Source organism: Streptomyces sp. NTD107 (genome assembly GCF_059510435.1).
The window spans coordinates 1-51,542 of record NZ_JCAJZV010000021.1 but is presented as its reverse complement, the minus strand read 5'-3'; the positions used below and the strand labels follow the sequence as shown (position 1 = coordinate 51,542).

Below are 51,542 nucleotides of genomic sequence, written 5' to 3'. Positions count from 1 at the left end.
GGTCCTGTCTGACAAATCCCGCCTGGCCCGCGTCGCCTGGCACCGGGGGCACCTCCCGGGCCCCCAAGGGCCTGGGGGAGCCTCGCCGCACTCCGCTTCGCTGCGTCTCTGCTCTGTTGAGGGACCTGGGAAGCAGAGCTGTCGAGACGCCCAAGTAGCCCCTCCCCAAGCTCTTCGAGCAGGGGATACCCCATGGCCGGGAGGTGCCCCCCGCACCAGACGCCGCAGGCCCAACCGGCGCCATCCATCAGACAGGCCCTAGCGACCGGCGCCGCCGGGGGCGGTGCCGGCCCGGAGTTCGGCGCGCAGGGCGGGGGTCAGCAGATGGCCGGCCCGGCCCACGAAGCGGGCCATGTGGTAGGTGACCATGCTGATGTCGGCGTCGGGTGCGGCGTAGACGCCCAGCAGTGAGCCGTCGCTGATGGACATCACCACCAGGCTGCCGTCGTCCATGGCGACCAGGGTCTGCCGTACCTCACCGCCCTCCATGAGGGAGGCGGCGCCACGGGTGAGGCTGCCGAGTCCGGAGACCACGGTGGCCAGATCGGCGGTGGCGCCGTACGGGCCCTGGTAGCCGCTGCGTGCGGCGGCGTCGGGCTGGCTGGAGAGCAGTGGCAGGCCGTCGGCCGAGACCACGGCCACCGAGCGCATGCCGGGGACCTCTTCGACCAGCCGCATCAGCAGCCAGCGCAGATCGCTCATCGGGGTTGTCGGGGTTGTCATGCGGGACCGTCCTCCTGTGCCGCGGCGTCCCGGTGCCCGGCTCGTGCGCCGCGCTGGAAGCCGCCGAGCCGCCGCCGTAGTTCCTCGGCGTCCGTGCCCCGGCTGGGCGTGAGATCCGGCGTTTCGGCCGCCGGCATGGAGCCTACGGGGGTGACACCTCTGGTGCGCACCGGCAGGCCGTTCTCCGTTGTCTCCGGGGTCCAGGAACCTGCTCCCGGGGCGGCGGAGTCCGGCGCCCTGGTGTGTTCCCGGTGGCTTGGGGTGGGGGTGGTGGGGGGAGCGGGGGTGGGGGTGGAGGTGTCCCGCTGGGCGGGGACCTGGGCGACCGTGGGGATCGCCTGGGTGGCGGCCATCGGGGCCACTACGGGGTTGGCGCCGGTGCCGTCGACCGGCGGGTAGCCGGTGGGGGTGGACTCCACCAGGGCGGCGGGGACGATGACCTCGGCGACGGTGCCGCCGCCGGGCCTGGCGTGCAGCCAGCAGCCGAGGCCGTGCCGGGCGGCGAGCCGGGCGACGGTGTAGAGGCCCATGCCGATGCCGGGTCCGAGGTCGGCGCCGGCCGGCGGGGTGGTGGAGTCGCCGAGGCGGGCGTTGAGTTCGGCGATGCGCTGCTCGCTGAGGCCCGCGCCCTCGTCCTCGACGTGCAGGGTGAGCACCTGGCCGGCGCCGGGGCACCAGCCGGTGAGCCGCACCCGGGCGCCGGCCGGGGAGAAGGCGGTGGCGTTGTCGAGCAGTTCGGCCAGCAGATGGCTGAGGTCGCGGGCGGCGACGCCCATGATGCGGACGGCGGGGGGCGGGGTGGTCTCGACCACCTCGTACCGCTCTATCTCGCTGACCGCCGCCCGCAGGACGTCGATGAGCGGCATCGGCTCGGTGGGCTGGACGGCGGGCTCGGCGCCGGCCAGCAGGAGCAGGTTCTCGCCGTGTCGGCGGACCCGGGCTGCCAGGTGGTCCAGGGAGAACAGGACGGCCAGCTGGTCGGGGTCGGTCTCGTGCTCCTCCAGCCCCTCCAGGACGGCGAGCTGTTCGCCGACGAGGATGAGGATGCGCTCGGCGTGGTCGGCGAACATGCCGTGCACGGCGCCGTGCAACTGGTGCAGCTGGGCGCCGAGCTCCTGCTGTTCGGCGAGCAGCCGGTCGCGTTCGGCACGCAGGCCGCCGCTGTCGCGGGATGCCTCCAGGGCGCGCTGGTGCAGGTCCAGGGCGCGGGAGTGCAGCGCGTTGACGGCGGCGACGACCTCGGCGAACTCGTCGTTGCGCCCGGTGTACTTGACGGGTTCCTGGGTGGTGGGGTCGGCGGCGACCCGGCTGCTGCCGAGGCGTACGGCGGCGAGCGGGCGGGTGAGCGAGCGGGCGGTCTGCACGGAGACGGCGAGGACCAGGGTGAAGGCGACCAGCACCACGCCGGAGGTGATCTGGAGGGCCATCAGTTCGCTGTCGCGGGCCTTGGCGAGCCGGGCGGTGTGTTCGGTGCTGAGGTCGCTGAGCACGGCGCGCTGGGCGGTGGTGCGGGCGGCAAGGGTGTCGTGGATCTCGCCGCGGTCCAGGGCGCGGTCGGCGGCGGTGTAGCCGGTGCCGGCGGCGAGCACCGCCAGATACTCCTCGGCGGTGTCGATGTCGGGGCCGCTGACGGTTTCCGCGTAGGCGTCGCGGGCGCTGGGCCCGGCCAGGGCGAGGAAGTCGGTGAGCGCCGTTTCCTCGCGGACGCGGGCGGTGTGGACGAGGCGGGCCAGCTCCAGTTGCTCGCCCTCGTCGACGAGGGCGGCGAGCAGCAGGCCACGGGCGGCGGCGGAGGCGTCGGTGGCGCGGATCAGGTCGGCGAGCGCGTCGGCGGTGGGGTGCGCGGCGTCGGGCGGGGTGGCGCGGACGGTGTCCCGGGTGAGGGATTCGAGCGCGCTGATCATGGCGGTGTAGCCGGTGCTGAGGTCGGCCGGGGTGGCGTCGCCGGCCACGGCCGCGTCGCGCAGTCCGGTGAGCGCGGTCAGGGCGTCGCGGGCGGGGGTGGGGAGTTCGGCGCGCAGTTCGGTGATGCGGCGGTCGGCGCGGGCGCGGTTCTCGGGGCTGAGGGCGGCGTCCAGGGGCTGCCGGCTGCCGCTGACGGCGGCGGCGGCCACCGCGGCGGTGAGGGTGTCGCGCTCGTCGGCCAGGGTCTGGGCGAGGGTGAGGGCGCGTTCGGCGACGTCGGTCTCCTCGGCGAGCCGCTGGGCGTCCTTGTAGTCGGTGGCGGCGGAGATGACGGTGGGGGCGCCGGCGCCGAGCACGGCGATGCCGCTGAGGAAGACCCCGATCAGCAGCCGGCTGCGGACCCGGCTGCCGCGCCGCCTGCGGGTGGCGCGGGGGGGTGCCGCCTCGGCGGGATCGCGCAGTGTCGTATTCCGCACCTGTGCTCGCATTCTCATCCTGGCGTCCGGCGAGCGGCCGGCTGGGAGGTCCAGCGTGTCGGGGGTACGCCGGTCCCGCGTTCGGTCAGCACGACCTTGCCAGCGCTGACGGGGCGGAAAGGCAGCGTCCCCGAACCGGCCACCCGAAGGAGTGAACAACACCCGGGGTTGGTGGACAAGCCGAGGATAAGGCCCCATCACCCGAACCCACGATTCGAGTGGAATTCCGTCGGTGGTCCTGACAAGATCTGCTGCGGCCACCGCACTTAACGGGCCTTTGTGTCAGATCCGCTGACAAATCCGGGACCACGGACGGCTATTGCCATGTACATTCAGTCAGCAACCGCACCGGGTGATTCCGGCCGCCCCAATGAGGACTTCTGCGGGACGGTCCAGCCGGCCTCCGGGCACGGTGGGGCACTGGTATTGCTGGACGGGGTGACCCCTCCCCCGGGGGACGACGGCTGCGTGCACGGGGTGCCGTGGTTTACGGCGCGGCTGGGCGGGGCATTGCTGGAGCTGTCCGGTTCGCTGGCCGATGTGCCGCTTTCGGAGTGTCTGGCCCGGGCCATCACCCGTACCGCCGATCTCCATCGCCCTACGTGTGAACTATCTCACCCGCGTACGCCCCAGGCGACGGTGGTCTGCGCGCGCTGGTCGGCGCGCGCCGTGGAGTATCTGGTGCTGTGCGACTCGGTGCTGCTGATCCGGGGTCAGGACGGCGCGGTGCGACCGGTGCTGGACGGCCGGCTCGACGAGGTGCTGCGCACGGCGCGCGCGGCGCCGGCCGGCGCGGGGGCGGCCCGGGTGGAGGCGCTGCGCAACGCGCCGGGGGGCTTCTTCACGGCGGCGGCCGATCCGGGGGTGGCCGCACTGGCGGTGACCGGCGAGGTGCCGCGCTCCTCGGTACGGGCGCTGGCGGCGCTGACGGACGGCGCGAGCCGGTGGACGGAGGTCTTCCGGCTCGGCGACTGGGCCGATCTGCTGGGGGCGCTGGAACGGTCGGGGCCGCGGGCGCTGATCGGGCGGGTGCGGGACGCCGAGCGGGCGGATCCGGCGGGGGCCGGGTACCCGCGCGGCAAGGCCCATGACGATGCCTCGGTGCTGCTCGCGCTGGACTGACGCCCCCTCGTCCGGCGCCCGGTCACCGCCGGCACCCGGTCACCGGCCGCCGCCGCACTTTCATCCCTGAAAGTTTTTCGGGTAACTCCCTTTGCCCGCACAGAAGTTGGGTCATGCCACCGGGGTAGACCACCGGCGTCACACTCATCCCTTCCCTCACACCATCCACACGCATTACCTTCACGAATGGCATGACCACAGCAGATGGTCGGGCCGGCGGGCGGCCCATTGTCCGCCGCCTCCCCCACAACACCGAGGTCTCGAAAGGCAGTACATGCCCATGCATGGATCCGGTAAGTCCACCGGCAAGCGCCGCCGTCTCACCGCCCTGATCGGCGCGGCCGGCGCGGCGCTCGCCCTGCTCGTCGTCTCCCCCGGCGCCGCGAGCGCCGAGGACACGCCGAAGATAGGCTCGGCGTACATGGGATCGGAGATCGCCAAGCACGAGGGCGGTGACACCGTCACCCTGCGCGCCGACGCCCCCATCACCCCGTTCGCCACCGTCGAGGGCGTGGACGTCTCCAACTGGCAGGGGACCAACGTCAACTGGAGCGGGCTGTGGAACAGCGGCGTCCGCTTCGCCTACGTGAAGGCGACCGAGGGCACCACGTACAAGAGCCCGGCGTTCAACTCGCAGTACACCGGCTCGTACAACATCGGCATGATCCGCGGCTCGTACCACTTCGCGCTGCCGAACAACTCCAGCGGCGCCGCCCAGGCCAACTACTTCGTCAACAACGGCGGCGGCTGGTCCAAGGACGGCAAGACCCTGCCGGGCGTGCTGGACATGGAGTACAACCCCTACGGCGCCACCTGCTACGGGCTGTCGCAGTCCGCGATGGTCAGCTGGGTGCGGGACTTCACCACCACCTACAAGGCCCGTACCGGCCGTGACGCGGTGATCTACACCTCCGCCAGCTGGTGGTCCACCTGCACCGGCAACAGCACCGCCTTCAACCAGACCAACCCGCTGTGGGTGCCGCGCTACGCGTCCTCGGTGGGCACCCTGCCGGGCGGCTGGCCCTTCTACACCTTCTGGCAGTACACCGAGTCCGGCCCGATCGTCGGCGACCACAATCTGTTCAACGGCGCGTACGACCGGCTCCAGGCGCTGGCCAACGGCTGACCACCGGCAGGCCGCAGGAAACCCCATCCTCCCGCAGCGGCGGCTGCGGGAGGATGGGGCCCATGACTGTTCACGGCCACGACCTCCAGGACACCGACCGGCCCCAGGTGCTGGACCGCCGGGCCGGCCCGTACGGCGAAGTGGTACTGCGGCGCCACGGCGAGCTGTTGCAGATCATCGCCAACGGCACCTTCTTGATGGACACCTCCGACGGCCGCTCCGAGCGGCTGCTGATCCGCGCCGCGCTCGCCGCCCTCACCGACCAGGACTCCCCCGCGCTGCTCATCGGCGGACTCGGCGTCGGCTTCTCCCTCGACGAGGCGGCCGGCTCCCCCCGTTGGGGCTCGATCACCGTCGCCGAGCGCGAAGCCGCCGTCATCGACTGGCACCGCACCGGAGCACTGCGCCCGCTCACCGCGACCGCGCTGGCCGACCCCCGTACGGAGCTGGTCCGCACGGATCTGCTGGACCACCTGCGCGCGGCGCCCGGCCGCTACGACGCGCTGTGCCTGGACATCGACAACGGCCCCGACTGGACGGTCACCGACGACAACGTCGGCCTCTACTCCCCCGCCGGGCTCGCGGCCTGCCGCGCCGCCCTCACCCCCGGCGGCGTGCTGGTGATCTGGTCCGCGCAGCCCTCGCCCGCATTTGAGCAACATCTGCGCGATGCCGGGTTCATGGCGGTGCGAACCGAAGAAGTACCGGTTGCCCGAGGCGTCCCCGACGTGCTCTTTCTCGCCAGCCATCATTACGCCAGCCCATCCGCGTAGCCGCATGTCAGCGCCGGGCTCTACGCTGCACGTACTACCCAGCGTTTCACCTGACGGCAGCGACACCCATCTGAGCGCCGGCGACAGCCGGCCGGCAACGGACCTTTCCGGGGGCGGAAGATGACCCAGACACACACCCGAACGGCCGACCGGACGTCGCCCGGTGACCCGGCGCACGACGGCGCCGCCCCGGAGCAGGACGAGCAGGCCCGCGAGCGTACGGCGGGCCACACCGCCACCACGGCCGCCGGCGCCGCCACCTCGGCGGCCACCGCCAGCACCCCGGGCGCCCAGCGCCGGGTCCTGGTGGTCGAGGACGACCTGACCATCGTGGAGGCCATCGCCGCCCGGCTGCGCGCCGAGGGCTTCCTGGTGCAGACCGCCGCGGACGGCCCCGCCGCCGTGGAGACGGCCGCCGCCTGGCACCCCGACCTGCTGGTCCTGGACGTCATGCTGCCCGGCTTCGACGGCCTGGAGGTCTGCCGCCGGGTGCAGGCCCAGCGCCCGGTGCCGGTGCTGATGCTCACCGCACGCGACGACGAGACCGACATGCTGGTGGGTCTCGGGGTGGGCGCCGACGACTACATGACCAAGCCGTTCTCCATGCGCGAGCTGGTCGCCCGCACCCATGTGCTGCTGCGCCGCGTCGAGCGGGCCACCGTCGCCGCCACCACCCCGCGGCCCGGCAGCGTACGGCTGGGCGACCTGGAGATCGACCGCACCCAGCGGCGGGTCAGGGCGGCCGGCAAGGACGTGCACCTGACCCCCACCGAGTTCGATCTGCTCATGTGCCTGGCCCGCTCCCCCCGGGCCGTGCTCACCCGTGAGCAGCTGCTCGCCGAGGTCTGGGACTGGGCGGACGCCTCCGGCACCCGTACGGTGGACAGCCATGTCAAGGCACTCCGCAGAAAGATCGGCGCGGAGCGGATCCGCACCGTCCACGGCGTCGGGTACGCCCTGGAGACTCCCCCCGGCTTCGCCGCCGAACCCCCGGTCGCCCGGCAGGCGTCCGTCGAGGGCTGAGCCGGTGGCAGAGCCGGCCACCACGCCCGGCATCCCGCTGACCCGCCGGGCGTGGTCACTGCTGCGCCCGCTGGACCCGTACCGCTCGGTGAAGGCCGCCCTGGGCTGGCTGGTCATCGTCTCGGTCGGGATCACCACCGTGCTGATCCTGATGGCCTACCGCTCCGACATCGAGCTCCAGGTGATCGCGATCATCGCGATCATCGCCTCGCTGCTGGTCACCCAGTTCGTGGCGCACGCGCTGGCGGCGCCGCTGCTGGAGATGACGGCCGCCTCGCGGGCGATGGCGCGCGGCGACTACGGGCGGCGGGTGCATGTGGCGCGCCGCGACGAGCTGGGCGATCTGGCGGACGCCTTCAACCGGATGGCCGCCGACCTCCAGGCCGTGGACCGGCACCGCAAGGAGCTGGTCGCCAACGTCTCGCACGAACTGCGCACCCCGATCGCCGGGCTGCGCGCCGTGCTGGAGAACGTGGTGGACGGCGTCTCGGAGGCCGATCCGCAGACCATGGCCACCGCGCTGCGGCAGACCGAGCGGCTGGGCCGGCTGGTGGAGCAGCTGCTCGACCTGTCCCGGCTGGAGAACGGGGTGGTGCCGCTGGCCGCCCGCCGCTTCCGGGTGGAGCCGTATCTGAACGCGGTGCTGGACGGCGCGCACCTGGCGATGGGCCGCGGCCACGCCCGTACGGATGTGCGACTGCGGCTGGAGGTGGCGCCCGGGCTGCACGCGCACGCCGACCCGGAGCGGCTGGACCAGGTGGTCACCAATCTGGTGGACAACGCGGTCAAGCACAGCCCCCGCGACGGCACTGTCACCGTGCTGGCCCGGCCGGGGGCCGGGGTGGGCGGCCTGGTGCTGGAAGTGCTGGACGAGGGGCCGGGCATCCCGCCCGCCCAGCGGGAGCTGGTCTTCGAGCGGTTCGGCCGCGGCACCAATGGGGTCACTCAGCGTGATGGCGGTACGGGTCTGGGGCTCGCGATCGCGCGCTGGGCGGTGGATCTGCACGGCGGGACCATCGGTGTGGCCGAGTCCATACGGGGCTGCCGCATCCGGCTCACTCTCCCGGGTAATAGCCAGGTAAAGGGTTGACGTAAGGTCCTTGCAGGGCGGAGCGGCCCGGAACCATCGACCGCAGGTCGGAGGGGTGCGGCGCGGCTCCGGCCGGAAAACGGACCGCGCCGGTGCGGCAACCGTCGCTTTGGCGTTTCCGGATCGTGCCGAACTTGGTTCGATTCCCGCACAATCGAGTGCCGAAACCCGCCCGGGAATGTGACGTACGCGACTGCTGACCCCGCAGGACTGCGGAGGAGGCCCATACAGGCGTAGCCTTGATTCCCGCTGTCCATTACCTTGCGAAGCGGAAGAGGGCGGTTGCCGCCGTGTCGCCACAGTCCACGGACACCTCGGGTGTCGAGACCGATCAAGCCGGATCTCAGAAGAGCCCTGCCGCCGGCTTCGGTGCCAACGAATGGCTCGTCGACGAGATCTATCAGCAGTACCTCCAGGACCCCAACTCGGTAGACCGGGCCTGGTGGGACTTCTTCGCCGACTACAAGCCGGGCCAGGCCAAGCAGACCGGGGAGGGCACGCCCGCCCCCGCCAAGGCCCCGCCGACGCCGACGCCCGTGGCTCCGGCCGCACCGGCGACGGCAACGGCACCGGCTCCGGCCGCAGCTCCGGCCCCGGCACCGGCGGCACCCGCCGCCCAGCCGGCCGCCGCGGCTCCGGCCAAGGCACCGGCCAAGGCCCCGGCCAAGGAGGTGTCCGAGGGCCCGGAGCTGATCACGCTGCGCGGCCCGGCCGCCGCCGTCGCGAAGAACATGAACGCCTCCCGTGACCTGCCGACCGCCACCTCGGTCCGCGCCGTCCCGGTGAAGCTGCTGTTCGACAACCGCATCGTCATCAACAACCACCTCAAGCGCGCCCGTGGCGGCAAGGTGTCCTTCACGCACCTCATCGGCTACGCCATGGTGCAGGCGCTGAAGGTGATGCCGTCCATCAACCACTCCTACGCGGAGAAGGACGGCAAGCCCACCCTGGTCAAGCCCGAGCACGTCAACCTCGGGCTCGCCATCGACCTGGTCAAGGCCAACGGCGACCGCCAGCTGGTGGTGGCCGGCATCAAGAAGGCCGAGACGCTCACCTTCTTCGAGTTCTGGCAGGCCTACGAGGACATCGTGCGCCGCGCCCGGTCCGGGAAGCTGACGATGGAGGACTTCTCCGGCGTCACCGCCTCCCTCACCAACCCCGGCGGCATCGGCACCGTCCACTCGGTGCCGCGCCTGATGCCCGGTCAGGGCGTCATCCTGGGTGTCGGCGCGATGGAGTACCCGGCGGAGTTCCAGGGTTCCTCGCAGGCCACCCTCAACCGGCTGGGCATCTCCAAGGTGATGACCCTCACCAGCACCTACGACCACCGGGTCATCCAGGGTGCCGCGTCCGGCGAGTTCCTGCGCCAGATCTCGCAGCTGCTGCTCGGTCAGCACAACTTCTACGACGACATCTTCGAGGCGCTGCGGATCCCGTACGAGCCGGTCCGCTGGCACCAGGACATCGACGTCAACCACGACGACGAGGTCACCAAGGCCGCCCGGGTGTTCGACCTGATCCACTCCTACCGGGTACGCGGCCACCTGATGGCCGACACCGACCCGCTGGAGTACAAGCAGCGCAAGCACCCCGACCTGGACATCACCGAGCACGGCCTCACCCTGTGGGACCTGGAGCGGGAGTTCGCGGTCGGCGGCTTCGCCGGCAAGTCCATGATGACGCTGCGGGACATCCTCGGCGTGCTGCGCGACTCGTACTGCCGCACCACCGGCATCGAGTACATGCACATCCAGGATCCCAAGGAGCGCAAGTGGATCCAGGACCGGGTGGAGCGCGGGCACACCACGCCCGAGCGTGACGAGCAGCTGCGCATCCTGCGCCGCCTCAACGCCTCCGAGGCGTTCGAGACGTTCCTCCAGACCAAGTACGTGGGCCAGAAGCGGTTCTCGCTGGAGGGCGGCGAGACCGTCATCCCGCTGCTCGACTCCGTCCTGGACGAGGCCGCCGCCGCCTCGCTCGACGAGGCCGTGATCGGCATGGCGCACCGCGGCCGGCTGAACGTGCTGGCCAATGTGGTGGGCAAGTCGTACGCGCAGATCTTCCGGGAGTTCGAGGGCAACCTCGACCCGAAGTCGATGCACGGCTCCGGCGATGTGAAGTACCACCTGGGCACCGAGGGTACGTTCACCGGTCTGTCCGGTGAGCAGATCACCGTGTCGCTGGCCGCCAACCCCTCCCACCTGGAGGCGGTCGACCCCATCGTCGAGGGTGTCGCGCGCGCCAAGCAGGACATCATCGGCAAGGGCGGCAAGGACTTCACCGTGCTGCCGATCCTCATCCACGGTGACGCGGCGTTCGCCGGCCAGGGTGTGGTCGCCGAGACGCTCAACATGTCGCAGCTGCGCGGCTACCGCACCGGCGGCACCGTGCACATCGTCATCAACAACCAGGTCGGGTACACGGCGACGGCCGCCGCCGCCCGTTCCTCGATGTACTGCACCGATGTGGCGCGGATGATCGAGGCGCCGATCTTCCACGTCAACGGCGACGACCCCGAGGCCGTGTGCCGGGTGGCACGCCTGGCCTTCGAGTACCGGCAGGCGTTCAACAAGGACGTCGTCATCGACCTGGTCTGCTACCGGCGGCGCGGGCACAACGAGACGGACAACCCGTCCTTCACCCAGCCGCTCATGTACGACCTGATCGACAAGAAGCGCTCGGTGCGCAAGCTGTACACCGAGTCGCTGATCGGCCGGGGCGACATCACCCTGGAGGAGGCGGAGCAGGCGCTCCAGGACTTCCAGGGCCAGCTGGAGAAGGTGTTCAAGGAGGTCCGCGAGGCCACCGGTTCGCCGGCTCCGGCCGAGGTCCCCGCCCCGCAGCCGGAGTTCCCGGTGGCGGTGGAGACGGCGGTCTCCTCGGAGGTCGTCAAGCGGATCGCCGAGTCGCAGGTCAACATCCCCGACCGGATCACCGTGCACCCGCGGCTGCTGCCGCAGCTCCAGCGCCGTGCGGCGATGGTCGAGGAGGGCACGATCGACTGGGCGATGGGCGAACTGCTCGCGGTCGGCTCGCTGCTGATGGAGGGCACCACGGTCCGGCTGGCCGGCCAGGACTCGCGGCGCGGGACCTTCGGCCAGCGGCACGCGGTGCTGATCGACCGGCACACCGGCGAGGACTACACCCCGCTGCTGTACCTGAGCGAGGACCAGGCCCGGTTCAACGTCTACGACTCGCTGCTGAGCGAGTACGCGGCGATGGGCTTCGAGTACGGCTACTCGCTGGCCCGCCCGGACTCGCTGGTGATGTGGGAGGCGCAGTTCGGTGACTTCGTCAACGGCGCCTCGACCGTCGTGGACGAGTTCATCACCTCGGCGGAGCAGAAGTGGGGCCAGACCTCCGGGGTGACCCTGCTGCTGCCGCACGGGTACGAGGGCCAGGGCCCGGACCACTCCTCGGCGCGGATCGAGCGGTTCCTCCAGATGTGCGCGCAGAACAACATGACGGTCGCGGCGCCGACGCTGCCGTCGAACTACTTCCATCTGCTGCGCTGGCAGGTGCACAACCCGCACCACAAGCCGCTGGTGGTCTTCACCCCGAAGTCGATGCTGCGGCTGAAGGCGGCGGCGTCGAAGGCGGAGGAGTTCACCACCGGTGGCTTCCGGCCGCTGATCGGTGACACCACGGTGGATCCGGACCAGGTGCGCAAGGTGGTGTTCTGCTCCGGGAAGGTCTACTACGACCTGGAGGCGGAGCGCGCCAAGCGCGGGGTCACGGACACGGCGATCCTCCGGGTGGAGCGGCTGTACCCGCTGCCGACGGACGAGATCCGGGCCGAGATCGCCCGCTACCGCTACGCGGCCACCTATGTGTGGGCGCAGGAGGAGCCGGCGAACCAGGGCGCGTGGCCGTTCATCGCGCTGAACCTGGTGGACCACCTCCAGCTGATCATCGGCGCGAAGCCGGTGGCGGACGCCAACCGGCTGCGGCGGGTGTCGCGTCCGGCCTCGTCCTCGCCGGCGGTGGGTTCGGCCAAGCGGCACCAGGCCGAGCAGCAGACCCTGCTGAACGAGGTGTTCGAGCTGTAGTCGCGGCCCGTACGCGGACAGCGAGGCGGCGCCCGTCCCCTTCCGAGGGGGTGGGCGCCGCTTCGCTGTGCCCGGCGCGGGTCCTCAGGGCAGCAGGACCTCGAAGTCCCAGTGCAGGCGGGCGCGGGAGCGGGCGGCCACGGTGTGCGCGTGGTGGGTGCCCAGCGAGGAGATCAGGCCGTTGAGGGCGTCCTCCTCCACCTGGTCGGCCTCCTGCCGGCGGCGCAGCCCGCGCAGATCGGAGGCCAGGGTCAGCTGGCAGGTGAGCGTCAGCGGGTGCTCGCGGCCCAGTGCGGCGACCGCGCGGCCGACGTTGTCCCGGCTCAGCTCGGCGGCCCGTTCCAGGTCGTCCTCCAGATTGCGGCTCACGGCGGCGTTCAGCGAGATGCCCAGGGTCCACGGGTGGTCGGCGCCCAGCACGTCGGTCATCTCCTCCAGGGCGCGCTCGATCAGCCACTGGGCCTCGCGGCGCTCGCCGGCCGTCCGCAGCATGAGGGCGTGGTTGGCGGTGGCACCGACGGTGTACGGGTGCCGGGCGCCCAGCAGCCGCCGGTAGCTGTGCAGGGCGAACTCGCCGACCTCGCGGGCGTGATCGAACTCCTCGGTCCTGCGGTGGCTGTAGGCGTAGTCGACGGCCGCCTTCAGATGCAGCGGGGATTCGGCGCCGAGTACCGCCTCGGTGCGCTCCAGCAGCCGGGACAGCAGCGGGCGGGCGCCGGCGCTGTCCCCGGCGCGGTACTGGCACAGCGCCAGGTTCAGTTCGGCGGTCAGCGTACGGGGGTTGTCCGCGCCCAGCACCAGGCGGTGGGATTCGGTGTTGCGTTCCTGGAGGGAGAGCGCCTCGTCGTAGCGGCCCAGCAGCCGCAGGTCCACGGCGCACTGCAATTCGGAGGAGAGCGTCCAGGGGTTGCGGGAGCGCAGCGCCTCGCGGCGCATCTCCAGGGTCTTGCGGTCCAGTTCCAGGGCCTCCGGGTAGCGGCCGAGCAGCCGCAGGCCGATCGCGATGTTGTGGTGGGTGTTGAGGGTGCGCTCGTCGCTCTCGCCGACCAGCTCCTGGTAGAGCTCCAGGGCCCGCCGGTCGAAGGTGAGGGCCTCCTCGTACCGGCCGAGCCCCCGCAGATCGGCGGCGATCCCGCCGTGGGCCCGTACCACCACCAGGTCCTTGGGGCCCCGGACGGCGGTGAGGTGTTCGATGATCCGCCGGTTCATCCGCTCGGTGCGGGCGTACTCGCCGATGGCGCGCAGCAGGGTGGTGTGCTGGGAGGCGAGGTTCCACACCACGGCGGAGTCCTCGCCGTACACCTCGCGCCAGGCGGTGTCGGCGGCCTCGGCCAGCCGGATCGCCGCCCGGTACTCGCCGGAGCGGAAGAGGTAGGTGAGGGAGTGGAAGACCAGCCGGCGGCTCTCCTCGTGGGTGGAGCGCAGCATGCCGGAGGCTTCCAGGTGGGGGACGATTTCGGCGTAGCGGGACCACAGCCGGGTGTCGTCGGGGCGCCGCGGATCGGCGGCGGTCAGAGCGCGGCGTACCACCCGGGAGAAGGTCTCGGTGTCGGCTTCGGACATGCTGGCCCGGACCGCCTGGTGGACCATCCGGTGCACATGGACGGTCTCGGTGTCGGGGAGCGGGCCCTCGTGGCCGTGCCGGCCGTCGCCGTTGCCGTCGTTGCCGGGGTCGTCGGGGCGGATCACCGAGTACTGCACGAGTTTGCCGAGGGCGGCGTTCCACAGCAGCGGGTTGTCGACGAGGTGGGCGAGCCCTTCGGGCAGGTCGCGGGCGGGTACGTCGCGCAGCAGCCGCAGCGGCACCGGCCCCGGCGCGAACCAGGCGCACAGCCGCAGCAGATCCACGGCGGCGGGCTGGGTCTCGCGCAGCCGGTTCAGCACTATCGAGAAGGCCGTGAGGTAGGTCATGGGGAAGTCGTGGGAGACGCGGAGCCCCATCTCGATGTCCGCGCCGGAGCGCAGCAGTTCGATGTACTGGTTCACGGGCATGGTGGAGTCGGACAGCGCTCCGGCCGTCTGGTCGAGGGCGAGCGGCAGGTCTTCCAGGGCTTCGGCGAGTTCGTTGGCCTCGGCCGGGGTGATCCGGGGCGCGCGCCGGCGCGCGAAGGCGATGGATTCCTCGCGGGAGTAGACCGGGACGGCCAGCACCTCGGTGTTGTGGGCTTCCCATTCGCGGTTCTGGGAGGTGATCAGCACATGGCCGGTACCGGTGGGCAGCAGGTCGGCGATGGCGCCGGGGTCGTCCGCGCCGTCGAGGACCAGCAGCCAGCGGGAGTACGGGGCGCCGCGGCGCAGCGCGTCGCCCACCGCGCGCAGCCGCTGGCCGTACTCGATGCCGGTGGTCAGGCCGAGCGCCGGGGCGAGTTCGGCCAGCCGCTGGCGCAGGGTGCCGCGCTGGTCGGCGGGGACCCACCACACCACGTCGTAGGCGGAGCCGAACCGGTGCACGTATTCGGCGGCGACCTGGGTCTTGCCGACGCCTGACATGCCCAGCAGGGTGATCACGGAGGAGCCGGTGCCGGCCTCGGTCAGCAGTCGGTAGATGTGCTGGAGGGTGTGGTCGCGGCCGGTGAAGCGGATGTTGCGGCGCGGCACGCCGCCCCATACCCGGGGCTGGTCGTACGGGAAGCGGGCGCCGGAGCGCAGGCCGACGGTGGCGGAGGCGTCGGGTTCCCGGTCGGCCAGGCCCAGCAGCTGGGTGAGGCGGCGGTTGGCCTCGCGGGCGCCGACGCCCCACAGTTCGGCGGAGCCGCCGAAGGCCGCGACGGCGGGCGGCAGGGCGGCGGAGGTGACGGAGACGGCGGCGAATCGGCGCTGGTTGGGGGCGACGACGGCGCGCAGCGCGGTGTTCCACTCATCGGTGGAGCGCGGCCCCAGCTGGAAGTACCAGTCGCTGAGGATCACCAGCACCTTGCCGTCGGCCAGCAGCAGGTCGCCCAGGGATTCCACCAGGGGGATCTCCACCTGTGGGTCCCAGCGTTGGAGGCTGACGTCCCAGCCGTGCTGTTCGAGGCGGTCGGCGATCCACGCGGCCCAGGGCCGGTTGAATCCCGCGAAGCTGATGGTGATCTTCTGCCGCTCGGCTGGTGTGGTCCTGCGCAGTCCGGCCATCCGACAGCTCCCCTTCGTTGTGGAACGGGCCCCCGTACCGCGCCGCAGATCCCCTGGCGGCCCGTCAGATGCTTGGGTGTTCAGGCTAACCGCTGACGGGCCTCAACGCGGAGCCGGCGCCGCCGCCTCGGCCACCCGGTGGGCGATGTGGGTGAGGAGGCGCCGCAGGTCCGCGCAGTAGACCGAGGGGTTGTGGAAGCCTTCGCCGGCGCGGTAGCGATGGGCGTAGTTGCCGCCGCCGCACACGGTCATCAGGGGGCAGGCGCGGCAGCCGGCGGGCAGGGCGGCGGCGCCGGCCTGGCGGGCGGCGATGCCGGGGTGGTCGAGGGCGGCGTCCAGGGGGTGGCGGTGGATGTCGAGGCCGGTGGCGGCGGCGCCCTCGTAGGTGGTCTTGAGGGCGTCCAGTTGCTCGATGCCGCCGTCGGTCTCGATCACCACGGCGCTGACCGGGCGCAGGCCGAGGGATTCGGTGGCGGCGGGGGCGCCCAGCAGCAGGGCGATGGCCTCCTGGAAGAGCCGGATACGGGTACGCCGCCGGTCCGCGTGCCACCACAGGTCGAACGCGGTGGCCAGCCAGTCGCCGTACGGGGTGGCGTCGCCGGTGGCCGGCAGGCCGGGCGGCGGGGTGCTCCAGTTGCCGTGCGGCAGCAGGAAGTTCAGGGACGGCGGATTCAGCGTCAACAGCGATCCATACACTTCACCCGGATCGGTGAGCGGGTCGACGACGCTCAGGACTCCCCCGTACATCCGCCGATAGGGGCCGGCGAGCAGGGCGGCGGCGCGCTGGATGCGGGGCCAGGCGGGGCGCCCGGCGTGGTCCGCGCGCCGCGCGTTGTGCTCCGGGAGCCCGCCGTCGAGGCTGAGTCCGACCCCGATCCGCTGGGCGGCGAGCGCGCGCAGCCGGGCACCGGTGAGCAGGGTGCCGTTGGTCTGCACGGAGGCGCGCACCGCGCAGTCGGCCGGCACCAGCTCCCGTACCCGCGCCACGAAGCCGGCCAGCGTGGTGGTGCCGGCCAGCAGCGGCTCGCCGCCGTGCAGCACCACGGACACCGCCGGCAGCCGGTGCGCGGCGGCATGCTCGGCGATCCGGTGGGCCGTCCGCTCCAGCATCGCCGGGGCCGCCGTCACCGGCTGCCGGCGCCAGCCGCCGTCGGCGCCGAAGTACATGTAGCAGTAGCGGCAGGCGAGATTGCACCGGCTGTGGACCTTCACCACGAACTGGTCGAAGGGCACCGGGTGCACGCCCCGCGCGCGCGAGGCGGCGACGTCGAACCCGGTGAGCGGCCACAGCGCCGGGCTGTCCGTTTCCCGCCCCGGCGGGGCTGAAATCCACTGGTTCACTCGTCGGCCTCCGGCGACTCGGCGTTCTCGTCGTGCACCCACAGACGCGCCGCCGGCTCCCCCGCCACCCGGGCCCGCAGGTCGGCCAGGACCTCCCTCAGTACCGGATGCCGTGCGACGTGCGGGGCGGCGGGGTCGAGGGAGAGCAGATCCGGCAGTTCCGGCAGCCCGGCGGCACCGGCTGATTTGTCGGAGCACATCGTCGTCCCACCACTTCTGTGCGGTCATTCCGCTCGGTCGGAAATCGCGGCCCCCTCCGACCACCGGCCCATCCGGGATTCCCGCCACCATTGTCAGGGAAACGTCAATGCCGCCAGCCGCTCGGCACTCCGTGCCCCCAGCGCCTCGCCGTTCGGCAGCCGCCGCCACTGCGCCAGTGCCGCCCGGAAGGCGTCCTGCGCCGCCCGGGGCCGGCCCGACGCCGCGTACACCACGCCGCGCTGGTGCTGCGCCGAGGCGGCCAGCCGGACCGGGCCCGCCGCGCGTTCCCCGCCACCGCCACCGGCCCCGGCCCCGGCCCCGTCACCCGCGTCACCCGCCGCGCGCAGCGCCTCGGTGGCCGCCCGCCGGTACGCCTCCGCCGCCTGCTCGGGCCGCTCGGAACCGCCGCTGTGCCCGAAGATGTGCCGGTGCGCCTCGCCCAGCTCGTACCAGCCCCAGGCCCGGGTCAGCGCGTCGTCGGCGCTGTGCGCCACCAGCGAGAACAGATGCTCGGCCTCCCGCAGATCCACCAGGTCCGCCGCCGCCCGGTAGCGCGCCATCAGCGCCCGGCCCAGCATCAGCAGCCGCTCCGGCAGCCGTGGATCACCGGCCGGGGTCTCCATCCGGCAGTCCCGCAGCACCCGGATCGCCTGCCCGATGTACGGGCCGCCCTCCGGCAGCCCGGACCGCTCCAGCAGCACCTGGCCCCATTCGGCGATCAGATCGCTGTAGTCGGCCCGGTCGCGCGGCACCGACCTGGCCGCCTCGGCGAACCAGTGCGCGGCCTGCTCCAGATCACCCGCGCCGCCCTGCGCGCGGAACCGGCGCACGCCGAGCCGCCCGGCGCGTACCAGGGCCGCCGCGCGCTGCCCGCGGTCATCGGTCAGCTGCCGGGCCAGCGTGATGTGTTTGTCGGCCTCCTGCCAGCGGGTGGTGGTCAGCAGCAGCGCGTCGATCAGCCGCAGTTCGGTACGCACCCGGGCGGGCACCGGCGCGGACTCCGCGCGCTGCGCCGCGCCACCGCGCTCCAGCGACCTGGCCGCCTGCTCCGCGTACCCGGCGGCGCGCTCCGCGTCCTCCTCCTCGGCCGCCGCCCCGGCCAGCCGCAGCAGCACCCGGCCGTGCGCCAGCGACAGGCCGCTGGGCTCGACCCGGCCGGCCGGCCAGGCGTCCGCGATGGCCTCCAGCATGCCCACGCACTCCTGGAGCAGCGCCGGATCCCGGGCCAGCCGCCACTGCGCCTCCAGCACCCGTACCCGTTCCAGGGCGATGCCCAGCGCCTCGTCGGGCGGCAGCCCCTCGGTGGCGCACACCGCCGCGAACTCCCGGTCCGCGCTGCGCCACAGCTCCAGCGCGGCCCGCTCGTCGCCGGCCGCGCGACGCTCCCGGGCGGCGGCGTGCAGCACCCGGGCCAAGATGGTGCGGGCGGGCAGCGAGTCGAGGTGGGAGGCGGCGGTACGGGCGGCCCGCTGGGCGCGTTCCAGCAGCCCGGCCTCGCCCTGCTGGTGCCACAGCCGCAGCAGTTGGGCGGCCAGCTCCCCGTACAGCTCGGGGTCGGTGCCACGGCCGGCCAGCCACTGCTGGTCGGTGGCCCGCTCCAACTGCCACACGGCGTCCAGGAGGTGCTGGATGGCGCCGTCCTCCTCGAAGCGGCGGGTCAGCTCCCGGGAGCGGCGCAGCGCGTCGGTCACCGCCTTGGGCGGTTCGGCGGACCGGACGCCGTGCTGCGGCGTGCCGGGCAGGAAGCGGCGCAGCACCTTGGCGGCGACCTCGGCGAACGGCTGCGGTGAGCGGGCCGGCGCGGTGTCGCCGCCCGGCTCGCGCTCGCCCTCCGGGTCGCCGTCGGTGACCGGGACGGGGGTGAGCCGGCCGCCGGAGAGCTGGGCGAGGGCGAGGGCGGGGAAGTTGGGGCCGCCCTTGCCGAACCTGGCCTCGACGTAGGCGGAGCAGTGCTTGAGCACCAGCATCGCCTCGTCCTGGCCGAGGGCTTGGAGCAGTTCTTCCTGCACGCCGTCGGCGAACTCGTACCACAGGCCGTCCGCCCCGGTGCCGGTGCCGACCCGCCGCAGCATGCCGCTGAGCAGCACCTCGGACAGCTCGGCGGGCCCGGTGCCGGGCAGCATGGTGCGCTGTATCAGCTGCATGACCGGCAGGAAGAGCGGGGCGGCGGCGAGATGGACGGCGAGCCGGGTGGCGCCGGGCGAGGCGGTGGCCCGGAACCGGGCGATCAGTTCGGCGGCGGGCCGGGAGCGTACGCCGGCCCGCACGGGGGGTGCGGCGGGCTGGTCGGCGCGTACCCAGCCGACCGCGGCGGGCACCGCCGTGGCGCCGCCGCCGGACAGCAGCCGGGCCCAGGCGCCGAGCGCGGCGGCCGTCGGGGGCAGCACCGGCACCGGCACCGCGCCGGGCGGCGGGCGGTGGCCCGGGTCGTCGGGGACGAAGCCGAGTCTGGCCCCGGCCGCCGGTCCTTCGGCGCGGCTGAGCGTGCCGTGACTGGCGGGCAGCCGGGTACGCGCCCACAGCCGGGCGGGCAGCGGCTGCACCACGGCGGCGGGGGCGTGCCGGGTGAGCCGGTGCAGCAGCCGGTGGGCGGCGCCGCCGCGCCACAGCGGGCCGACGCAGTCGCTGACCACGACGGTCAGCCGGCGGCCGGTGGGGTCGAGCAGCCGGCGGGCGGGGCGCAGCGCGGCGTCCTCGTCCACCGGGTCGGTGTCGAAGTGGCCGCTGATGCCGATGGAGCCGTCCGGCAGGGCGTGCAGATAGTGGACCTGGATGTCGCGGAAGGCGCCGACCCGGCTGAAGACGTCGGTGAGTTCGCCGAGCAGGCGGCGCCACACCCGCATGGCGGAGGTGGCGTCCATCAGCAGCTGGAGTTCGAGGTCGCGGCGCCCGGTGGTACGGAAGGCCGGCAGCAGCAGGCCACCGGCCCGGGCGGTGTCCTCGGCGGTGCGGCGTTCGTCCAGGGTGCGGTGCTGCGGGCCGCCGGGGGGCCGGGCGGCGGGGCGGCAGCGCTGGAGGGGGCGCAGGGCGCGTTCGAGTTCCAGGAGTGAGGGCAGTGCTCTGGCCTCGGGGACGCCGACGCGCAGGGCGTCGCCGGGGGCGGGGGCCTGGCCGTGGCCATGGCCGAGGCTGTGGCCCGGTGGCTCCTCGGCGCCCAGCGCGTGGTCGGGGTAGAGCGGCACCAGCTCATCATCCCCGTAGGCGCGGGGCGCGGCGCGATTTCCGGCCGCCGGTTCCGCCTCGCCGCTTCCCGGGTCGTCCCGGCCGGCCGGCACCGTACCGCCGTACCGGGGCGGGGCGGCGTCCGGCCGGTCGGCGTCGCCGGGGTCATCGCGCGCGCCGGGGCCGGCCGGCGGCTGCCCGGGGCGCAGATACTCGGCCAGCCACAGGGCCTCGGCCAGCTCCCGGGAGCCGGGTTCGAGGCCGGCGTGGCGCAGCCCGTCGATCAGCTCGGCGAGTTGGTCGCGCCGGCGGTCGGCCCGGTTGTCCGCCATGACGTCACCTCGGCCGGTCGAGGCGCTGGATGAGCAGGTCGGCGAGCCGGTCCCGGGTGGGCTGCTCGGCGTGGTGGGTGAGGTAGATCGCGTTCAGCAGCTGGTCGGTGGCCAGTTGTTCGGTGCGGGAACGCTCAAGGAAGCGGGTGATGATGTCGTCGCCCAGGTGCGCGAGGCGGTCGCCGAGCTGGGCGCGGACGACGGAGGCGAGCCGCTCGTGGTCGGGCTTGCTCAGCTCCAGATGGATGCAGCGGCGCAGCAGGGCGGCGGGGAAGTCGCGTTCGCCGTTGCTGGTGAGCACCACGAAGGGGAAGGCGTTGCAGCGAACCCGGCCGTCCCGCACGGTGACCTTGACGCCGTCGTCGTTGAGGACCTCCACCTCCGGCTCGCGGTCGGCGACCCGCTCCAGCTCCGGGATCGCGTACGAGCCCTCCTCCAGGACGTTCAGCAGGTCGTTGGGGAGGTCGATGTCGCTCTTGTCGAGCTCGTCGATGAGCAGCACCCGGGGGGTGGCGGTGGGCAGCAGCGCGGTGCCCAGCGGGCCGAGCCGCAGATAGCCGCCGATGCCGCCGATCCGGGGGGCGGGCACCCCGGCGGCGCGGCTGCCGGCGGCGATCTGGGTGTCCTGGAGGCGGGCGATGGCGTCGTAGTGGTAAAGGCCCTCGCCCAGGGTGGTGCGCGAGACGATGGGCCAGTGCAGTACCCGGCCCAGGCCCAGCTCGTACGCGACGGCGTGCGCGAGGGTGCTCTTGCCGGTGCCGGGGCTGCCGGTGACCAGGAGGGGGCGGCGCAGGTAGAGCGCGGCGTTGATGATCTCCAGCTCCTCGGCGCTGGGCCGGTGCATTTCGGCGAGATGCCGGTAGGCGCCGAGCCGGCGGGTGGAGGAGCTGTCGGTGTCGGGGCCGGGGGCGACCAGCGGCCGGCCGTCGAAGTCCCGCCAGGGCGGGGGCTTGGGCAGGGCCCGGATGCGGTCGTGGGGCTCACCGGCGCCCCGGTAGATCAGCCATTCGCGTTCGGGGTCCGGAGTGGAGTCGGTGGCGGCCACGGCACTCTCCTCGTCACTGTCACGGTCACTCGGTCGGCTGGGTCTGCCAGGTGGTGTGCGGTGGGGGCGGTCGCCCGGGGCGGGCCGGTGGCGGCCGGTCACGGGATCTCCAGGGGTTCGTCGTACCCGGAATGGCCGGGGTCGGAGTACAGGAGGGCGAGGCCCCGCGACCACTCGGCCTCCGGTGCCTCGGCGGCGGCCTGGGCGCGCAGCCGCCACAGCTCGGTGGGGAGTGCGCCGGCCCGGCGCACCGCGGTGACCGTGCGGGTGATGCCGCCGTGGAAGTCGGTGCAGGTCAGCTCGCGGGCGGAGATCTCGCGGCGCCACAGGACCACGTCGTAGCCGGCGGCCAGCACCTGGTGCAGGGCGGTGGGGTCGCCGCCGGGCGCGCTGGTGCGGCACAGCACCGGTACGGTCTCCGGTGGCCCGCCGCCGAGCGCGGCGGGGGTGGGCAGCGGGGCGGGCCGGTGGTCGGCGCAGTCCAGGACCTGCGGGCGCATCGGGCCGGTGTGCACGGCGGCCCAGCGGGTGTCGCGGGTCAGCCCGTGCTGGTGGCCGAAGTCCGGGTCGGGGGCGGTGGCGGGGCGGTCGGCGCAGCGGACGACGACGGGGCGCTGCTCGCCGAGCTGCGGGCCGTCGTGGGGCAGTCGCCATTCGTCGACCGGGAAGCCGAGCAGCGGGTAGGGCAGCGAGACCTGGAGCGGTACGGGGCGGCCCGGTTCGTCACCGCGCCGGAACGCCTCGGTGAGCACGGCGCGCAGCCGCTGGGAGGGCTCGCCGGGGCCCAGGACGCGGTCCTCGCCGTCGATGGGGGTGCGTTCGCCGGTGGGTCCGGTGACGCACACCCGCCAGTCGTAGCGGTTGCGTTCCCAGCCCTGTTGGGTGATCTCCAGCAGGACGTACGGGCGCGGGGCGTCGGCGGCGGGGTCGGGGAGCGCGGTGGCGGTGGCGGCGGCGTCCGGGCCGAGGGCGGGCCAGGGGTCGTGCTGCCAGGCGCGGCGGGCGGTGAGCCGCGCGGTCCACTCCTCGCGCAGCCGGCGGCGGGACCAGCGGTCGAGCTCGGCGCCGGCGGCTGTGGAGCTGATCCACTCCCACAGCCGGCGCTCGCTGCCCCTGGGGGCGGGGTAGGGGCGGTCGGCGGTGGCGGCGTGCACGGCGTAGCGCAGCACGGCGTCGAGTTCGCGCAGGCCGGGGCGCGGGTCGTAGAGCATGCCCAGGCCGTCGCGCCAGCCGCGCGGGGCGGGGAGTATGCCGTCGTAGCGGCGGCCGGTGAGCTCGCCGAGGATTTCGTCGAGGCGGGCGGTGGACAGCGGGGGTGGCAGTTCGGCGAGCAGGCCGAGCAGTTCGGCGCGGCGGCCGGCGGTGAGGGCGCGCTGGGTGGTGGCGCGCAGCGGGCCCTGGAGGTCGGTCCAGGTGTCGCGGGTGGTCTCGTCGTCGCGGTGCCGCTGGGCGTGGTAGCGGTCGTGCGCGTGCATGACGTGCTGGTAGGTGTCCTCGGTCTCGGCCGCGAGGGTGCCGGCGGGCGGGGTGAGGCGGCGTAATTGAACGATGGAGGTGGCGAGTCCGCCGTCGCGGCCGGCCGAGCGGGAGGCTTTGACGACGCCGATGACCTCGCCGCGGCTGAGGTCGACGACGGGGCCGCCGGAGACGCCGTGCGGGATCTCGTCCTGGTTGCCGAGCTTGAGCCAGCCGTCGGTGCCGTACTGGCCGGTGACGGTGCAGCGGCCGTCGACCGGGCCGACCGGGCTCGCGGAGCCGGCGAGTTGGCCCCAGCCGAAGAAGTAGACGTCCTGGAGGGTGAAGCGGGCGGTGCGCTCGCTGAGCCAGACGCACGGGTGGGGCGGCGGGTTGAGCACCCGGATGAGGGCGAGGTCGGGGCCGGGCCAGATGTCGCCGGGCGGGCTGTGCTCGGGCTGGGCCCATTCCACGAGGCCGCGCACGGTGTGCGTGGCGGTGGCGCCGCCGTCGCCCGTCTCCTCGAAGCTCAGCCCCACTTCGCGCTTGCCTCCCTCGTCTCTTCCCCCGCGAAGTGCGACATGGGCGCAGGTGAGCACCCATCCCGGGGCGACGAAGAAGCCGCTGCCCCAGGGTGTCGCGCCGGACACGCCCTCGGCATACCCCTCGGGCGCGCCATGGATGCGTACGGTGGCGGAGCTCAGCAGCCGGAACAGGGTCTCGATGTGGGGTACGTCGTCGCCCTGTGCGCCCCCTGTGCTGTCGAAGGGGCTCATGGGGTCTCCCCCCGACGCTGGCCGGGGGGTACGGGGGTGGGATCGGGGCCGGAGCCGGAGCCGGGATCGGTGGGCGGGGTGCCGTGCCAGGAGAGGGTGACGGTGAGGGAGCCCTTGGTCTCGCCGTCGGCGAGCAGGCCGACGATCTTGCCGGCCCGCGCGGTGAGTTCGACGCCGAAGGTGACGGAGACCTCGTCGGGGCGTACGCCGCGCAGTCCTTCGGCGAGGGAGGCGGCGACGCCGCCGATCAGGCCGCGCAGGCTGTCGAGCCGGGCGGCGGCGCGGTCGGCGATGCCGGTGTCGACGAAGCCGGTGTCGACGTAGCCGCCGGGGACGGTGGCCGGGCGGTGAAGTTCCTCGATGCCGGAGACCCGGGCCAGGACGGGGGTGCCGTCCGGCAGGCTGATCTCGGTGATGCCCTTGCTCATCGAGGCCCCCCGTGGTCGCTCGCGACTGCTGGTGCCTTGCAGGTTAGCGGCCGTCACCGACAGGCGCGAGTGGCTTGGGAAAGCCCGCCTATCCTGGTGGTTTCGTTCGGTTTTTCTCTTGTTCGCTTTCTTTCTCTCACTGGAGCAGGCGTGTACTTCACCGACCGGGGCATCGAGGAGCTGGCGCGGCGGCGCGGCGAGGAGGAGGTCAGTTTCGAGTGGCTGGCGGAGCAGTTGCGGGTGTTCACCGATCTGAACCCGGACTTCGAGGTGCCGGTGGAGCGGCTGGCGACGTGGCTGGCGCGGCTGGACGACGAGGAGGACGAGGACTGAGCCGGGCCGGGTGAACTGTCGCGACAGGTCTTGACTTCCCCCCAACGCGATATATCGTGTCTGGAGTAGAGACACGATATATCGTCGTGCGCCGTGACGTATGAGGAGGGGCCATGGCCGCCACATCCCGGTGGGAGGTCTCCGGAGCGCAGACCCTCACCTTCGAGGAGCACCCCGTCCGAGAGTTGCGCGTCCATCTGGTCGGGGGCGAGGTCAACGTGGTGGGGACCAGCAGCCCCGCCACCGAGGTGGAGATCACCGAGGTGCACGGTGATCCGCTGATCGTCGAACAGCGGGACGGCCTGCTGACCGTCGGCTACGAGGACCTGCCCTGGCACGGCTTTCTGAAGGGCTGGCCCGGGCGCCGGATGCGGCGCTCGGCCACCGTGTCGATCAGCGTCCCCGCCGACTGCCGGCTGCTGGTGGGCGTGGTGGGCGCGGCGGCCATGGTCAGCGGTATCGGCGCGGACGCCGAGGTGCGCGGGGTCTCGGGCAGCGCCACGCTGGCCGGGCTCGGCGGCGCGGTGACGGCCAGCACCGTCTCCGGGCATGTGGAGGCCCAGTCGCTGAGCGGCCCGCTGACCTTCGGTTCGGTCTCCGGCGGGCTGACGGTCGTCGACGGCCGGGGCGCCGCGCTGCGGGCGGACACCGTCAGCGGCGAACTGGCCCTGGATCTCGCCCCGCCCGCCGAGGGCACCGACATCACCATCACCTCGGTCTCCGGCGACGTGGCGCTGCGGCTGCCCGACCGGATCAACGCCACGGTCGCCGCCACCTCCACCTCAGGGGCGGTCTCCTCGGCCTTCCCCGAGCTGACCATCGAGGGCCCCTGGGCCAAGCGGCTCACCGGCGTGCTGGGTTCCGGCTCCGGCCGGCTCACGTGCAGCACCGTCTCCGGGTCCCTCACCCTGCTGCGCCGCCCGCCCGGCGCCTACGAACAAGGCCCCTCCCCCGCCTCCGCCTCCCGCGCGTAAAGGACTTGTGTCATGCCCCCCGTCTTCGGTCACGGCCGGCTGCGGCTGTATCTGCTCAAGCTCCTGGACGAATCCCCCCGGCACGGCTACGAGCTCATCCGGCTGCTGGAGGAACGCTTCCAGGGCCGGTACGCGCCCTCCGCCGGCACGGTCTACCCACGGCTGGCGAAGCTGGCGGCCGAGGGCCTGGTCACCCACACCGAGGAGGGCGGCCGGAAGGTCTACTCCCTGACCGACCAGGGACGCCGGGAGCTGACGGCCCGGGCGGACGAACTGGCCGCGCTGGAGCGCGAGATCAACGAGTCGCTGACCGCGCTGGCGGACGGCATCCGGGAGGACGTGAGCGGCTCCGCGCACGATCTGCGGCAGGAGATGCGGCAGGCCACGGCCCAGGCCAGGGGCGGCGCGGGCAGCGCGGCCGGCTGGCGCAGCGAGGCGCGCCGGGCCCGCCGGGAGGCGAAGCAGGCGCGCGAGGAGGTCCGTACCGAGTTCGAACAGGCCGCCCTGCGGCTCCAGGAGCAGGTCCGCTCGCACGCGGCGGCCGGCGACTGGCAGGGCGCGGTCCGGGTCGGCCTGGACGGCCTGGGCCACGGCCTGGGCGGCTGGGGTCCCCGGATGCACTGGACCGGCGGCCACACCCCGCCGGCCGAGGCCGCCGAGGGTACGGAGCAGGTGGCGGACCCGGCGCGCGAACTGGAGCGCCTGCTGGACACCTTCCGCGACGAGATCCGCGACACGGCCCGCGACCACGGCGTCACCCAGGCCCAGTTCGCCCTGGCGCGCGCGCAGTTGCGGGAGGCCGCCGGCCGGCTGACCGCACTGCTCACCGACCCGGGCCGGCCGGACCGGGACTCCGAGCCGGGTCCCCGCATGGACAAGAGGTAAGGGCACACGATCGCCACGCGACCCACCGGCCGTCCTGGGGCGGCGGCTTCCAGGCCGCCACGGCCCACCGCAATCTCCGGGACGGCCGGGGCCAGGCGGTGGCCCCGAGCAGCCTTGAAAGGCCGTCACCAGCTTCCCTACACTGGGTGACCGGCATCACACCTTCGTGAAAGGAGGCGTCATGGCTCGTCCGTGGGAGGCCGATCCGGCCGCCTCGTTCGACCGCCGGCTGGGGAAGTCGGCGCTGGAGACGGGGAACTCCAAGGACGGGGACGACTGCCCCGACATCTGGCGGCTCGACAACGGGGACATCGCGGTCATCGGCCGCGACATGACCGGCGCGTACCGTTCGCGGCTGCCCGCGGAGGTGGCGCTCGCCGCCGATGAGCGGCTGGTCGTCATCCCCGGCAATATGCTCAGCGCGGCCAAGAAAGACATCCCGGATGCGTGATCTCACCCGCCCCGCTCTCGACCTCGCACAGGGCACCTGGCTCGTCAGCCCGGAGTACAAGAAGGACTTCCGGGAGCGCGCTGAGCGGATCAGGGACGGGGCCTCCTGGAAGCTGGAACGGCTCCAGCACTTCGAGGAGCAGAACGACCCCGCCCGGGACGCGCTGCGGGCCGGCCGGTGGGAGGAGTCCCTGCGGCTGCTGGACGGGGAACGCCCCGACGTGGTCGCGGCCCAGCGCGCCAACGACAGCCGCACCTATGTCTTCCACCGCCTCCGTATCGTGGAAGAGCCCCTCACCCCCTACCTGCGGTGGGAGCTGTACGCGCTGCGGCTGCGCGCCGAGTGCGGAATGCCGATCCGGGTGCTGCACGCGGACGATGTCGCCGCCCACGAGGCGGCCGGCATCCTGCCGGAGATCGTCATCCACGACGGCGGCGCCCTTTACCGCGTGACCTACACGGCCGAAGGCGCGCCGCGTGGCGCTTTCCTGTTCACCGACCAGGACGTGGTCAAGGGCTGGGAGGAGTTCATCAAGGGGCTCTTCGACGCCGGTGAGGACCTGATCAGTTACTACGATCGCGAGGTGGCTCCGCTCCCACCGCCGCGGCTGACCCCACAGAACGCGGAGTAGCGGTCACATGCCCGCGGACCAGCGTGACGATGTCCCCCACAGCACCCGTGCCGAGCTGTCCGGATCCGCGCGGGACGCGGTCCAGGCCGGCCGCATCAGCGGCGGAGTGCACTTCCATCCACCCGGCGGGGCGGCACACGAGGATGGCCCCGGCCGCCGGATCCCCCGGCAACTTCCGGCAGATGTACGAGACTTCGTCAACCGGCGCGCGGAGCTCGAACAGCTGAACGCGATCCTGCCGGCCGATGACACCGGCGAGGGCGCCTCGCTGGTGGTCTCCGTGTGTGTGATCGCCGGTACGGCCGGGGCGGGCAAGACCTCGCTGGCGCTGCGCTGGGCACACTGCGTCAGGGACCGTTTCCCGGACGGTCAGCTGTACATCAATCTGCGCGGCTACGACCTGCGCGAGCCCGTCACCGCGTACGAGGCCCTGCGCCGTTTCCTGGTGGCGCTCGGCGTCGCCCCCCGTGACGTCCCCGCCGATGAGGAAGCCGCCACCGATCTCTACCGGTCCCTGCTGGCCGACCGGCGGGTCCTGGTGGTGCTCGACAACGCGGTGAGCGCGGCCCAGGTGCGTCCCCTGCTGCCGGGCGGTGAGCGGTCACTGGCGGTGGTGACCAGCCGGGAGCGGCTCTCCGGCCTGGCCATACGGGACGGGGCCCGGCGGCTCACTCTGGGCACACTGCCCCAGGAGGAGGCCGTGGCGTTACTGCGTGCGGTGACCGCTGATTTCCGGCCGGCGGACGACGCGGACCAGCTGGCCGAACTGGCCCGGCTGTGCGTCCACCTGCCGCTCGCCCTGCGTATCGCCGCCGAACGTGCCGCCACGCACCCGTTTCTGCGCCTGGAGGACCTGATCGCCGAGCTGCGCGACGAGTCGGCGCTGTGGGACGCCCTGAGCACCAGCGACGAGGAGGGCGCCGAGGCGGTACGCACCGTCTTCGCGTGGTCCTACCGGGCGCTGTCCGCCGATGCCGCCCGGCTCTTCCGGATGCTGGGGCTGCACCCCGGCCCGGATTTCGGCGTCGGCGCGGCCACGGCGCTGGCCGCGCTCGGCGAGCGCAGGGCGCGGCAGCTGCTGGATGTCCTGGTGAGCGCGCATCTGCTGGAGCAGTCGGCGCCCGATCGCTACGGGTTTCACGATCTGCTGCGCGCCTATGCCGTCGACCAGGTCCAGCACGACGAGGACGAGGAGGAGCGGCGCCAGGCGCTGCGGCGGCTGCTGAGCTGGTATCTGCACACGGCCGACGCGGTCCGGCCGTGGACCAGCCCGCCGGCCGCCCCGCTCGCGCTGCCGCCGCCCGTTGACGGTGTCCGGCCTTCGGCCTTCGCCGATTACGACCGGGCGGTGGACTGGTCGGAGCGGGAGGGCACCAGTGTGCCGGCCCTGGTACGAGCAGCCGCAGCGGCGGGTGAGGACGAGGCGGCATGGCGGCTGGCCCATGTCTGGTGGGAGGCGAAGCCGCCCTCCGAACCGGTACAGGATTGGCTTCCGGTGGGCAGGACCGGCCTGGAGGCGGCCCGCCGGGCCGGCGACCGGGCCGGGGAGGCCGGCCTGCTGGAGCGGCTCGGCATCAGCAGCGCGGATGTCAACCTGCTCACCGAGGGGCTGGAATTCCACCAGCAGGCACTGGCGATCCGCCAGGAGACGGGTGACCGTGCCGGGACGGCGATGTCGGTGAACCTGCTGGGCCTCCTGCATCTGCGCGGCAGGCGGCTCGAAGCGGCCGAGGAGCACTTCGCGCGGGCGGCGGCCCACTTCCGGCAGCTCGGCGACCGCCGCTGGGCGGCCACCGCGCTGTCGAACCGCGCCAGCGCGCGACTGGCGGCCGGCCTGCTGGAGTCGGCTGCCCAGGACGCGACCGAGGCGCTCGCCGCTCATCGGGCGCTGGGAGCGCGGGCGAGTGTGGGGAACGCGTTGCGGATTCTGAGCGCGGTGCGGGGGGAACAGGGGCGGGCTGCTGAGGCGTTGGCGCTGGCCAGGGAAGCGGTGGAACTCGCACTGGATCTCCGGGACCGGGTCCTTGAGGCGTACTGGCTGATCGCCCTGGCCGACGCGCAACGGGCCGGCGGAGCGTTCACGGCGGCGCTGGAGTCCTGCCAGCACGCGGCAGCGCTGCACCGTCGGCAGGGGAACCGCAGCCGCGAGGCGATGGCCTGGCACAGTGCCGGGCAGACCTACCGGGCGATGGGACGGGAGAAGGAAGCCGCCGACTTCCTCCGCCGGGCCGCCACGGTCCACCGGAGGCTCGGTGACCGCTGGCACGAGGCGGTGTCCCTGGTCGCGCTGGCGGACACGACCCCCGACACGGCCACCACCCATCTGGCCCGGGCGGCCACCCTGCTGCCCGACTTCACCGACCCGCGCGCCGTGGCCCTGCGAGAAGCCATCCCGCCCCGGCTGCGACCGTGAGCCCGCACGGACCCGGCCGGCCGGGTCCAGGCTCGCGCGCGGCGCACGGTCGGGGGACCGGTGCCGCGTCCCGGCCACGGGGACGGCGGTGGCGGGTCTGCCGTAACGAACAGGGACCGGCTGGTGAGCCCGTTCCGCGTCGGGCCGGGCCGCGAGCCGACGCGCGAGAACGTGGGCCCTCCGGTGGGACCGGGCGCCCGCGCGGCGAGGGGGCCTGCGCGGACGCCCGGGGTTCAGCGGGAGTCGGCCAGTGACTGCCGGGCCGCCTCGGCTATCGCCTCCGCCGTGAAGCCGTACTCCCGGAAGAGCACGGCGCCGTCCGCCGAGGCGCCGAAGTGTTCCAGGGAGACGATCCGGCCCGCGTCGCCCGTGAACCGGTGCCAGGTCAGGGCGATGCCGGCCTCGACCGCGACCCTGGCCCGTACCGTGGGCGGCAGCACCGTATCCCGGTAGGAACGGTCCTGTTCGTCGAACCACTCCACGCACGGCATCGACACCACGCGGGTGGGGGCGCCCTCGGCCTGGAGCACCTCGCGGGCGGCCACCGCGAGCCGGACCTCGGAGCCGGTGGCGATCAGCACCACCTGCGGCGTGCCGCCGCTCGCCTCGGTGTGCACGTAACCGCCGCGCGACGCGTCCTCGTTCCGGTCGTACACCGGCAGGCCCTGCCGGCTCAGCGCCAGGCCGTGCGGGGTGCGGCGGCGCAGGGCCTCACGCCAGGCGATCGCCGTCTCGTTGGCGTCCGCCGGGCGGACCACGTTCAGCCCGGGGATGGCGCGCAGTGAGGCGAGGTGTTCCACCGGCTGGTGGGTGGGGCCGTCCTCGCCGAGGCCGATGGAGTCGTGCGTCCACACATAGGTGACCGGCAGCCCCATGAGCGCCGACATCCGTACCGCGTTGCGCATGTAGTCGGAGAACACCAGGAAGGTGCCGCCGTACGCGCGGGTGTTGCCGTGCAGCGCGATGCCGTTCAGCTCGGCCGCCATGGCGTGTTCGCGGATGCCGAAGTGGATGGTGCGGCCGTACGGGTCGGCCTCCGGCAGCGGGTTGCCCGCGGGGAGGAAGGAGGAGCCCGCGTCGATGGTGGTGTTGTTGGAGCCGGCCAGGTCGGCGGAGCCGCCCCACAGTTCGGGGATGACCGCGCCGAGCGCCTTCAGTACGGCGCCCGATGCCGCCCGGGTCGCGACGTTGCCGCCGGTTTCGAAGGCGGGCAGTGACTGCTCCCAGCCCGCGGGCAGTTCGCCGGCCGTGATGCGGTCGAACTCCGCAGCCCGCGCGGGCTGCGCCGTGCGCCACGCCGCGAGGTCCTTCTCCCAGGCCAGCCGCTGCTCGCGGCCCCGCGCCACGGCGCCGCGCGCGTGCGCGATCACCTCGTCGGCGACCTCGAAGGAGCGCTCGGGGTCCAGGCCCAGTACGCGCTTGGTGGCGGCGACCTCCTCCGCGCCCAGCGCCGAGCCGTGCGCGGCCTCGGTGTTCTGCGCGTTCGGGGCCGGCCAGGCGATGACCGACCGGAGGGCGATGAACGAGGGCCGGTCGGTGACGGCCTGCGCCGCGCGGATCGCCGCGTACAGGGCCGCCGGGTCGAGGTCGCCGTTCTCCTTCGGCGCGACCCGCTGGACGTGCCAGCCGTAGGAGGCGTACCGCTGCTCGGTGTCCTCGGAGACGGCGGTGACGGTGTCGCCCTCGATCGAGATGTGGTTGTCGTCCCACAGCAGGATCAGATTGCCGAGCTTCTGGTGCCCGGCCAGCGAGGACGCCTCCGCGGCGATGCCCTCCTGGAGGCAGCCGTCGCCGGCGACGGCGTAGATGAAGTGGTCGAACGGGGAGGCTCCCACCGGCGCCTGCGGGTCGAACAGGCCGCGCTCGTACCGCGCCGCCATCGCCATCCCGACCGCGTTGGCGACCCCCTGGCCCAGCGGGCCGGTGGTGGTCTCCACGCCCGCCGTGTGCCCGTACTCCGGGTGCCCCGGGGTCTTCGAGCCATGGCGGCGGAACGCCTTCAGGTCATCCAGCTCCAGGCCGAAACCGGCCAGGTACAGCTGGATGTAGAGGGTGAGGGAGGAATGGCCCGCTGACAATACGAACCGGTCGCGGCCCGCCCACGCGGGGTCGGCCGGGTCGTGCCGCATCACCTTCTGGAAGAGGGTGTACGCGGCCGGGGCCAGCGTCATCGCCGTACCGGGGTGGCCGTGGCCGGCGTGCTGCACCGCGTCGGCGGCCAGGATACGGGCGGTGTCCACCGCCCGGCGGTCCAGCTCGGACCAGGTGAACCCGTCACTCATCAGCGCTTGATTTCCTTGATCTTGAGCATCCGCGTGATGACCTTGTCCAGCTCCTCGTCCTCGAAGACCTTCTTCCAGTCGTCGCGGACGATCGACTCGCGGCCGTAGTCCATGGCGATCAGGCAGGCGTCCGAGAACGGGTTGGAGCCCTTGAGGGTGTTGGCCAGCGCCACCTGGGTGTGGCCCAGCAGCATGGCGCGGGCGGCCTTCTCGGGTACGCCGACGGTGTGCACGGTCTCGTGCAGCGCCTCGGTGAGCAGCGCGCCCACCATGCAGGCGATGGTCTCCACCAGGGTCGGCTCCAGGACAGCGAGCTGCTTGACCGTCACCCAGTGCACGTCCACGACCGGCGCGTACATGACGCGGATGACGGCCTCGGCCAGCTCCTGCTTGGCGGCGTCCCCGCCCTCGTACGCGGCGACGACCTCCTGCGGCGCGGCGATCCCGCCGAAGGTGTCCTGCCACTCCTCCTTGGTGGTGCGCTCCAGGAAGACGGAGGGGTGGCAGGGGTGCGCGCAGGCGTAGTGGATGTCGGCGCGCTCGTGCAGCAGTCCGGCGTAGGCGGCGGCCGGGTCCAGGGTGAGGACGACGGTGCCGGGCTTCATGAGGGGGACGAGTTCGGCGGAGACCGCGCCGAGGACGACGTCCGGCACGGCGAGGATGACGACGTCGGCCTGCGCGGCGGCGTCGGCGGACTCGGTCAGCTCGCGGCCCAGGCTCTTGATGAGCTCCTGGCCCTTGGGGGACGCCTCGCTGAACAGCACCCGGAAGTCGCTGTTGACGAGGTTGTTGGAGACGCGCTGGCCCATCTTGCCGGCGGCCCCGACGACGGCGACGGTACGGACGGTGGTCTCGGTGCTCATGACGCGCTCCTCAGAAGGGTGGTGATGCTGTGCCGGGTCCACTGGTCCTCCAGGCGGGCGGTGGCGTCGTAGCCCTCGTCCTGCCAGGGGAGCCAGTGTTCGACGATCTGATTGATGCCGCGCTGGTGCGGCGACACGGCGGCGATCATGCCGTCGTAGTCCAGGAGTCCCTCGCCGAGCGGGCAGCCGGCGTAGGTGAAGCCGACCCAGCCGTCGCGGCGGGTGAAGGAGAAGTCCTTGACGTGGATGTTGACGACGTACGGGGCGGTGGCCGCCACGACGTCGGCGGGGCGTTCCAGGCGGGCCACGCTGTTGCCGGGGTCCAGGACGACGCCCAGCTGGGGGCGGTCCACGCCGCGCACCACGGTCAGCAGGTCGTCGGTGGAGACCTGCTCGTACGTCTCCAGGCCGAGCGTGACGCCGGCGTCCGCGTACCGCTGGACGGCGGGGTCCAGCAGGGCCACGGCCTCGTCGGTGGTGGGCCGGTGGTCGGCGGTGTTGAGCATGGAACGCACCAGGGTGACGCCGAGCGCTTCGGCGATCTCCAGGTAGCGCAGCAGGTGTGCGGTGCGCACCCCGCGGGTGCCGAGTTCCAGGACCAGGCCCAGGTCGTCGGCGGTGGCCCGCAGGTCGGCGAGCCGGGCGGCGTCGTACCCCTCGATGAGCGGGTAGTCGCAGATCTGGAAGACCTGCCCGCCCAGCGCCTTGGTGTCGGCGAGCATCTCGGGGAGGGTCAGCGGGCGCGGGGCGCGCTGGGAGATCCGCCAGAAGTACGCGTAGGTGCTGATGCCGTACGCCATCACGCCACCGCCAGTTCGTCGAGGATGGTCTCGATGGCGGCGACGTCGTGGGCGAAGCGGCCCAGGAAGAGGCCGCCGGCGGCGGGGGCGATGCGGGTCAGCAGGCCGGGTCCCGCGCTGCCGCCGTAGATGACGGTGGAGCCGGCGTGCCGGGGCTGGGTGTCCAGCCAGCCGCGCAGCGCGGCGCACACGGCGGTGATGTGCGCGGCCGAGGCCGGTTCGGGGGCGCCGATGGCCCACTGCGGCTCGTACGCGACGGTGACGGCGCCGCTGAGTCCGTGCAGCAGTCGCTGGGTCTCGGCGACGGTGCGGCGGGCGGCCTCCTCGGGGGCCACCCGGTCGCGTTCGCCGACGCACAGGACGGGGGTGAGGCCGTTGCGCAGCGCGGCGGCGGTCTTGGCGGCCACCACGGTGTCGCCCTCGCCGTACAGCCGTCGGCGTTCGGCGTGGCCGACCTCCGCGTAGCGGCAGCCGATCTCGGCGAGCGAGGGGCCGCCGACCTCGCCGGTGTACGGGCCGCTGTCCTCGGTGGCGATGTCCTGGGCGCCGACCGCGACGCCGCTGCCGGCCAGCAGGTCGGCGACCGGCACGATGGCGGGGAAGGCGGGCAGCACGAAGAGCCTGGCGGCGCCGCCGGTGGTGACGGGGTGGCGGGCGGCGAGTGCGGCGACCTGTTCGGCCCAGCGCAGTGTCTGGCGGTGGCCGAAGTACATCTTCAGGCTCACCCCCAGCAGCACGGGCGCGTCAGGGGTCGGCGTGGGCATCAGGCGTCCTCGTAGTCGCACATGAGCTGGACCTTGCCGGCCGACGCCGAGGTGGTGTCGAAGCGGTAGGTGAGCCATTCGCGGGCGAGCCGGCGGGCGAGTTCGAGGCCGATGACGCGCTGGCCGAAGGTGAGGACCTGGGCGTTGTTGGACAGCACGGCGCGCTCGACGGAGAAGGAGTCGTGCGCGGTGACGGCGCGGATGCCCTTGACCTTGTTGGCGGCGATGGCCACGCCGAGGCCGGTGCCGCACACCAGCAGGGCGCGGTCGGCGTCGCCGCGGGCGACGATCTCGGCGGCGGCTATGGCGATGGTGGGGTAGGCGGTGTGTCCGTCGGCGTCGACGCCCACGTCGGTGACCGAGGCGACGAGGCCGGACGCCTCCAGGTCCTTCTTGAGGGCTTCCTTGTACTGGTAGCCGGCGTCGTCGCAGCCGATGACGATACGGAGCTGGTCGGTCATCTCAGTTTTCCTCGGTGGTGTCGGACAGCACGCCGTGCGCGGCGCGGACGATCAGGGCGAGCGAGTGGGCGCCGGCGTCGGGGGTGCCCAGCGACTTCTCGGCGTGCGGGCGGGCCCGGCCCATCTGGGGCAGCAGGTCGGCGGTGGCGGCGGCGGCCGTGGTGGCGGCGGTGGCGGCGTGGTCCCAGGCGGTGGCGAGCCGGTGGCCGGTTCCGGTCTCGGCGGTGAGGGTGGCGGCGAACGGCACCAGCACGTCGACCATGGTCTTGTCGCCGACCTGGGCGCCGCCGATGCGGCGTACCTCGTCGGCGGCGCGGGTGACGCCGGCGGCGACGGCGGTGGCGGTGGGCCGGTCGCGGTCGCCGAGGGCGTCGCCGAGCGCGTGCAGGATGGTGCCCCACAGGGCGCCCGAGGTGCCGCCGGCCCGGTCGGCCCAGGCGTCGGCGGCCTGGTGCAGTACGGTGCCGGCGCCCGCGCCCGCGCCGTGTGCGGTACGGGCGGCGGCGTCGGCGGCGGTGGCGCCGCGGAGCATGCCGATGCCGTGGTCGCCGTCGCCGGCCACCGCGTCGATGCGGCCGAGTTCTTCGGCGTGCTCGCGGACGGTGGCGGCGATGACGCGCAGCGCGGCGGCGGCGGTCGCGGCCACCTGCTGGGAGGCGGGGGTGCCTTCGGGGAGGACGGCCGCGGTCTCGGGTGTCTCGTCGGCCACCGCCGCCCCGGCCGGGGCCGGGGTGGTGACGGCGCCCTTGCGGTAGGCGGGGGTGTCGGCGGGCGCGGTCCACAGCTCTTCGAGCCGGTCGTCGAGCCAGGTGAGGGTGAGGGAGACCCCGGCCATGTCGAAGCTGGTGACGAGTTCGCCGACCTCGGGCTCCACGGCGGTGACGCCGGCCTCGTCGAGCAGTTCGGCGACCCGCCGGTAGACGACGAACAGCTCTTCGTACTTCACCGAGCCGAGCCCGTTGAGGATGACGGCCGCGCGCTGTCCACGGGGCGCGGTGACCCCCTCGGGGAGTTCGTTCAGCAGCGAGGACACCAGCAGTTCGGCGGCCCGGTCGGCGCTGGGCAGCGCCTCCTCGCCGATGCCGGGCTCGCCGTGGATGCCGAGGCCGACCGCCATCCGGCCCTGCGGGACGGTGAACAGCGGCTCGCCGGCGCCCGGCAGCGTACAGCCGGAGAAGGCGATGCCGAAGGAGCGGGTACGGGAGTTGGCGTGCGCGGCGACCGCGAGTACCTCGTCCAGCGAAAGACCGGCCTCGGCGGCGGCTGCCGCCGCCTTGAAGACCGGCAGATCGCCGGCGATGCCGCGCCGTTTGGCGCTCTCGGTGGACGGGGCGCTGGAGATGTCGTCGGTGACGGCGAAGGTCACGGCGGGCACCCCCTCGGCGGTCAGCCGGCCGGCGGCCTGCCCGAAGTGCAGGACGTCCCCGGCGTAGTTGCCGTACATCAGCAGCACTCCGGCGCCGCCGTGCGCCGCTTTGGCCACGGTGCGGATCTGCTGGGCGGAGGGCGAGGCGAAGACGTTGCCGACTGCCGCGCCGTGTGCCAGGCCCGGGCCGACCAGGCCGGAGAAGGCCGGGTAGTGGCCGGAGCCGCCGCCGATGACGACCGCGACCTGTCCGGCCGGGGTGCCCCCGGCGCGGACCACCCCGCCCGTCACCGGGCGTACCCAGCGGCGGTGTGCCGCGACGAAGCCGGCCAGGGCTTCGTCCGCGAAGGCGGCGGGGTCGTTGAACAGGCGGGTCATCGGGCGGCCTCCACGGGCTGACGGTCGCCGCCGCTGTCCCCGCCGCCGTCCACCTGGCCGGTGGTGCGGCTGTCGCGGGCGGCGAGGGAGATGATCAGTACGGCGGACAGCAGCATGAAGAAGCCGACGACGTACAGGGACGCGTAGTAGCTGCCGGTCCAGTCGCGGATCCAGCCGGTGAAGTAGCTGGCGCCGAAGCCGGCGATGTTGCCCATCGTGTTGATCAGCGCGATGCCGGCCGCGGCGGCGGCTCCGGTGAGGAACCGGGAGGGCACCGACCAGAAGACGGGCAGCGCGGCGAAGATCGAGCAGGCGGTGATGGTGATCACCGCGATGGTGGCGGCCGGCGAGCCCATGTAGAGGGCGAGCGGGATGGAGATGCCGCCGACGATGGCGGGCCCGGCGATGTGCCAGGTGCGGGTGCCGTTCTTGGTGGCGTGCCGGGTCCAGAAGAACAGGACGATGGCGGCGGGCAGGTACGGGATGGCGGTGATCCATGCCTTGTCCATGACGGAGAAGGTGGTGTCGTACTGCTCCTGGAAGCCGCTGATGATCGTCGGCAGGAAGAAGGCCAGCGCGTACAGGCCGTAGATGAAGCCGAAGTAGACGAGGCCGAGGACCCACACGCGGGCGTTGCCGAAGGCGGCCTTGAGGGCGTCCTTGCCGTGGCTGGTCCTGGCGCCGGTCTTGCCCTCGCTCTCCTCGGCGAGCTTGGCGGTCAGCCACTCCTGCTCGGCGGGGGTGAGCCACTTGGCGTCGGCGGGCCGGTCGCTGAGGTAGAACCAGGCGACGATGCCGAGCACGATGGCGGGGATCGACACGAACAGGAACATCACCCGCCAGCCCTCCAGGCCGAACAGCCCGTGGTGGCCGATGAGCCAGCCGGCGAGCGGGGCGCCGAGGACCGTGGTGAGCGGCTGGGCGAGGTAGAAGAGCCCGAGGATCTTGGTGCGGTGGCGTCCCGGCACCCACTGGCTGAGGAAGAGGATCGCGCCGGGGAAGAAGCCGGCTTCGGCGACGCCCAGCAGGAAGCGCAGCACGTAGAGCTCGCCGGTGCTGTCCACCCAGGTGAACAGCAGGGAGACGATGCCCCAGGTGACCATGATCCGAGCCAGCCAGCGGCGGGCGCCGTAGCGGTGCAGGGCCATGTTGCTGGGCACTTCCAGCACGATGTAGCCGAGGAAGAAGATCCCGGACGCGAAGCCGAACTGGGCGGCGGTCAGGGCCAGGTCGTCGCCCATGCCGTTGGGCTCGGCGAAGGATATGGCCGTGCGGTCCAGATAGTTCACGAAGAACATCAGTGCCACGAAGGGCACCAGACGGATCGAGATCTTCTTGATCGCGGATCTCTCCACTGGCGTGGTGTGGGCGTCAGCACCCATGGTGACTCCTCGGCTCGCCGGACAACTCCGTCCGGGTGGGTCCTTCCGGCAGTGCCATGAGCGGAGGCTCGCTGCCGGACTGCGGACACGCTAAGCCGCAACTGGTAAATTGGTCACCAATTCATTGGCGTGATGAATGTCACATAACAGCCTGTATGTCATCACTTGACGTTCTGCTGAACATTTCAGATGGATTGCGACCGTGGCTGGTCACGCCGTCCATCTGGTGTACTGGTCTGCGTGACCACCCAGTCCGATCAGCAGCCCGCCGCCACCGCCACCGACTTGGCCCAGCTCCTGCGCCCCGTGGTGCGCGAGTCCTCCGTCAGCGAGGTCGCCAAGCGGCTGCTCGACCACCTCACCTCGGGGGACATCAGACCCGGCACCCGGCTGCCCGCCGAACGCCAGCTGGCCGAGGCACTGGGCGTGGCCCGCTCCAGCGTGCGCGGCGCGCTCTCCGCGCTGGACGTCCTGGGCATCATCGAGATACGGCCCGGCTCCGGCTCCTACGTCCGCGAAGGCACCTCGGAGTTCCTGCCGCGCGCCATCAACTGGGGCCTGATGCTGGGCCAGCGACGCACCCGCGACCTCGTCGAGGTACGCACCCACATGGAGGCCGTCTCCGCCCGGCTCGCCGCGCAGCGCACCTCGGACGCGGACGTGGCCGCTCTGGAGGAACACCTCCAGCACATGCGGGACGCGGGCGGCGACGCCAAGGCGTTCATCGAGGCGGACATCGCCTTCCACCTGGAGACCGCCCGGATCGCCGGGAACACCGTGCTCAGCGACATCCTGCACAGCATCCGGGCGCTGCTCCAGGTGTGGATGGAGCGGGTCAGCGACATCGAGGGCACCGTCAGCGGAACGCTGTGCGAGCACGACGCCGTGCTGAAGGCCATCCGCGACCGCGACCCGGAGGCCGCCGACCGCGCGATGGCCGAGCACATGCGGATGGCCAACGCGCGGCTCAGCGCGGCGATGCAGACCGCGGGCTGAGACCGGAGCGCCCGCTCACCGGCTCACCCGCTCACCGGCTCAGACGGTGAAGACGATCTTCCCGTAGAGGTCGCCGGCCGCCATCCGCGCGAACCCCTCCCGGGCCCGGTCCAGCGGCAGCACCGTATCGATGACCGGGCGCACCCCCTTGGCCGCACAGAAGCTGAGCAGCCCCGCCAACTCCTCCCTGGTGCCCATGGTGGTGCCGGCCACCGTCAGCTCCAGGAAGAAGATCCGCTGCAACTCGGCGGCCGGCGGATTGGGCCCGGTGGTGGTGCCGGAGACCACCAGCGTGCCGCCCGGCCGCAGTGACTTCACCGAGTGCGACCAGGTCGCGGCGCCGACCGTCTCCAGTACGGCGTCCATCCGGTGCGGCAGCCGGCCGCCCGGCTCGAACACCGCCTCCGCGCCCAGCTCCAGCGCCCGGCGCCGCTTGCGCTCCTCGCGCCCGGTGACAAAGATCCGCAGCCCGGCCGCGGCCCCCAGCACGATCGCGGCGGTCGCCACCCCGCCGCCCGCACCCTGCACCAGCACGCTGTCCCCGGGCCGTACCCCCGCCTTGGTGAACAGCATCCGGTACGCGGTCAGCCAGGCCGTCGGCAGCGCGGCGGCCTCCTCGAAGGACAGCTCGGGCGGCTTGGGCAGCACATTGCCGGCCGGGACCGCCACCCGCTCCGCGAAGGTGCCCTGGTACTTCTCCGACAGCAGCGTGCGGCGCGCCCCGCCGATCACCGGGTACACCACCACCTCGGCGCCGTGCTCGTCGATCCCGGCACCGTCGCAGCCCAGGATCATCGGCAGCGCGTCCACCCCCAGCCCCACGCCGCGCAGCGACCACAGATCGTGATGATTGAGCGAAGCGGCCCGCACCCGTACCACCGTCCAGCCCGGCGGCACCTCGGGGTCGGGCCGCTCCCCCAGCTCCAGGGCGGACAGGGGCTCTTCGGCATCCGCGCGGGCGGCATAGGCGGCAAACATGAGGTCAACGCTATCGCCCGGGCGTTCCGTACGGGGGCACTTCGGTGGGACGATGAGAGGTCGCCTCCGTCCAGGAGGCCCAGGGGAGTTCGGGGAGGCACAGATGGGCATGGTCTTTCTGCGGCGACTCAGCCGGTGGCAGGCGGAGTCCCAGCGCGAGCAGATCGCCGACATCCACGGTGCGGCGTACCGGGACCCGTTCGGGGACCAGCCGCTGGAGCGGCAGGAGTTCATCCGGCGGCTGACCGACCACGACGTCCAGCAGGAGGACTTCGACCTCGTGCTGGCCAGCGACCCCGCGCTGGTGGGCGCCGCGTACGGCTTCCGGGTGGAACGGGAGTCCGCGTGGTGGCAGGAGTTCCAGGACGTGCCCGCCGAGATCGACGAGCTGGCCGGCTCCCGGCAGGTCTTCGTGGTGGCCGAACTGATGGTGACCCCGGCCCGCCGCCGCGAACGGGTGGCCACCCGGCTGCTGACCGACCTGCTGGCCCGCGCCACCCCGCAGGTGGCGGTGGCCCTCCTGGAGCCGGGCGACGCGACGGCCCGCACCGCGTACCAGTCCTGGAACTGGACGAAGACCGGCCAGCTGACCCCGCACGACGCGCCCCCGAAGGAGGTCTGGGCGACTACCCGTGCGGCCTGAGCCCCTTGATCGCCTTGCCGACAAAGGTGCGCGGCCCGCAGAGCCCGGGCCCGACCGGGCCCGACCGGGCTCAGCTTCTCCGCCGCCGCCTCACCGGGTCTGCGATGTCAGTCTGTTCTGACGTCGGTTGAGGGCCTGCGGCGGAAGTGGATCGACCTGCGGTCTGGGCCCGATACCGCCCCGGTGTCGTGCCGAACTCCCTCTCGAAGGCGTGGGAGAGTGCGTACGGGCTGCCGTAGCCGACCCGGCCGGCGATGGTGGCCAGGGTGTCCGGGGTGTCGCGGAGCAGAGTGGCGGCAAGGATCACCCGCCACCAGGTGAGGTAGGCCATCGGAGGGCGGCCGATCAAGGTGGTGAACCGGCGCGCCAGGGTGGGTCGGGAGACGCCCGCCTCCGCTGCCAGGCGGTCGTTGCTCCACGGGGCGCCCGGGTTCGAGTGCAGCGCCCGCAGGGCGGCGGCCGTCACCGGGTCGCCCAGTGCTACGGGCCAGGCTCCGTCGGTGGTCTGGGTCATCCAGGAGCGGATCATGTAGACGAGCAGCAGGTCGAGCAGGTTCGGGAGCGCGACGCGGGAGCCGGGCCGGCCCTCCTCCAGCTCACCGGCGAGCAGGTCGATCGCGGCACGGAGTTCGAGGTGTGTGCCCACTCGGCTGGGAAGGTGGACGACCTCGGGCAGCTCTGCCATGAGCGGGTGCATGCGACCGCAGTCGAGCCAGTACTTCCCGCAGAGCATCTCCGTCCCGTCGCGATCGGGCCGTGCTCCCGGCCCCGTCTCCGCAAGCCATGGCTCGAACGGCACCGCCCGCTCCTCCGCGATCGTCGCATCGACCGGGGAATCGGCGATCACATGGCCCGTGCCATGGGGCAGCAGCACCGCGTCCCCCACGCCGAGAGACACCGAGGCGCCGCTGTCGGTCAGCAACCAGCAACTGCCCTTCAGCACGACGTGGAAGCCCGCTCCGTCGTACTGGTCCAGCCGCACGCACCAGCTCCCGCTCGTCCGCACCCGGTGGGACCGCGGGTGCCCGAGGTGCACGACAGAGATCGCGTCGCTGACCACATCCATGCGACCAAGGTATCTCCCGTCTATGGCTTGAGACGGATGCGTATCTCATTGAGCTGAACACGCATTGAGAAGCTCATTCGGCCTTCTTAGGGTCAGACATATGACGAGCGAGAACGAGAGCGTGCGGAGCATGGTGCTGGGGGACGTCGAGATCATCAGGGTCCTGGAGTGGCAGGCACCGTTCCTGCCCACTTCCGGCCTGTTCCCGGGAGCCGCCGACGAGCTGTGGAAGGACAACAAGGACTGGCTGGCACCGGACCACTGGGAGCCGGACAGCGACTTGGCGGTGCTCGCGCTCCAGAGCTGGGTGCTGCGCAGCGCCGGGCGGACCGTACTCGTCGACACCGGAGCGGGCCACGGGCGTGAGCGACCGGGCATGGGGCCGTTCCACCACGGTCGGAGTGATTTCCTCGGACTTCTGGAGAGGGCCGGTGTTCGCCCGCGGGATGTCGACGTCGTCGTCAACACCCACCTCCATGTCGATCACGTCGGCTGGAACACCGTCGACGCGGACGGGCAGTGGATACCGGCGTTCCCCAACGCCCAGTACCTCATTCCGGCCGCGGACGACTTCCATTACGGTCCGGACAACGCGTACGGGAACGGCGAGCGGGAAGTCGACCGCCTGATCTACGAAGACAGCGTCGCGCCCATCCACCGGGCTGGACAGGCCGTGCTGTGGGACGGCCTCCACCGTATTGACGAACACCTCACCCTGGAGTCCGCGCCGGGCCACACTCCCGGCTCGTCCGTGCTGAGACTCGCCTCCGGGAGCGACCGGGCGGTCTTCGTCGGAGATCTGCTGCACAGCCCGATCCAGATTCTCGATCCCTGCTGCAACAGCAACGCCTGTCTGGCCCCGGAACAAGCGGTGGCCAGTCGCCATCGGATACTCGGGCGGGCGGCTGATGAACGGGAACTGCTCGTCCCCGCACACTTCGGTGGTGCGGGGGCTCTGGAAGTGCGACGGGACAGTGCTGGGTTCGCCCTCGGCCCATGGGCGACGGCAGCTGGACGCGGTACACCGTGCCCCGCGACGGCGAGGACCGGGGCAAGCTGCACGGACGCTACGGCGAGGACATCGAGCCGAGCGGCATCGGCATGAAGATCACCACCACGGGTCTCCCCCGGTACGCCTGAACTCCGGTTGCGGCCGTGCCGGTGGGTGGTGGAGGGTGCGCCGCATGATCGATACCGGGCTTGCGGGGCGTGTCGTGCTGGTCACCGGGGCGCACCGGAACATCGGGGCGCCAGACCGCCGCTGCCTTCGCCGGTCAGCTGCCGGACGTCCCGCTGCGCCGGGTCGGGACGCCCTGGGACATCGCCGACGCGGTGGTGTTCCTCGCCTCCCGGCAGGCCACCTGGATCACCGGGCAGGTGATCCAGGTGGCGGGCGGGCACGCGCTGTAGCCGGCGACGGCCGGCGCCGTCAGAGGACCTTGGAGAGGAACGCCTGGGTGCGTTCATGGCGGGGGTTGGTCAGGACGTCGCGGGGGTTGCCGGATTCGACGACCACGCCCTCGTCCATGAACACCAGCGAGTCGCTGACCTCACGGGCGAAGCCCATCTCGTGGGTGACCACGATCATGGTCATGCCGTCGTCGGCGAGGCCGCGCATCACGTCCAGGACCTCCCCGACCAGTTCGGGGTCGAGCGCCGAGGTCGGCTCGTCGAAGAGCATGAGCTTGGGGTCCATGGCCAGCGCCCGTGCGATCGCCACCCGCTGCTGCTGCCCGCCGGACAGCTGCGCCGGATAGTGACCGGCGCGGTCGCCGAGCCCCACCCGCTCCAGCAGTTCCTGGGCCCGCTCGCGGGCCTTGGCCCTGGCCACGCGCTTGACCTGGACCGGAGCCTCCATGACGTTCTCGGCGGCGGTCATGTGCGGGAAGAGGTTGAACCGCTGGAAGACCATGCCGATGTCCCGGCGCTGGGCGGCCACCTCGCGCTCGCGCATCTCGTACAGCTTCTTGCCGCGCTGCCGGTAGCCGACCAGCTCGCCGTCCACGTACAGCCGCCCGGCGTTGATCTTCTCCAGGTGGTTGATGCAGCGCAGGAAGGTCGACTTGCCCGAGCCGGACGGCCCGACCACGCAGAACACCTCGCCGCGCCGCACCTGGAGGTCGATGCCCTTGAGGACCTCGACCGCGCCGAAGGACTTGTGGACGCGTTCGGCCTTCACCATCGGAAGGGTCTCGTCGGTGGTGTCGGTGGTGTCGGTGGTGTCGGTGGTGTCGCTCATATGGTTTCGCCTCCCACCCGGCTCTTGGTACGGAAGGAGGTGAGCTGCCGGCCGATCCGCTGGAGCGGGGTCGGCGGCTGTTCGCGGTCGGTGCCCTTGGCGTAGTACCGCTCCAGGTAGTACTGGCCGATGCTGAAGACCGTGGTCAGCAGCAGGTACCAGACGCTCACCACCATCATCATCTCCATCACCGCGAGGTTGCGGGAGCTGATGGTGTCACCGGCCCGGAAGAGTTCCTCGAAGTAGATCACCGACGCCAGCGAGGACGTCTTGAGCATGTTGATGAACTCGTTGCCGGACGGCGGGATGATCACCCGCATCGCCTGCGGCAGCACGATGCGCCGCATGGTCTTGGCGCCGTTCATGCCGAGCGCCTGCGCCGCCTCGGTCTGGCCGCCGTCCACCGACTTGATGCCGGCCCGGGCGATCTCCGCCATGTAGGCGGCCTCGTTCAGGCCGAGCCCCAGGAGGGCGGCCAGGAACGGGGTCATGACGTCGTTCATCTCGTTCTTGTAGAAGCCGAGATTGAGCGTGTCGAAGATGTAGGAGAGGTTGTACCAGAGCATCAGCTGCACCAGTACGGGGGTGCCGCGGAAGAACCAGATGTAGCCGTAGGCGACCGATGACAGCACCGGATTGTCCGACAGTCGCATGACCGCCAGCAGCATCCCCAGCACCAGGCCGAGCACCATGGCGCACACCGTGATCCACAGGGTGTTGAGCGCGCCGTCCATGATGCGCTGGTACGTCAGGTAGTCGCCGACCACATTCCAGTTGATCCTGGCGTTGGCGAAGGCCCACACCAGCAGCCCGAGCACCGCGATGACCAGGGCCGCGCCCAGCCAGCGGCCCCAGTGGCGTACCGGGATGGCCCTCAGCTCTTCGGGCGCGACGTCGTCGGCGCCGCCCGCGCTCCGCTGCTTGTCGAGATCGAGGGACACGGGTTCGTCACTCACCCGCGTTGATGGTGGCCTCGTCGATGGCGCCGGTCTCGGCGCTCCACTTCGCCAGCACCTCGCCATAGGTGCCGTTGTCGATGATCTCCTGGACGGCGGCCTGGATGGCGTCGCGCAGCTGGGTGTTGTCCTTCTTGACGGCGATGCCGTACGGGGCGGCGTCGATCTGGTCGCCGACCACCTCGAAGAGCTCGCCGTCGCCGGCCGTCAGCTCGTTGTAGAGGGCGACGGGGAAGTCGGTGATGACGGCCTGGGCCCGACCGCTCTGGAGGGCGGTGATGGAGTTGGAGTCCGTCTCGTTGATCATCGTGCTGATCGGCTCGTCGCACTTCTCCTGCTGGTCGTCCAGGAGGTATTCGTTCGCGGTGCCGCGCTGGGCGGCCACGGTGAGCCCGCACAGGTCGCCCACCCCGGTGATGCCCTCGGGGTTGCCCTTGGCGACGAGGATGGCGGAGCCGGCCTTGAAGTAGTTGACGAAGTCGGCGCCGCCCTCGGCGTCCTCGCTGATGCCGTTCTGGCGGTCCTTGGTGTCGGTCATGGCCGACATCACGATGTCGTGGCGGCCGTTGTTGAGGCCCAGGACCAGGCCGTCGAAGGTGCCGTCGCTGAAGGTGAGGTCGACGCCGAGGACCTCGCCGAGCGCGGCGGCGATGTCCGGGTCGATGCCGGCGATCTGGTCGTTGTCGTCGAAGAACTCGATCGGCGCGTAGTCGATGTTGGAGCCGACCTTGATCACGCCCGCCTCCTGGATCGCCTCGGGCAGCAGGTCGTACAGCGGCGCGTCCGCGTTGGCGCCGCCCCCGCCGCCGCCCCCGCCGCTCGATCCGTCCGAACCCTTGTTCCCGTCGGTCTGGTCACCGCAGGCGCTCAGCAGCAGGACGCCGGCGGCGGCGAAGGCTCCCAGGACCGTACAGCGGGAGCGGCGGGTGAGGCTGGTCATGGCGTGGTCCTCCTGGGGGGTCGGAAGTATCCGAGGCCGGGCACACGTCTTCGAGTGTCGCGACTGTGTTCGCTTTTTGTGCAAGAGACGAGAAGGAATCCTGCCATCCACAGGTCAGGTTGAGTCCACCTCTGCGTCCCGATCGGATAACGGACATCCCGCACCGGTGACCGGGAGTGACGAACTGCCGTACACCCGTGGCCCTGTGACCTGCGCGTAACACGGATGAGAGATCCGTCACCCAGGATGGGCGGACCGGGTCCGTGGCCAACGATCGGGCGTGCGCACGGCCCCCGCGATCAGGTAGAACGATCCGTTACACCCCTCACCCGGGGACCTGGGCGCGTGTGCGGCGCGTCCGGCGTCCGTGCCAGTCCCCTACGGCGGCCACTCGCCCGCCGGGACGCGGACGTGGTGCCCGCCCGCTTCCCGACCGGGAGGCGGCCAACCCTCGTGAACACGCAGTCCGGCAGCAAAAGGGGTCAACTCTCGTGACATCGGAGATCATCAATCCTCGCGGCGGCACCGCAACCGACAGCGCCGCCGCGGACACCGTCGACAGCCTGCTCGACCCGGTCTTCGCCCTGCACCGGGGCGGCAAGATGGCCGTCACCTCCACCGTGCCGGTGCGCGACGCCGCCGACCTGTCGCTCGCGTACACCCCGGGGGTCGCCACGGTGTGCGCGGCCATCGCGGAGCGGCCGGAGCTGGCGCACGACTACACCTGGACCTCGCAGGTGGTGGCCGTGGTGACCGACGGCAGCGCGGTGCTGGGGCTCGGCGACATCGGGCCGGCCGCCTCGATGCCGGTGATGGAGGGCAAGGCGATCCTCTTCAAGGAGTTCGGCGGGGTGGACGCGGTGCCGCTGGCGCTGGACACCCAGGACGTGGACGAGATCGTGGAGACGGTGGCCCGGCTCGCCCCGTCGTTCGGCGGCATCAACCTGGAGGACATCGCGGCACCGCGCTGCTTCGAGATCGAGCGCAAGCTCCAGGAGCGCGTCGACATCCCGGTCTTCCACGACGACCAGCACGGTACGGCGGTGGTGACGCTGGCGGCGCTGCGGAACGCGGCGCGGCTGAGCGGGCGCGGCCTGGCCGAGCTGCGGGTGGTGATCTCCGGCGCGGGCGCGGCGGGCGCGGCGATCGCCAGGATCCTGCTGGGCGCGGGGATCGGCGATGTGGCGCTGTGCGACCGCAAGGGCGTGCTGGCGGCCGGGCGGCCGGATCTCACCGGAGTGAAGGCGGAGCTGGCGGCGGCGACGAACAAGGCCGGTCTGTCGGGTTCGCTCGCGGACGCGCTGGCGGGCGCGGACGTGTTCGTCGGGGTGAGCGGCGGGACGGTGCCGGAGGAGGCGGTGGCGAGGATGGCGCCCGGCGCGTTCGTCTTCGCGATGGCCAACCCGACCCCGGAGATCCACCCGGAGGTGGCGGCGCGGTACGCGGCGGTGGTGGCCACCGGGCGCAGCGACTATCCCAATCAGATCAACAATGTGCTGGCCTTCCCCGGCATCTTCGCGGGCGCGCTCCAGGTGCGGGCGGCGCGGATCACGGAGGGCATGAAGCTCGCGGCGGCGGAGGCGCTGGCGGCCGTGGTGGCGGACGAACTGTCACCGTCGCTGGTGGTCCCCTCGCCGTTCGACGCCCGGGTGGCCCCCGCGGTCGCGGCGGCGGTCGCGGAAGCGGCCCGCGCGGAGGGCGTGGCGCGGCGGTAGCGGACCGGGGGTGGTGGGGTCGTACGGGTACGGTCCCACCGCCCCCGGGCGTCTGCGCCGTGGCGGCCTGCCGGGGAAGGGCTACCGCAGGGCCAGCACCGCCGCGTCGGTGAGGGAGGCCCAGGCCGTGGTGGCCTCGGCGAAGCCGACCTCGCGCAGGGTCTTGATGTGCCAGTCGATGGGGTGGGCGCCGGCGTCGTCGTGGTCGCCGGCGGCCTCGGCCGGGTTGCCGAAGATCGCGAACCGCTGCGCCACCACGTCCGCCAGTTGCGGGTCGGCGGCCAGCTCGGTCCACCACTGCGGCCAGTCCTTGGCCCCGGCCGCGCTGGCCCGCTCCTGCCGGGCGCGGGTGAAGGCGTGTTCGGCGGCGTTGATCCGCGGGGCGTCGGGGTTGGGCATGTGGTCGGCGTTGATGAACACCCCGCCGGTCCGCAGCAGATCGGCGAGCTGTGCGTACAGGGCACGCAGCGCCACCGGATCCAGCCAGTGCAGGGCGGTGGAGGTGAGAACGGCGTCGTACGTCTCGTACGGCAGTTCGGCGGTCCACTTCGGGTCGCGCAGGTCGGCGGTGACGAAGCCGATCCGGTCCTCGCCCTCGAAGGAGCCGCGAGCGATAGTGAGGAGAGCCGGATCGAGGTCGACGCCGGTGCTGGTGGCGCCGGGGAAGCGGCGCAGCAGCCGGGCGCTGATGCTGCCGGTGCCGCAGGCCAGGTCCAGGACCCGCGGCTCGGTGCCGGTAAGGGCCTCGACCCCGTCCAGCATGACCCGGAACCGCTCCTCGCGGTCCGGGAGGTACCACTCCTGCTGCCGGTCCCAACTCTGCTGCCACTGTTCCCAGGACACCATGCGACACTCCCCTGGTAATGGATCACACCATCTGTGACCCTTACAAGTACAGTGTCACCCTAAGGGGCCGCAAGTAAGGAACACAAGTGGAACTGACCTATTACTCAGACTTCGCGGTGCGACTGGTCAACAGCGAGGAGCCACTGCGCAACAAGGACACCCTCACCTCGGTGGAGTCCGTCCGCGCCCTCTTCGGCCCCATGCAGACCCTCGCCCGCCGGGCCGGTGACGCCGATGTCACCCGCCTCAAGGCGGTACGTACCCGGCTGCGCGCCGTCTTCACCGCCGCCGCCGAGGGTGAGGAGGTACGAGCGGTGGATCTGCTGAACGCCCTGCTGCTGGAGTACCCGGCCAGCCCCCAGATCTCCGGGCACGACGCCCGGAACGACGACACCGGCCGTCCGCTGTGGCATCTGCACCTGGCCGAACACCCCTCCAACGCCACGGCCGGCTACGCCGCGATCGCCTGCATGGGCCTGACCTTCCAGCTCACCGATCTGGGCGTGGACCGGCTCGGCATCTGCGAGGCGGAACCCTGCCGCAACGCCTATATCGACACGTCAACAAACCGCTCCAAACGGTACTGTTCGGACCGGTGTGCGACCCGCGCCAACGTCGCCGCCTACCGGGCCCGCAAACGCCGCGAACGCGAGCTGAGCGGACGCACCGCCGAGGGCAGCCAGACCAGCGCCGCCAGCGGCGAACGCTGAAGCCCGCGCGGCGACCGCAGCCGCAACAGCGCCCGCGCCACCAGCAGATCATCCGGCACCGTGCCGAACTCCCGGCTGTCGTTGGTCACCTCGGGGTTGTCCCCCACCACCCACCAGCCACCGCCGCGCCGCTCCACCGCGCGCTTGACGATCAGCAGATCGTGCTGGAACGGATGCCGCAGCACCACCACATCGCCGGGCCGCACCCGGGCCCCGTACCGCAGCAGCAGCTGGTCGCCGGGGCGCAGCGTGGGCAGCATCGACGGGTTGTACACCTCGGCCAGGCCGATCCGCCCCGCCCCGCCCGTACGCCCCCGCGCCCGCTCCGCCATCGCGCCGCCGCCTCTTCCCTGTGCTCGACCGGCCGCCGCTGTCGGCCGGTTGGCCCGCTCGCATCGGACTTTGGATGTAAGCCGGGCCGGGTGACCGGGGTCAACCGAGAAATGCCGCCCCTCACGGAGTAATGTCGCACGCGAGAAGACGATCACGAGGAAGGACGGCCCCATGCTCTCCCGCCTTTTCGCCCCCAAGGTGAAGGTCAGTGCCCACTGCGATCTGCCGTGCGGTGTCTATGACCCCGCCCAGGCGCGCATCGAGGCAGAATCCGTCAAGGCCGTACAGGAGAAGTACCAGGCCAACGAGGACCCGCACTTCCGCGCCCGCGCCACCGTCATCAAGGAGGAGCGGGCCGAGCTGGCCAAGCACCACATCTCGGTGCTGTGGAGCGACTACTTCAAGCCGCCGCACTTCGAGAAGTACCCGGAGCTGCACCAGCTGGTCAACGAGACCCTGAAGGCCCTCAGCGCCGCCAAGGGCTCCACCGACCCGGCCACCGGCCAGAAGGCCCTGGACTACATCGCCCAGATCGACACCATCTTCTGGGAGACCAAGAAGGCGTGACGCAGGCTCCATCGGTGACACCATCGCTGAGCTGAAAGATGCAGGTCACGCCCCTGATGGTGCTCATCACCCGTTCGGGTGGCGAGCACCATCAGGGACCTCAAGATCAATTGGGAGATTTCTGGGAGATCATCTTCTCCCGCTCTTTAATGGACCTGTGCCACCGTCGTTCCAGGGCCCGAGCGGCCTGGAGGCGCATGCGCGGCGTTACATGCCGGTAGGTCCTCGGACCGTCCATGCGTCCCCCGCTCCTGACTTTGTGGCCCATCCGCTCATCGATCGCGGCCTTCGAGATGCCGTCTTCGTCAAGCCAAACCCGGTGCCCATGCCGGGTCCCGTGGGGCACCATCCCCTCGATGCCTTCTACCGTCAGCAGCTCGGCGCGGTGGGGCCGGCCCTTGATCTGGGGGAGTTCCGGATGCCCGTCGATGATGGGATGCCAGAAGCGGCCATAGAACTGATCATCGACCCGGAGAGGCCGTAGCCGAGCAGTAGGGAAGGCCCATTCGCTGTCGTGGCTCTCCAGGAGCTGATGGAGCAGAGTTCCGAGGAACGGGGGGAGAATCAGCGTCCGCCGGGAGCTGTACTTCGGCATCCGGAGCTGGAATCCACCGCCGGCACGCGCGTTCCAGTGCCCCTGCCACTCCACGCGTATGTGCTGGTCCCACGGGTCACGGTCAGGCCCCACCCAGCAGAACTCGCGCCGAAGCCCGGCGATCTCCGCTATGCGCATGCCGGTGTACCCCATGGTGATGACCATAACCCTGCCGACCAGGGCACGCACGATGAAGGCGTTCTCGGACGCGAGCAGGATCTGTGTGGGGGTGGGGTAGATGTAGTCGTCTTCTTCTGGCGGCGCTTGATACTTTCCCCGGCGACGCTTCCTCAGTGAAGGCATCGGGTTCGCCGAGATCAGCCCTTCCTCAACCGCGTCATCCAGCAGCATGCGCATGACGCCTTCGACGTTATTGACGTAGTTCTTCGAGTACCTGGCTGCGAGCCCCTTTCGCCAGCTCATGTAGCTAGTGGGCGAGATGTCCCGAAGTTCCCAGTCATTCCATTCGGGAAGAATGACGGCGTTGAGGCGCGAGCGGTATGTGTCCTCGCTGCTCTCCTCCAATTCCCAGGAGGTCATGCACTTTTCGGTCCATACGCCGAACTTGGTCTTTCCGCCACTGGGGCTGATGAACGTGCGCCGACGCACATCGGCCTCAAGGCTTGACCCGTACTCCAGGGCCAGTTTCTTGGTCGGGAAGCGATTGCCGTGATCATCCTCACTGGCCGACCCAAACTTCCCCGTCGGCAGCCGGTAGCGTACTCGCCACCACCGGCCGCGCTTCTCTGCATGTGCCATGCACTGCTCCCATGAAGCGCAATGGTGGAGCGTGGGGCCCATATGCCCTGGGCCCCACGCCTTGATATGCCTCCC

At 72.1% G+C, this 51,542-nt stretch carries 43 protein-coding genes; 19 read left to right on the top strand and 24 right to left on the bottom strand.

The annotated features are described in order from the left end of the window. Nucleotides 1-258: 258 nt before the first annotated feature. Nucleotides 259-723 carry a roadblock/LC7 domain-containing protein gene (locus AC5WRL_RS27140; RefSeq protein WP_496091314.1) on the bottom strand — a complete coding sequence of 155 codons (465 nt, stop codon included), beginning with the start codon at nucleotides 721-723 and terminating at the stop codon, nucleotides 259-261. Then, nucleotides 720-3,104, bottom strand: a complete 2,385-nt coding sequence (locus AC5WRL_RS27135) for a nitrate- and nitrite sensing domain-containing protein (RefSeq protein ID WP_496091313.1) — start codon at nucleotides 3,102-3,104, stop codon at nucleotides 720-722. Before AC5WRL_RS27135 ends, AC5WRL_RS27140 begins: the two co-directional genes overlap by 4 nt. A 324-nt stretch (nucleotides 3,105-3,428) precedes the next feature. Between AC5WRL_RS27135 and AC5WRL_RS27130 the strand changes: the two genes are divergently transcribed. The 6 genes from AC5WRL_RS27130 (at nucleotide 3,429) to AC5WRL_RS27105 (ending at nucleotide 12,287) form a co-directional block, all read left to right on the top strand. Then, nucleotides 3,429-4,226, top strand: coding sequence for a protein phosphatase 2C domain-containing protein (locus AC5WRL_RS27130; protein WP_496091312.1), 798 nt, complete (start codon nucleotides 3,429-3,431; stop codon nucleotides 4,224-4,226). Nucleotides 4,227-4,500: 274 nt separating this feature from the next. Beyond that, nucleotides 4,501-5,352 carry a lysozyme gene (locus tag AC5WRL_RS27125; RefSeq protein WP_496091311.1) on the top strand — a complete coding sequence of 284 codons (852 nt, stop codon included), beginning with the start codon at nucleotides 4,501-4,503 and terminating at the stop codon, nucleotides 5,350-5,352. Nucleotides 5,353-5,414: 62 nt separating this feature from the next. After that, nucleotides 5,415-6,125, top strand: coding sequence for a spermidine synthase family protein (locus AC5WRL_RS27120; protein ID WP_496091310.1), 711 nt, complete (start codon nucleotides 5,415-5,417; stop codon nucleotides 6,123-6,125). Between the two features lie 120 nt (nucleotides 6,126-6,245). Beyond that, nucleotides 6,246-7,148, top strand: a complete 903-nt coding sequence (locus tag AC5WRL_RS27115) for a response regulator transcription factor (protein ID WP_496091309.1) — start codon at nucleotides 6,246-6,248, stop codon at nucleotides 7,146-7,148. 4 nt (nucleotides 7,149-7,152) lie between these two features. Then, a complete protein-coding gene (locus AC5WRL_RS27110) occupies nucleotides 7,153-8,238 on the top strand; it encodes a sensor histidine kinase (protein WP_496091308.1) in 1,086 nt (361 codons plus the stop codon). 290 nt (nucleotides 8,239-8,528) lie between these two features. After that, nucleotides 8,529-12,287: a multifunctional oxoglutarate decarboxylase/oxoglutarate dehydrogenase thiamine pyrophosphate-binding subunit/dihydrolipoyllysine-residue succinyltransferase subunit gene (locus AC5WRL_RS27105; protein WP_496091307.1), complete on the top strand. Its 3,759-nt coding sequence runs from the start codon at nucleotides 8,529-8,531 to the stop codon at nucleotides 12,285-12,287. An 84-nt stretch (nucleotides 12,288-12,371) separates the two neighbouring features. Here AC5WRL_RS27105 and fxsT read toward each other — a convergent pair whose 3' ends face one another. The 7 genes from fxsT to AC5WRL_RS27070 all read right to left on the bottom strand — a co-directional run bounded on the left by fxsT (nucleotide 12,372) and on the right by AC5WRL_RS27070 (nucleotide 24,141). Then, nucleotides 12,372-15,401 carry an FxSxx-COOH system tetratricopeptide repeat protein gene (gene fxsT, locus AC5WRL_RS27100; RefSeq protein WP_496091306.1) on the bottom strand — a complete coding sequence of 1,010 codons (3,030 nt, stop codon included), beginning with the start codon at nucleotides 15,399-15,401 and terminating at the stop codon, nucleotides 12,372-12,374. Nucleotides 15,402-15,503: 102 nt separating this feature from the next. Continuing rightward, nucleotides 15,504-16,691 (bottom strand): FxsB family cyclophane-forming radical SAM/SPASM peptide maturase, encoded by a 1,188-nt coding sequence (locus AC5WRL_RS27095; RefSeq protein WP_496091318.1) that lies wholly within the window; start codon nucleotides 16,689-16,691, stop codon nucleotides 15,504-15,506. A 47-nt stretch (nucleotides 16,692-16,738) separates the two neighbouring features. Then, nucleotides 16,739-16,942 carry an FxSxx-COOH cyclophane-containing RiPP peptide gene (locus AC5WRL_RS27090; RefSeq protein ID WP_496091305.1) on the bottom strand — a complete coding sequence of 68 codons (204 nt, stop codon included), beginning with the start codon at nucleotides 16,940-16,942 and terminating at the stop codon, nucleotides 16,739-16,741. A gap of 93 nt (nucleotides 16,943-17,035) precedes the next feature. Continuing rightward, a complete protein-coding gene (locus AC5WRL_RS27085) occupies nucleotides 17,036-20,437 on the bottom strand; it encodes an SAV_2336 N-terminal domain-related protein (RefSeq protein WP_496091304.1) in 3,402 nt (1,133 codons plus the stop codon). 4 nt (nucleotides 20,438-20,441) lie between these two features. Further along, nucleotides 20,442-21,482 carry an AAA family ATPase gene (locus AC5WRL_RS27080; protein WP_496091303.1) on the bottom strand — a complete coding sequence of 347 codons (1,041 nt, stop codon included), beginning with the start codon at nucleotides 21,480-21,482 and terminating at the stop codon, nucleotides 20,442-20,444. Between the two features lie 98 nt (nucleotides 21,483-21,580). Continuing rightward, the gene (locus tag AC5WRL_RS27075; protein WP_496091302.1) at nucleotides 21,581-23,713 is read right to left on the bottom strand and encodes a VMAP-C domain-containing protein; all 2,133 of its coding nucleotides are present in this window, start codon (nucleotides 23,711-23,713) and stop codon (nucleotides 21,581-21,583) included. Then, nucleotides 23,710-24,141 (bottom strand): CU044_2847 family protein, encoded by a 432-nt coding sequence (locus tag AC5WRL_RS27070; protein WP_496091301.1) that lies wholly within the window; start codon nucleotides 24,139-24,141, stop codon nucleotides 23,710-23,712. The genes AC5WRL_RS27075 and AC5WRL_RS27070 overlap by 4 nt, the downstream gene beginning before the upstream one ends. A gap of 150 nt (nucleotides 24,142-24,291) precedes the next feature. On the opposite strand from AC5WRL_RS27070, the gene AC5WRL_RS27065 reads away from it, so the two are divergent. The 6 genes from AC5WRL_RS27065 to AC5WRL_RS27040 all read left to right on the top strand — a co-directional run bounded on the left by AC5WRL_RS27065 (nucleotide 24,292) and on the right by AC5WRL_RS27040 (nucleotide 29,828). Next, on the top strand, nucleotides 24,292-24,474 hold the full coding sequence (locus tag AC5WRL_RS27065; RefSeq protein ID WP_496091300.1) for a DUF6104 family protein: 183 nt from the start codon (nucleotides 24,292-24,294) through the stop codon (nucleotides 24,472-24,474). A 113-nt stretch (nucleotides 24,475-24,587) separates the two neighbouring features. Continuing rightward, a complete protein-coding gene (locus AC5WRL_RS27060) occupies nucleotides 24,588-25,448 on the top strand; it encodes a DUF4097 family beta strand repeat-containing protein (protein ID WP_496091299.1) in 861 nt (286 codons plus the stop codon). A 12-nt stretch (nucleotides 25,449-25,460) separates the two neighbouring features. After that, a complete protein-coding gene (locus AC5WRL_RS27055; protein ID WP_496091298.1) occupies nucleotides 25,461-26,333 on the top strand; it encodes a PadR family transcriptional regulator in 873 nt (290 codons plus the stop codon). A gap of 181 nt (nucleotides 26,334-26,514) precedes the next feature. After that, a complete protein-coding gene (locus tag AC5WRL_RS27050) occupies nucleotides 26,515-26,784 on the top strand; it encodes a hypothetical protein (RefSeq protein WP_496091297.1) in 270 nt (89 codons plus the stop codon). Further along, complete coding sequence (locus tag AC5WRL_RS27045; RefSeq protein WP_496091296.1) at nucleotides 26,777-27,415, top strand: DUF6879 family protein; 639 nt, start codon at nucleotides 26,777-26,779, stop codon at nucleotides 27,413-27,415. Before AC5WRL_RS27050 ends, AC5WRL_RS27045 begins: the two co-directional genes overlap by 8 nt. A gap of 7 nt (nucleotides 27,416-27,422) precedes the next feature. Then, complete coding sequence (locus AC5WRL_RS27040) at nucleotides 27,423-29,828, top strand: ATP-binding protein (protein WP_496091295.1); 2,406 nt, start codon at nucleotides 27,423-27,425, stop codon at nucleotides 29,826-29,828. 233 nt (nucleotides 29,829-30,061) lie between these two features. Here AC5WRL_RS27040 and tkt read toward each other — a convergent pair whose 3' ends face one another. The 7 genes from tkt to AC5WRL_RS27005 are packed head-to-tail and all read right to left on the bottom strand — an operon-like array spanning nucleotide 30,062 to nucleotide 38,124. Continuing rightward, nucleotides 30,062-32,110: a transketolase gene (tkt, locus tag AC5WRL_RS27035; protein WP_496091294.1), complete on the bottom strand. Its 2,049-nt coding sequence runs from the start codon at nucleotides 32,108-32,110 to the stop codon at nucleotides 30,062-30,064. After that, nucleotides 32,110-32,973, bottom strand: a complete 864-nt coding sequence (locus tag AC5WRL_RS27030; protein WP_496091293.1) for a phosphogluconate dehydrogenase C-terminal domain-containing protein — start codon at nucleotides 32,971-32,973, stop codon at nucleotides 32,110-32,112. The genes tkt and AC5WRL_RS27030 overlap by 1 nt, the downstream gene beginning before the upstream one ends. Next, nucleotides 32,970-33,773 (bottom strand): sugar phosphate isomerase/epimerase family protein, encoded by an 804-nt coding sequence (locus AC5WRL_RS27025; RefSeq protein ID WP_496091292.1) that lies wholly within the window; start codon nucleotides 33,771-33,773, stop codon nucleotides 32,970-32,972. The genes AC5WRL_RS27030 and AC5WRL_RS27025 overlap by 4 nt, the downstream gene beginning before the upstream one ends. Further along, nucleotides 33,773-34,537 carry a triose-phosphate isomerase family protein gene (locus tag AC5WRL_RS27020; RefSeq protein ID WP_496091291.1) on the bottom strand — a complete coding sequence of 255 codons (765 nt, stop codon included), beginning with the start codon at nucleotides 34,535-34,537 and terminating at the stop codon, nucleotides 33,773-33,775. Before AC5WRL_RS27020 ends, AC5WRL_RS27025 begins: the two co-directional genes overlap by 1 nt. Then, complete coding sequence (locus AC5WRL_RS27015; RefSeq protein WP_496091290.1) at nucleotides 34,537-34,998, bottom strand: ribose-5-phosphate isomerase; 462 nt, start codon at nucleotides 34,996-34,998, stop codon at nucleotides 34,537-34,539. Before AC5WRL_RS27015 ends, AC5WRL_RS27020 begins: the two co-directional genes overlap by 1 nt. A gap of 1 nt (nucleotide 34,999) precedes the next feature. Then, nucleotides 35,000-36,742 carry a dihydroxyacetone kinase family protein gene (locus AC5WRL_RS27010; protein WP_496091289.1) on the bottom strand — a complete coding sequence of 581 codons (1,743 nt, stop codon included), beginning with the start codon at nucleotides 36,740-36,742 and terminating at the stop codon, nucleotides 35,000-35,002. Further along, complete coding sequence (locus AC5WRL_RS27005; RefSeq protein WP_496091288.1) at nucleotides 36,739-38,124, bottom strand: MFS transporter; 1,386 nt, start codon at nucleotides 38,122-38,124, stop codon at nucleotides 36,739-36,741. Before AC5WRL_RS27005 ends, AC5WRL_RS27010 begins: the two co-directional genes overlap by 4 nt. Before the next feature lie 240 nt (nucleotides 38,125-38,364). Here AC5WRL_RS27005 and AC5WRL_RS27000 point away from each other — a divergent pair, with 240 nt between their 5' ends. After that, nucleotides 38,365-39,120 (top strand): FadR/GntR family transcriptional regulator, encoded by a 756-nt coding sequence (locus tag AC5WRL_RS27000; protein WP_496091287.1) that lies wholly within the window; start codon nucleotides 38,365-38,367, stop codon nucleotides 39,118-39,120. A 39-nt stretch (nucleotides 39,121-39,159) separates the two neighbouring features. Here AC5WRL_RS27000 and AC5WRL_RS26995 read toward each other — a convergent pair whose 3' ends face one another. Then, nucleotides 39,160-40,098 (bottom strand): zinc-binding dehydrogenase, encoded by a 939-nt coding sequence (locus AC5WRL_RS26995; RefSeq protein WP_496091286.1) that lies wholly within the window; start codon nucleotides 40,096-40,098, stop codon nucleotides 39,160-39,162. A 103-nt stretch (nucleotides 40,099-40,201) separates the two neighbouring features. Between AC5WRL_RS26995 and AC5WRL_RS26990 the strand changes: the two genes are divergently transcribed. Continuing rightward, nucleotides 40,202-40,741 (top strand): GNAT family N-acetyltransferase, encoded by a 540-nt coding sequence (locus tag AC5WRL_RS26990; protein ID WP_496091285.1) that lies wholly within the window; start codon nucleotides 40,202-40,204, stop codon nucleotides 40,739-40,741. Nucleotides 40,742-40,811: 70 nt separating this feature from the next. Here the strand turns inward: AC5WRL_RS26990 and AC5WRL_RS26985 are convergent, their stop codons facing one another. Continuing rightward, the gene (locus tag AC5WRL_RS26985) at nucleotides 40,812-41,807 is read right to left on the bottom strand and encodes an AraC family transcriptional regulator (RefSeq protein WP_496091284.1); all 996 of its coding nucleotides are present in this window, start codon (nucleotides 41,805-41,807) and stop codon (nucleotides 40,812-40,814) included. Nucleotides 41,808-41,907: 100 nt separating this feature from the next. On the opposite strand from AC5WRL_RS26985, the gene AC5WRL_RS26980 reads away from it, so the two are divergent. Both AC5WRL_RS26980 and AC5WRL_RS26975 read left to right on the top strand, forming a co-directional pair. Next, nucleotides 41,908-42,912 carry an MBL fold metallo-hydrolase gene (locus AC5WRL_RS26980; protein WP_496091283.1) on the top strand — a complete coding sequence of 335 codons (1,005 nt, stop codon included), beginning with the start codon at nucleotides 41,908-41,910 and terminating at the stop codon, nucleotides 42,910-42,912. A gap of 104 nt (nucleotides 42,913-43,016) precedes the next feature. After that, nucleotides 43,017-43,217 (top strand): SDR family oxidoreductase, encoded by a 201-nt coding sequence (locus AC5WRL_RS26975; protein WP_496091317.1) that lies wholly within the window; start codon nucleotides 43,017-43,019, stop codon nucleotides 43,215-43,217. 19 nt (nucleotides 43,218-43,236) lie between these two features. On the opposite strand, the gene AC5WRL_RS26970 is transcribed toward AC5WRL_RS26975, so the two are convergent. Genes AC5WRL_RS26970 through AC5WRL_RS26960 form a run of 3 tightly spaced genes read right to left on the bottom strand, consistent with a single transcriptional unit; the run spans nucleotide 43,237 to nucleotide 45,942 of the window. Further along, entirely contained in the window at nucleotides 43,237-43,989 is a 753-nt protein-coding gene (locus AC5WRL_RS26970) for an amino acid ABC transporter ATP-binding protein (protein WP_496091316.1), read from the bottom strand. A 53-nt stretch (nucleotides 43,990-44,042) separates the two neighbouring features. Continuing rightward, on the bottom strand, nucleotides 44,043-44,987 hold the full coding sequence (locus AC5WRL_RS26965) for an amino acid ABC transporter permease (RefSeq protein WP_496091315.1): 945 nt from the start codon (nucleotides 44,985-44,987) through the stop codon (nucleotides 44,043-44,045). A gap of 7 nt (nucleotides 44,988-44,994) precedes the next feature. After that, nucleotides 44,995-45,942 (bottom strand): ABC transporter substrate-binding protein, encoded by a 948-nt coding sequence (locus AC5WRL_RS26960; RefSeq protein WP_496091282.1) that lies wholly within the window; start codon nucleotides 45,940-45,942, stop codon nucleotides 44,995-44,997. A gap of 491 nt (nucleotides 45,943-46,433) precedes the next feature. Here AC5WRL_RS26960 and AC5WRL_RS26955 point away from each other — a divergent pair, with 491 nt between their 5' ends. Beyond that, nucleotides 46,434-47,657 carry an NAD(P)-dependent malic enzyme gene (locus AC5WRL_RS26955; protein WP_496091281.1) on the top strand — a complete coding sequence of 408 codons (1,224 nt, stop codon included), beginning with the start codon at nucleotides 46,434-46,436 and terminating at the stop codon, nucleotides 47,655-47,657. Nucleotides 47,658-47,738: 81 nt separating this feature from the next. On the opposite strand, the gene AC5WRL_RS26950 is transcribed toward AC5WRL_RS26955, so the two are convergent. Further along, the gene (locus tag AC5WRL_RS26950) at nucleotides 47,739-48,503 is read right to left on the bottom strand and encodes a class I SAM-dependent methyltransferase (protein ID WP_496091280.1); all 765 of its coding nucleotides are present in this window, start codon (nucleotides 48,501-48,503) and stop codon (nucleotides 47,739-47,741) included. Nucleotides 48,504-48,589: 86 nt separating this feature from the next. On the opposite strand from AC5WRL_RS26950, the gene AC5WRL_RS26945 reads away from it, so the two are divergent. Beyond that, complete coding sequence (locus AC5WRL_RS26945) at nucleotides 48,590-49,213, top strand: CGNR zinc finger domain-containing protein (RefSeq protein WP_496091279.1); 624 nt, start codon at nucleotides 48,590-48,592, stop codon at nucleotides 49,211-49,213. Here AC5WRL_RS26945 and sodX read toward each other — a convergent pair. Continuing rightward, nucleotides 49,126-49,545, bottom strand: a complete 420-nt coding sequence (gene sodX / locus AC5WRL_RS26940; RefSeq protein ID WP_496091278.1) for a nickel-type superoxide dismutase maturation protease — start codon at nucleotides 49,543-49,545, stop codon at nucleotides 49,126-49,128. The two genes, AC5WRL_RS26945 and sodX, sit on opposite strands and share 88 nt — an antisense overlap. A 172-nt stretch (nucleotides 49,546-49,717) precedes the next feature. On the opposite strand from sodX, the gene sodN reads away from it, so the two are divergent. Further along, nucleotides 49,718-50,113: a superoxide dismutase, Ni gene (gene sodN / locus AC5WRL_RS26935; protein ID WP_030733403.1), complete on the top strand. Its 396-nt coding sequence runs from the start codon at nucleotides 49,718-49,720 to the stop codon at nucleotides 50,111-50,113. 106 nt (nucleotides 50,114-50,219) lie between these two features. On the opposite strand, the gene AC5WRL_RS26930 is transcribed toward sodN, so the two are convergent. Further along, nucleotides 50,220-51,467: a tyrosine-type recombinase/integrase gene (locus tag AC5WRL_RS26930; protein WP_496091277.1), complete on the bottom strand. Its 1,248-nt coding sequence runs from the start codon at nucleotides 51,465-51,467 to the stop codon at nucleotides 50,220-50,222. Nucleotides 51,468-51,542 lie beyond the last annotated feature (75 nt).

Excerpts from the sequence above, each read along its gene's own strand:
- AC5WRL_RS27140 (WP_496091314.1), bottom strand. The coding sequence starts at position 723 with ATGACAACCCCGACAACCCCGATGAGCGATCTGCGCTGGCTGCTGATG.
- AC5WRL_RS27130 (WP_496091312.1), top strand. The coding sequence starts at position 3,429 with ATGTACATTCAGTCAGCAACCGCACCGGGTGATTCCGGCCGCCCCAAT.
- AC5WRL_RS27125 (WP_496091311.1), top strand. The coding sequence starts at position 4,501 with ATGCCCATGCATGGATCCGGTAAGTCCACCGGCAAGCGCCGCCGTCTC.
- AC5WRL_RS27120 (WP_496091310.1), top strand. The coding sequence starts at position 5,415 with ATGACTGTTCACGGCCACGACCTCCAGGACACCGACCGGCCCCAGGTG.
- AC5WRL_RS27115 (WP_496091309.1), top strand. The coding sequence starts at position 6,246 with ATGACCCAGACACACACCCGAACGGCCGACCGGACGTCGCCCGGTGAC.
- fxsT (WP_496091306.1), bottom strand. The coding sequence starts at position 15,401 with ATGGCCGGACTGCGCAGGACCACACCAGCCGAGCGGCAGAAGATCACC.
- AC5WRL_RS27090 (WP_496091305.1), bottom strand. The coding sequence starts at position 16,942 with ATGTGCTCCGACAAATCAGCCGGTGCCGCCGGGCTGCCGGAACTGCCG.
- AC5WRL_RS27085 (WP_496091304.1), bottom strand. The coding sequence starts at position 20,437 with ATGGCGGACAACCGGGCCGACCGCCGGCGCGACCAACTCGCCGAGCTG.
- AC5WRL_RS27075 (WP_496091302.1), bottom strand. The coding sequence starts at position 23,713 with ATGAGCCCCTTCGACAGCACAGGGGGCGCACAGGGCGACGACGTACCC.
- AC5WRL_RS27070 (WP_496091301.1), bottom strand. The coding sequence starts at position 24,141 with ATGAGCAAGGGCATCACCGAGATCAGCCTGCCGGACGGCACCCCCGTC.
- AC5WRL_RS27060 (WP_496091299.1), top strand. The coding sequence starts at position 24,588 with ATGGCCGCCACATCCCGGTGGGAGGTCTCCGGAGCGCAGACCCTCACC.
- AC5WRL_RS27055 (WP_496091298.1), top strand. The coding sequence starts at position 25,461 with ATGCCCCCCGTCTTCGGTCACGGCCGGCTGCGGCTGTATCTGCTCAAG.
- AC5WRL_RS27050 (WP_496091297.1), top strand. The coding sequence starts at position 26,515 with ATGGCTCGTCCGTGGGAGGCCGATCCGGCCGCCTCGTTCGACCGCCGG.
- AC5WRL_RS27045 (WP_496091296.1), top strand. The coding sequence starts at position 26,777 with ATGCGTGATCTCACCCGCCCCGCTCTCGACCTCGCACAGGGCACCTGG.
- AC5WRL_RS27040 (WP_496091295.1), top strand. The coding sequence starts at position 27,423 with ATGCCCGCGGACCAGCGTGACGATGTCCCCCACAGCACCCGTGCCGAG.
- tkt (WP_496091294.1), bottom strand. The coding sequence starts at position 32,110 with ATGAGTGACGGGTTCACCTGGTCCGAGCTGGACCGCCGGGCGGTGGAC.
- AC5WRL_RS27030 (WP_496091293.1), bottom strand. The coding sequence starts at position 32,973 with ATGAGCACCGAGACCACCGTCCGTACCGTCGCCGTCGTCGGGGCCGCC.
- AC5WRL_RS27025 (WP_496091292.1), bottom strand. The coding sequence starts at position 33,773 with ATGGCGTACGGCATCAGCACCTACGCGTACTTCTGGCGGATCTCCCAG.
- AC5WRL_RS27020 (WP_496091291.1), bottom strand. The coding sequence starts at position 34,537 with ATGCCCACGCCGACCCCTGACGCGCCCGTGCTGCTGGGGGTGAGCCTG.
- AC5WRL_RS27015 (WP_496091290.1), bottom strand. The coding sequence starts at position 34,998 with ATGACCGACCAGCTCCGTATCGTCATCGGCTGCGACGACGCCGGCTAC.
- AC5WRL_RS27010 (WP_496091289.1), bottom strand. The coding sequence starts at position 36,742 with ATGACCCGCCTGTTCAACGACCCCGCCGCCTTCGCGGACGAAGCCCTG.
- AC5WRL_RS27005 (WP_496091288.1), bottom strand. The coding sequence starts at position 38,124 with ATGGGTGCTGACGCCCACACCACGCCAGTGGAGAGATCCGCGATCAAG.
- AC5WRL_RS26995 (WP_496091286.1), bottom strand. The coding sequence starts at position 40,098 with ATGTTTGCCGCCTATGCCGCCCGCGCGGATGCCGAAGAGCCCCTGTCC.
- AC5WRL_RS26990 (WP_496091285.1), top strand. The coding sequence starts at position 40,202 with ATGGGCATGGTCTTTCTGCGGCGACTCAGCCGGTGGCAGGCGGAGTCC.
- AC5WRL_RS26985 (WP_496091284.1), bottom strand. The coding sequence starts at position 41,807 with ATGGATGTGGTCAGCGACGCGATCTCTGTCGTGCACCTCGGGCACCCG.
- AC5WRL_RS26980 (WP_496091283.1), top strand. The coding sequence starts at position 41,908 with ATGACGAGCGAGAACGAGAGCGTGCGGAGCATGGTGCTGGGGGACGTC.
- AC5WRL_RS26970 (WP_496091316.1), bottom strand. The coding sequence starts at position 43,989 with ATGGTGAAGGCCGAACGCGTCCACAAGTCCTTCGGCGCGGTCGAGGTC.
- AC5WRL_RS26960 (WP_496091282.1), bottom strand. The coding sequence starts at position 45,942 with ATGACCAGCCTCACCCGCCGCTCCCGCTGTACGGTCCTGGGAGCCTTC.
- AC5WRL_RS26950 (WP_496091280.1), bottom strand. The coding sequence starts at position 48,503 with ATGGTGTCCTGGGAACAGTGGCAGCAGAGTTGGGACCGGCAGCAGGAG.
- sodX (WP_496091278.1), bottom strand. The coding sequence starts at position 49,545 with ATGGCGGAGCGGGCGCGGGGGCGTACGGGCGGGGCGGGGCGGATCGGC.
- sodN (WP_030733403.1), top strand. The coding sequence starts at position 49,718 with ATGCTCTCCCGCCTTTTCGCCCCCAAGGTGAAGGTCAGTGCCCACTGC.
- AC5WRL_RS26930 (WP_496091277.1), bottom strand. The coding sequence starts at position 51,467 with ATGGCACATGCAGAGAAGCGCGGCCGGTGGTGGCGAGTACGCTACCGG.